This window comes from Variovorax sp. FG153, from assembly GCF_057809595.1.
Map to the genome: position 1 here is coordinate 1 of NZ_JBMDKG010000026.1, position 57,671 is coordinate 57,671.

At 71.2% G+C, this 57,671-nt stretch carries 43 protein-coding genes (1 of these 43 running past the window's edge); 32 read left to right on the plus strand and 11 right to left on the minus strand.

The features are described from left to right. Positions 1-71: 71 nt before the first annotated feature. Positions 72-980, minus strand: coding sequence for a LysR family transcriptional regulator (locus ACODT0_RS24935; protein WP_261216365.1), 909 nt, complete (start codon positions 978-980; stop codon positions 72-74). Between the two features lie 91 nt (positions 981-1,071). Here ACODT0_RS24935 and ACODT0_RS24940 point away from each other — a divergent pair, with 91 nt between their 5' ends. After that, positions 1,072-2,082, plus strand: a complete 1,011-nt coding sequence (locus tag ACODT0_RS24940) for a zinc-binding alcohol dehydrogenase family protein (RefSeq protein WP_261216366.1) — start codon at positions 1,072-1,074, stop codon at positions 2,080-2,082. A 7-nt stretch (positions 2,083-2,089) separates the two neighbouring features. Here ACODT0_RS24940 and ACODT0_RS24945 read toward each other — a convergent pair whose 3' ends face one another. After that, positions 2,090-3,832: a chloride channel protein gene (locus tag ACODT0_RS24945; RefSeq protein WP_489042559.1), complete on the minus strand. Its 1,743-nt coding sequence runs from the start codon at positions 3,830-3,832 to the stop codon at positions 2,090-2,092. A 100-nt stretch (positions 3,833-3,932) separates the two neighbouring features. Between ACODT0_RS24945 and ACODT0_RS24950 the strand changes: the two genes are divergently transcribed. Continuing rightward, the gene (locus ACODT0_RS24950; RefSeq protein ID WP_489042560.1) at positions 3,933-4,505 is read left to right on the plus strand and encodes a GNAT family N-acetyltransferase; all 573 of its coding nucleotides are present in this window, start codon (positions 3,933-3,935) and stop codon (positions 4,503-4,505) included. A 2-nt stretch (positions 4,506-4,507) separates the two neighbouring features. Here the strand turns inward: ACODT0_RS24950 and ACODT0_RS24955 are convergent, their stop codons facing one another. The 3 genes from ACODT0_RS24955 to ACODT0_RS24965 are packed head-to-tail and all read right to left on the minus strand — an operon-like array spanning position 4,508 to position 7,997. Beyond that, positions 4,508-5,221 (minus strand): sulfite exporter TauE/SafE family protein, encoded by a 714-nt coding sequence (locus tag ACODT0_RS24955; RefSeq protein WP_057599064.1) that lies wholly within the window; start codon positions 5,219-5,221, stop codon positions 4,508-4,510. After that, positions 5,218-6,618, minus strand: a complete 1,401-nt coding sequence (locus tag ACODT0_RS24960) for an amidohydrolase family protein (protein WP_489042561.1) — start codon at positions 6,616-6,618, stop codon at positions 5,218-5,220. Before ACODT0_RS24960 ends, ACODT0_RS24955 begins: the two co-directional genes overlap by 4 nt. A gap of 38 nt (positions 6,619-6,656) precedes the next feature. Beyond that, positions 6,657-7,997 (minus strand): uracil-xanthine permease family protein, encoded by a 1,341-nt coding sequence (locus tag ACODT0_RS24965; protein ID WP_057593194.1) that lies wholly within the window; start codon positions 7,995-7,997, stop codon positions 6,657-6,659. 147 nt (positions 7,998-8,144) lie between these two features. Between ACODT0_RS24965 and ACODT0_RS24970 the strand changes: the two genes are divergently transcribed. Further along, entirely contained in the window at positions 8,145-9,173 is a 1,029-nt protein-coding gene (locus tag ACODT0_RS24970) for a substrate-binding domain-containing protein (RefSeq protein ID WP_489042562.1), read from the plus strand. A gap of 6 nt (positions 9,174-9,179) precedes the next feature. On the opposite strand, the gene ACODT0_RS24975 is transcribed toward ACODT0_RS24970, so the two are convergent. Further along, entirely contained in the window at positions 9,180-10,550 is a 1,371-nt protein-coding gene (locus ACODT0_RS24975; RefSeq protein WP_489042563.1) for a PQQ-dependent sugar dehydrogenase, read from the minus strand. A gap of 143 nt (positions 10,551-10,693) precedes the next feature. Between ACODT0_RS24975 and ACODT0_RS24980 the strand changes: the two genes are divergently transcribed. From ACODT0_RS24980 to ACODT0_RS25005, 6 genes are all read left to right on the plus strand, one after another. Further along, entirely contained in the window at positions 10,694-11,446 is a 753-nt protein-coding gene (locus tag ACODT0_RS24980; RefSeq protein WP_489042564.1) for an alanyl-tRNA editing protein, read from the plus strand. 45 nt (positions 11,447-11,491) lie between these two features. Further along, a complete protein-coding gene (locus ACODT0_RS24985; RefSeq protein WP_489042565.1) occupies positions 11,492-13,732 on the plus strand; it encodes a protein-disulfide reductase DsbD family protein in 2,241 nt (746 codons plus the stop codon). Between the two features lie 95 nt (positions 13,733-13,827). Further along, the gene (locus ACODT0_RS24990) at positions 13,828-14,532 is read left to right on the plus strand and encodes a redoxin domain-containing protein (protein ID WP_261216376.1); all 705 of its coding nucleotides are present in this window, start codon (positions 13,828-13,830) and stop codon (positions 14,530-14,532) included. Positions 14,533-14,696: 164 nt separating this feature from the next. Further along, complete coding sequence (locus tag ACODT0_RS24995; RefSeq protein ID WP_489042566.1) at positions 14,697-16,007, plus strand: MFS transporter; 1,311 nt, start codon at positions 14,697-14,699, stop codon at positions 16,005-16,007. 35 nt (positions 16,008-16,042) lie between these two features. Continuing rightward, positions 16,043-17,158 (plus strand): uroporphyrinogen decarboxylase, encoded by a 1,116-nt coding sequence (gene hemE, locus ACODT0_RS25000; protein WP_413761552.1) that lies wholly within the window; start codon positions 16,043-16,045, stop codon positions 17,156-17,158. 485 nt (positions 17,159-17,643) lie between these two features. Continuing rightward, positions 17,644-19,749 (plus strand): primosomal protein N', encoded by a 2,106-nt coding sequence (locus ACODT0_RS25005; RefSeq protein ID WP_172705754.1) that lies wholly within the window; start codon positions 17,644-17,646, stop codon positions 19,747-19,749. Positions 19,750-19,772: 23 nt separating this feature from the next. Here the strand turns inward: ACODT0_RS25005 and ACODT0_RS25010 are convergent, their stop codons facing one another. Continuing rightward, positions 19,773-19,991: a hypothetical protein gene (locus ACODT0_RS25010; RefSeq protein WP_261216378.1), complete on the minus strand. Its 219-nt coding sequence runs from the start codon at positions 19,989-19,991 to the stop codon at positions 19,773-19,775. Positions 19,992-20,310: 319 nt separating this feature from the next. On the opposite strand from ACODT0_RS25010, the gene ACODT0_RS25015 reads away from it, so the two are divergent. Beyond that, positions 20,311-20,928 (plus strand): hypothetical protein, encoded by a 618-nt coding sequence (locus tag ACODT0_RS25015; protein ID WP_057593201.1) that lies wholly within the window; start codon positions 20,311-20,313, stop codon positions 20,926-20,928. Between the two features lie 6 nt (positions 20,929-20,934). Here ACODT0_RS25015 and ACODT0_RS25020 read toward each other — a convergent pair whose 3' ends face one another. Beyond that, positions 20,935-21,957 carry an AEC family transporter gene (locus ACODT0_RS25020; protein WP_489042567.1) on the minus strand — a complete coding sequence of 341 codons (1,023 nt, stop codon included), beginning with the start codon at positions 21,955-21,957 and terminating at the stop codon, positions 20,935-20,937. Positions 21,958-22,143: 186 nt separating this feature from the next. Here ACODT0_RS25020 and ACODT0_RS25025 point away from each other — a divergent pair, with 186 nt between their 5' ends. Genes ACODT0_RS25025 through nadE form a run of 4 tightly spaced genes read left to right on the plus strand, consistent with a single transcriptional unit; the run spans position 22,144 to position 26,714 of the window. Then, on the plus strand, positions 22,144-24,225 hold the full coding sequence (locus ACODT0_RS25025) for an ATP-dependent helicase (protein ID WP_057593203.1): 2,082 nt from the start codon (positions 22,144-22,146) through the stop codon (positions 24,223-24,225). After that, positions 24,222-24,674 carry a hypothetical protein gene (locus ACODT0_RS25030; protein WP_057593204.1) on the plus strand — a complete coding sequence of 151 codons (453 nt, stop codon included), beginning with the start codon at positions 24,222-24,224 and terminating at the stop codon, positions 24,672-24,674. The genes ACODT0_RS25025 and ACODT0_RS25030 overlap by 4 nt, the downstream gene beginning before the upstream one ends. Further along, a complete protein-coding gene (locus ACODT0_RS25035; protein ID WP_479671554.1) occupies positions 24,671-25,840 on the plus strand; it encodes a phospholipase A in 1,170 nt (389 codons plus the stop codon). Before ACODT0_RS25030 ends, ACODT0_RS25035 begins: the two co-directional genes overlap by 4 nt. 28 nt (positions 25,841-25,868) lie before the next feature. Continuing rightward, complete coding sequence (nadE, locus tag ACODT0_RS25040; RefSeq protein WP_261216382.1) at positions 25,869-26,714, plus strand: NAD(+) synthase; 846 nt, start codon at positions 25,869-25,871, stop codon at positions 26,712-26,714. A gap of 1 nt (position 26,715) precedes the next feature. Here the strand turns inward: nadE and ACODT0_RS25045 are convergent, their stop codons facing one another. Next, on the minus strand, positions 26,716-27,636 hold the full coding sequence (locus tag ACODT0_RS25045; protein WP_489042568.1) for a helix-turn-helix transcriptional regulator: 921 nt from the start codon (positions 27,634-27,636) through the stop codon (positions 26,716-26,718). 119 nt (positions 27,637-27,755) lie between these two features. Here ACODT0_RS25045 and ACODT0_RS25050 point away from each other — a divergent pair, with 119 nt between their 5' ends. Both ACODT0_RS25050 and ACODT0_RS25055 read left to right on the plus strand, forming a co-directional pair. Continuing rightward, complete coding sequence (locus ACODT0_RS25050; RefSeq protein WP_057593206.1) at positions 27,756-28,547, plus strand: fumarylacetoacetate hydrolase family protein; 792 nt, start codon at positions 27,756-27,758, stop codon at positions 28,545-28,547. A 4-nt stretch (positions 28,548-28,551) separates the two neighbouring features. Next, positions 28,552-29,097 carry a YbhB/YbcL family Raf kinase inhibitor-like protein gene (locus ACODT0_RS25055; protein ID WP_489042569.1) on the plus strand — a complete coding sequence of 182 codons (546 nt, stop codon included), beginning with the start codon at positions 28,552-28,554 and terminating at the stop codon, positions 29,095-29,097. A gap of 15 nt (positions 29,098-29,112) precedes the next feature. On the opposite strand, the gene gntR is transcribed toward ACODT0_RS25055, so the two are convergent. Beyond that, a complete protein-coding gene (gntR, locus tag ACODT0_RS25060; protein WP_489042570.1) occupies positions 29,113-30,150 on the minus strand; it encodes an HTH-type transcriptional regulator GntR in 1,038 nt (345 codons plus the stop codon). Between the two features lie 185 nt (positions 30,151-30,335). Between gntR and ACODT0_RS25065 the strand changes: the two genes are divergently transcribed. The 8 genes from ACODT0_RS25065 to ACODT0_RS25100 all read left to right on the plus strand — a co-directional run bounded on the left by ACODT0_RS25065 (position 30,336) and on the right by ACODT0_RS25100 (position 39,019). Beyond that, on the plus strand, positions 30,336-31,688 hold the full coding sequence (locus ACODT0_RS25065; RefSeq protein WP_057593209.1) for a GntP family permease: 1,353 nt from the start codon (positions 30,336-30,338) through the stop codon (positions 31,686-31,688). A gap of 13 nt (positions 31,689-31,701) precedes the next feature. After that, positions 31,702-33,261 (plus strand): gluconokinase, encoded by a 1,560-nt coding sequence (gene gntK, locus ACODT0_RS25070; RefSeq protein WP_489042571.1) that lies wholly within the window; start codon positions 31,702-31,704, stop codon positions 33,259-33,261. A gap of 35 nt (positions 33,262-33,296) precedes the next feature. Then, positions 33,297-34,310: an AraC family transcriptional regulator gene (locus ACODT0_RS25075; protein ID WP_412179479.1), complete on the plus strand. Its 1,014-nt coding sequence runs from the start codon at positions 33,297-33,299 to the stop codon at positions 34,308-34,310. 59 nt (positions 34,311-34,369) lie between these two features. Further along, positions 34,370-34,573, plus strand: coding sequence for a hypothetical protein (locus ACODT0_RS25080; RefSeq protein ID WP_057593211.1), 204 nt, complete (start codon positions 34,370-34,372; stop codon positions 34,571-34,573). A gap of 231 nt (positions 34,574-34,804) precedes the next feature. Continuing rightward, positions 34,805-35,305: a pyridoxamine 5'-phosphate oxidase family protein gene (locus tag ACODT0_RS25085; protein ID WP_057593212.1), complete on the plus strand. Its 501-nt coding sequence runs from the start codon at positions 34,805-34,807 to the stop codon at positions 35,303-35,305. Positions 35,306-35,319: 14 nt separating this feature from the next. Further along, positions 35,320-37,563 (plus strand): hypothetical protein, encoded by a 2,244-nt coding sequence (locus ACODT0_RS25090; protein WP_489042572.1) that lies wholly within the window; start codon positions 35,320-35,322, stop codon positions 37,561-37,563. Between the two features lie 32 nt (positions 37,564-37,595). Then, positions 37,596-38,204, plus strand: coding sequence for an AraC family transcriptional regulator (locus tag ACODT0_RS25095; protein WP_261216395.1), 609 nt, complete (start codon positions 37,596-37,598; stop codon positions 38,202-38,204). A 53-nt stretch (positions 38,205-38,257) separates the two neighbouring features. Then, positions 38,258-39,019: a sulfite exporter TauE/SafE family protein gene (locus ACODT0_RS25100; RefSeq protein ID WP_057593215.1), complete on the plus strand. Its 762-nt coding sequence runs from the start codon at positions 38,258-38,260 to the stop codon at positions 39,017-39,019. A gap of 10 nt (positions 39,020-39,029) precedes the next feature. Here the strand turns inward: ACODT0_RS25100 and ACODT0_RS25105 are convergent, their stop codons facing one another. Continuing rightward, positions 39,030-39,662: a response regulator gene (locus ACODT0_RS25105; RefSeq protein WP_057593235.1), complete on the minus strand. Its 633-nt coding sequence runs from the start codon at positions 39,660-39,662 to the stop codon at positions 39,030-39,032. A 431-nt stretch (positions 39,663-40,093) separates the two neighbouring features. Between ACODT0_RS25105 and ACODT0_RS25110 the strand changes: the two genes are divergently transcribed. The 8 genes from ACODT0_RS25110 to ACODT0_RS25145 form a co-directional block, all read left to right on the plus strand. After that, a complete protein-coding gene (locus ACODT0_RS25110) occupies positions 40,094-40,570 on the plus strand; it encodes a response regulator (protein ID WP_172705410.1) in 477 nt (158 codons plus the stop codon). A gap of 216 nt (positions 40,571-40,786) precedes the next feature. After that, positions 40,787-42,745 (plus strand): 1,4-alpha-glucan branching protein GlgB, encoded by a 1,959-nt coding sequence (gene glgB / locus ACODT0_RS25115; protein ID WP_409976593.1) that lies wholly within the window; start codon positions 40,787-40,789, stop codon positions 42,743-42,745. Beyond that, entirely contained in the window at positions 42,742-44,928 is a 2,187-nt protein-coding gene (locus tag ACODT0_RS25120; protein ID WP_261216404.1) for an alpha-1,4-glucan--maltose-1-phosphate maltosyltransferase, read from the plus strand. Before glgB ends, ACODT0_RS25120 begins: the two co-directional genes overlap by 4 nt. 11 nt (positions 44,929-44,939) lie before the next feature. Continuing rightward, positions 44,940-48,287, plus strand: a complete 3,348-nt coding sequence (treS, locus tag ACODT0_RS25125; protein ID WP_057593218.1) for a maltose alpha-D-glucosyltransferase — start codon at positions 44,940-44,942, stop codon at positions 48,285-48,287. Positions 48,288-48,317: 30 nt separating this feature from the next. After that, positions 48,318-49,175, plus strand: coding sequence for a mechanosensitive ion channel family protein (locus ACODT0_RS25130; RefSeq protein ID WP_365957788.1), 858 nt, complete (start codon positions 48,318-48,320; stop codon positions 49,173-49,175). Between the two features lie 70 nt (positions 49,176-49,245). Next, complete coding sequence (gene glgX / locus ACODT0_RS25135; protein WP_489042573.1) at positions 49,246-51,390, plus strand: glycogen debranching protein GlgX; 2,145 nt, start codon at positions 49,246-49,248, stop codon at positions 51,388-51,390. Further along, positions 51,387-53,261: a malto-oligosyltrehalose trehalohydrolase gene (gene treZ / locus ACODT0_RS25140; RefSeq protein WP_489042574.1), complete on the plus strand. Its 1,875-nt coding sequence runs from the start codon at positions 51,387-51,389 to the stop codon at positions 53,259-53,261. Before glgX ends, treZ begins: the two co-directional genes overlap by 4 nt. After that, positions 53,251-57,671, plus strand: partial view of a malto-oligosyltrehalose synthase gene (locus tag ACODT0_RS25145; protein ID WP_489042575.1) — the 5' portion only. 727 nt of this gene lie beyond the right edge of the window; the window shows 4,421 of its 5,148 coding nt (coding positions 1-4,421); the start codon lies at positions 53,251-53,253; its stop codon lies beyond the right edge, outside the window. The genes treZ and ACODT0_RS25145 overlap by 11 nt, the downstream gene beginning before the upstream one ends.

Genomic DNA, 57,671 nt, shown 5'->3' on the forward strand with positions numbered 1-57,671 from the left:
TGGCGAAGCAAAAGAAAGTGACTCGCCCGCCGGGGCGAGACCCGGCCAACAGCCTAAGCAAGGCAAACACATCAACCCCCAACCCCCAACCCCTCGAACTTCAAAGCCAGGAAATCAACCAAAGCCCGAACCCGAGCCGCAACAAACCGCCCACTGGGCAACAACGCATGCAACGGATAAGGCTCCGTCTCCCAATCCGTCATCAGATGCACCAGCCGCCCCGCCTCGATATCGCCACGCACATCGAGCGCCGACTTCAACGTCACCCCATACCCCGCCACCGCCCATTCGCGCGCCAGCGAAGCATCGTCCACGCTGCGGTTCCCATCGACCCGCACCTCCGTCCACTGCCCGTTCTGCGCAAATCGCCAGACCCGATGCAGCCGCCCTCCGCGGTTAAAGATCAGGCAGTTGTGATGCACCAGGTCCTGCGGCACCTTCGGCGCCGGATGCCGCCGCAGGTAGTCGGGCGAGGCGGTCAACAAGGGGTTGGTCATCGCGAACGGCCGCGCCACCAGCCGCGAATCGGCCAGCGCGCCGTAACGCAGCGCCACGTCGACCTCGTCGCGCATCACGTCCAGCGGCCGGTCGCCCACCGACAGCGACAGCTGCACCCCCGTGTGCAGCGCGAGGAACTCGTCGAACCAGGGCAAGAGGGTGCTGCGCGTGAGGTCCGAGGGCGCGGCCACGCGCAAGGTGCCGACCAGCTCGCCGCGGTCGGCCGTGACCAGCGATTCGCCCTCGGCCAGCAGCTCGAAGGCGCGCACCGCGTAGTCGAGCAGGGTCTGGCCCTGCGGCGTGAGGCGCATGGCGCGCGTGGAGCGCTCGAACAGGCGCGCGCCGAGCTGCGTCTCGAGCCGCTTGAGCGTCGCGCTGGCGGCCGCGGGCGTGATGCCCAGCGCGTGGGCCGCGGCCGTCAGCGTGCCGGCGCGCGCGGTCTGCACCAGCACCCGCAGGTCCGAGGTATTTTCAATCTTCATTTGAAAGTGTTGCTCGTCTAGCCAGACTTATCAAATCAGGATTGTCGCCCTACATTCGATCCATCTCCAGATTCGCCACAAAGGAACCGCCATGAAAGCCGTCGGCTACTACCAGCCCCTTCCCATCGACAACCCCGAGGCGCTGCAGGACATCGAGCTGCCCGCGCCCCAGCCCGGCGCGCGCGACCTGCTGGTGCGCGTGAAGGCGGTGTCGGTCAATCCGGTCGACACCAAGGTGCGCAGGAACGCCGCGCCCGAGGCCGGCCAGGCCAAGGTGCTGGGCTGGGACGCGGTCGGCACGGTCGAGGCCATCGGCGCGGGCGTGAAAGGCTTCAAGGTCGGCGACCGCGTCTACTACGCGGGATCGATCGTGCGCCCCGGCGCCAATTCGGAACTGCACGCGGTCGACGAGCGCATCGCCGCGATCGCGCCGGGCACGCTCGACGATGCCCAGGCCGCCGCGCTGCCGCTGACCACCATCACCGCCTACGAGCTGCTGTTCGACCGCCTGCGCGTGCCCAAGGGCGGCGGCGCGGGACAGACCCTGCTGATCACCGGCGGCGCCGGCGGCGTGGGCTCGATCCTGATCCAGCTCGCGCGCCAGCTCACGCAGCTGCGCGTGGTCGCCACCGCCTCGCGCGCCGAGACCCGCGCCTGGTGCCTGGAACTGGGCGCGCACCTCGTCATCGACCATTCGAAACCGCTCGCGGCCGAGCTCAAGGCCGCCGGCATCGCCGAGGTCGACATGGTCGCGAGCCTCACGCAGACCGAGCAGCACTACGCGCAGATCATCGAGAGCCTCAAGCCCCAGGGCCAGCTCGCGGTGATCGACGACATGAAGGTGCTCGACGCGATGCCGCTGAAGACCAAGAGCCTGTCGCTGCACTGGGAAATGATGTTCGCGCGCTCGCGCTTCGAGACGACCGACATCGCCGAACAGGGCGCGCTGCTGGCCGAGGTGGCCGCGCTGGTCGACGCCGGCCGCGTGCGCACCACCGCGAACGCGAGCTTCGGCACCATCAACGCCGCCAACCTGCGCCGCGCCCATGCGCTGATCGAAAGCGGCAAGGCGCAGGGCAAGGTGGTGCTCGCCGGGTTCTGAACGAAGCTCAGCGCCTCCAGCGCAGGCTGCGCACCCGCTCGCGCTGTTCTTCCTCGTGGAAGTGCGCGAGCGAGGGCTTGATGAGGTCGCTGCGCGCCACGATGCCGACCAGCAGGCGCGAATCGGCATCGCGCACCACCGGCAGCCGCTCGAGCCCGTGGCGCGCGAGCCGCGTGGCGACCGCGCGGCAGTTCTCACCGGGCAGCGCGACCACCGGCGGCGTGCCGGCCACGGCATCGCCGACGGTGCCGTTGCTCCAGGCGGCGAGCACGGCGCGGTCGGCCACGCCGATCAGCTCGCGCCCGCGCAGCACCGGGAACGCGCGGTGCGCCTGGTCTTCGCCGAAGTACATGGCCAGCGCCTCGGCCACCGGCAGGGCGGCGTCGATGGTGCGCACCTCGCGCGTCATCACCTCTTCCACGAACTGGCGCTCGAGCGGATCGATGCCGTACTCGCGGTAGATGTGATGGCCGCGGCGTGCGATCTTCTCGGTGAGGATCGAACGCCGCATGGTGAGCACGGTGAAGCCGTAGGCGGTGGCCGAGGTGGCGAGCAGCGGCAGCAGCGCATTGCTGTCGTGCGTGAGCCCGAAGGCGAACACGGTGGCCATCAGCGGCGCGCGCATGGTGCCGCCGAGCGTGGCGGCCATGCAGACCAGCGGCCACAGCATCGGGTCTCCACCCGGCAGCACGTGCGAGAGCACCGCGCCGAGCGCCGCGCCCATCATCAGGAGCGGCGCCAGCACGCCGCCCGAGGTGCCCGAGCCGAGCGCGATCACCCAGATGATCGCCTTGACCGCGATCAGCGCCAGCACCGCCTGCCAGGCCAGTTGGTTGTGCAGCAGGTCGCCGATCACGTCGTAGCCCACGCCGAACGCGCGCGGCTCGAAATAACCGCCGATGCCCACCGCGAGGCCGCCGAGCGCCGGCCACCACATCCAGTGCAGCGGCAGCTTGCCGAACAGGTCCTCGACCTTGTAGAGCGACAGCGAGAGGCTGGCCGAGAGCGCGCCGCACAGCAGTCCGGCCACCACGCACGACAGCAGCGCGAGCGGGCCAGGCACCGCGGTCTGCAGCGGGAACAGCGGCCCGGCCTCCATCAGCAGCGGCCGCGTGAAGCCCGCGACCGCGCAGGCGATCGCCACCGGCAGCAGGCTGCGCGGGCGCAGCTCGAACAGCAGCAACTCGACCGCCAGCAGCACCGCGGCCACCGGCGTGCCGAACACCGCCGTCATGCCCGCGGTGGCGCCGGCCACCAGCAGCGCCTTGCGCTCGGCCGCCGACAGGTGGAAGTGCTGCGCGATCAGGGAGCCGATGGCGCCGCCGGTCATGATGATCGGCCCCTCGGCGCCGAAGGGCCCGCCGCTTCCGATCGCGATGCCCGAGGACAGCGGCTTGAGCACCGCCACCTTCGGCGACATCTTGCTGCGGCCGAACAGGATCGCCTCGATGGCCTCGGGAATGCCGTGGCCGCGGATCTTCTCGGAGCCGTAGCGCGCGATCAGCCCGATCACCAGCCCGCCGAGCACCGGCACCGCGATCACCCAGGCACCCATCGTGTGGCCGGCCGGCGAGCGGTCGGCCAGCGAGAAGTCCTGGAAGAAGAACAGGTTGGTGAAGAATCGGATCAGGTCGAGCAGCACGCGCGCGGCCCCGGTGCTCGCGGCGCCGATGACGGCCGCCAGGGTGGCGATGCGCAGCAGGCGCGCATCGAGCGCGAAGTCGCCGCGGCGATGGGTGGAAGTGGACATGGAGGGGCCGGAAGCCGGTGGCGCGAAAGCGCGCAAATATATCACCTCATGACATAAATGGGCGATCGGCGCTGCCGTCTGTCTGCGCCAGAATCGCCCGATGGACCGCACGCTCATCGAACCCGAAACGCCCCGCCTTCGACTGCGCCAGTGGCGCGAGAGCGACCTCGCGCCCTTCGCCGCGCTGGTCGCCGATCCAAAGGTGATGGAGTTCTTTCCCGCCACGCTGTCGCGCGCGGAGAGCGACGCGCTGGTCGCGCGCTTCGTCGAACGCATCGCGCAGAACGGCTGGGGTTTCTGGGCCGCCGAGCACAAGGAGTCCGGCGAGCTGATCGGCTTCACCGGCCTCAATGCGCCGGCCTATGCCCTGCCCTTCTCGCCCTGCGTGGAGATCGGCTGGCGGCTCGCGCGCCAATGGTGGGGCCAGGGCCTCGCGAGCGAGGCGGCGCGCGCCTCGTTGGCCGTGGGCTTCGAGCGGCTCGGGCTGGACGAGATCGTGTCCTTCACCGCGCTGCCCAACCGGCGCTCGAGCGCGGTGATGCAGCGCCTGGGCATGCGCGAGGACCCGGCCGGCGAATTCGACCACCCGCTGCTGGCCGAGGGCCATCCGCTGCGCCGCCATTGCCTCTACCGGCTCGACCGCGCGGCCTGGCAGGCGCAACAAGGCGCCTGAAATCAGAAGGCCTTCACCAGCAGCACCAGCCCCGAGACGATCGCGAACACCTGCACGAAGATGCGCAGCAGCCGCCCGTTCACGCGGCGATGCACGAGGCGGCTGAGCACCGCGCCCACGACCAGCGCCGGCAGCAGCAGCGCCGCGGCCTGCAGCTGCGGCAGGCCGACGCGGCCGGTGGCCAGCAGCACGGCCAGCGAGACCAGCTCGCCGAGCAGGAAGCACAGCGCGATGGTCGAGCGCATGGTGGGCGCCGGCTGGTGCTGGTAGACCAGCGCCAGCGGCGGGCCGCCGATGCCGGTGGCGGTCTCGGTGATGCCCGTGACCAGCCCGGCGCCGACGAAGGCGCCGCGTCCCGGCGAGAAGGCCGGCATCAGCAGGGTGACCAGCGCGGCCGCGACGGTCGAGGCGCCGACGAACAGCGAGAGCTGGCCCGCGCTCAGCGCCGCCAGCACCCACAGGCCGCCCGCGGTGCCCGCGACGCGCCCGCCGGTGATCCAGCGCGCGCCGGTGCCGTCGATGGCGCCGCGCTCGCGCCAGGCCACGTAGAGGTTCAGCGGCAGCATCAGCACCAGCACGCACACCGGCAGCAGCTCGGGGCGCACGAGGCCGATCACCGGCGCGGCGATGAGCGCGAAGCCGACGCCGGTCGCGCCCTGCACGAAGGCGGCGACCAGCACGGCCAGCGACATCAGCACGAGGTGCTGCGCGCTCATCGGGCGACCTGCCGCCGGTGCTCGGCGGCCGTGGGATGCAGCCGCACGATCGGCGCGCGCGCGATCGCGGCCTGGGCGGTGCGCGCGAGCTGCCGTTGCAGCGCGCGCGCGTCCCAGTCGGTGGGCCAGCCCTTCCACAGCCGCAGCCGGCCGTCGACGAACACCGCCTCGATCTGGTCGCGGTTGCCCAGGCGCACCAGGTCCCAGGTCAGGTCGACCGAGGTGCACATCTCGGGCGTGTCGACGTCCACGAGCAGGAAGTCGGCGGCCTTGCCCACGGCGATCTCGCCGGTGCGCGCGCCCAGGCCCGCGGCGCGCGCGCCCTCGTGCGTCGCATGGTCGAACCAGGTCCAGCCGCCGCCACTGGAGGCATCGCCCACGGCCAGGCCGAAGGCGATCTTCTGCGCCGCCTCGGCCGCATCCATCAGGCGAAAGCCGTCGCTGCGCGTGGCATCGGTGCCCAGGCCGAAGCGGATGCCGAGCGCGGCCATGAGATGGGCCGGCGCCACCGCGTTGCCCTTCCACTGGCTCGCGACCGGGTTGTAGCTGACGGCGGTGTCGGTGTCGCGCAGCAGCACGAGCTCCGGCGGCGTCACCAGCGTGCCGTGCGCGATCAGCACCTGCGGGCCGAGCGCGCCCAGGTGCGCGAGCAGTTCCAGCGGGCGCCGGCCGCGCGCGACCACCGAGCGCTCGACCGAGGCCAGGTGCTCGTTGACGTGGGTCTGGAACACGGTGCCGGCCTCGGCGCACAGCGCGGAAACGCTCGTCAGCATCTCGTCGGAGGCCGCTTCGGGCACCGAGATCGCGAGCGAGGGATGCACCAGCGCATCGCCCTGCCAGCGCGCGAGGAAGCGCTCGGCCTGCGCCTTCAGCGCGCCGCGCTCGGCGGCGCTGCTCTCGTTGCCGCCGTCGTTGCAGATCAGCCCGAGCACGCAGCGCAGGCCGGTCTCGTGCAGCGCGAGCGCCATCGCGCCGATGTCGCCCGGCGCGCGGGTGCCGGCGTCGCACACGGTGGTGAAGCCGCCGCGCAGCGACTCGAGCGCCGCGAGCTTGGTCGCGAGGTAGACGAACTCGTCGTCGAGGCTGGATTCGAGCGGCACCCACACGCGCCGGAAGATCTCGGACGGCTCGCCGTAGGCCAGCGACTTGCCGAAGGACTGCGTGAGGTGATGGTGCGCGTCGATCATGCCGGGCATCAGCAGCCGGCCGGGCAGGCGTTGCGGCACCAGTCGAGGATGGCGCGCGGCCAGCAGCTCGGCGGGGCCGATGTCGGCGAAGCGGCCGTCGGCGATGTGCACGGCGTGGCCGGTGGCCGGGCCGTCGCGCAGCATCAGGTGGTCGGGCACGAGCAGCAGCTCGGGGGCCGCGAAGGGCGCGGCCTCGTGGTCAGGGGACATGTCTGGATCCGGGAGAGAAGAAGAAGGAAAGGAAAAGCTCACTGCGGCGGCACCGCCGACGGCAGGGGCGCCGCGCGTTCGGCCGGTGGCCGGTTGAACAGCAGGTTGAGCACCACCGCGGTGATCGAGCCCATCGCGAGGCCGTTGCCCAGCACCAGCTGCAGGGTGTCGGGAAAGCGGCTGTAGAGCCCCGGCACCAGGATCGGCAGCAGGCCCATGGTCAGCGCGCCCGCCAGCACGAACATGTTGCCGCGCTCGTGCAGGTCGGTGCGGCGCAGCATGTCGATGCCCATGGTGCCGATGATCGCGAACACCACCATCGCGGTGCCGCCCACCACGGCGGCCGGGATCGCGCTCGCGAGCCGGCCCAGCGGCGCCGACAGCGCGATCAGCACCAGGATCGCGCCGGCCATCGCTGTCACGTAGCGCGAGCGCACGTTGGTGGCGCGCACGATGCCGATGTTCTCGCCGCTGGTGATGATCATCGAGGTGCCGAACAGGCCGCCGAGCAGCGACACCAGGGCGTCGCCGCGCACGGTGCGCGGCACCGCGTCGCGCGGGTCGATGGGCCGGCCCACCACCTCGGCCACGGCCACCGTCTGGCCGGTGGCCTCGACCATCGAGATCACGCTGAAGATCAACAACGGCACCGCGGCCACGAGGTCGAAATGCGGCAGGCCGAAGGGCAACAGGGTCGGGCTGCTCCACACCGGGCCGGCGGCCACGGGCGAGAAGTCCATCAGCCCGAAGGCGGCCGCCAAGAGCGTGCCGGCCAAGAGGCCCAGCAGCACCGCGAGCTGGCCCAGCATGCCCTTGAACAGGCGCGCGAACAGCACCGTGAAGCCGATGGTGGCGAGCGCCAGGCCGATGTTCACCGGGTCGCCGAAGGTGGGCGTGCCGGCCTTGCCGGCGATGATGCCGCCGTAGACCTTGACCAGGTTGATCGACACCAGCAGCAGCAGCGTGCCGATGACGATCTTCGGGAAGAAGCGCAGGCAGCGCGCGAACACCGGCAGGATCAGGAAATAGAACAGCGCCGTGAGGATCACCGCGCCCGAGGCGGTCTGCAGGTCGCGCTGCTGGGCGATGGTCACGAACATCACGATCGGCGCGCCGCCCGGCACCATCACGAAGGGCAGCCGCGCGCCGAACTTCCAGGGCCCGAAGGACTGCAGCAGGGTGCCCAGCCCGCACAGCAGGAAGGTGGCGCTGATCAGGTTGACCGTTAGCGCGGCCGACAGGCCCAGCGCCTTGGCCACCAGGAACACCGAGGTGATCGGCACCGCGGCCATCACCAGCACATGCTGCAGGCCGAACAGCAGCAATTGGGAAAAGGGCAGCACGGCATCGACGGGCGCTGGCTCGTTCGCACGGGACATGATCGTTTTTCCTTGGATCGGTCCGCGCCCAAATCGATTTGGGCGCACTGGCAAAAAAATCCGCCGCAGCGGGTGAAGTACATTCCGGGCAGGCGCCCAAAACGATTTGGGAATTGAAGCACCGCTTTCGTGGAAGGTCAATACGGGATGAACACCGAGCGAGCGCCACGGGCGAACATCAAGGACGTGGCGCGCGAGGCCGGCGTGTCGCCGACCACCGTGTCGCACGCCCTCAACGCGCGCGGGCAGGTCGATGCCGAGACCCGCGCGCGCGTCGAGCGCGCGGCCGCCAGGCTCGGCTACCGGCCGAACCGCAATGCGCAGCGGCTGCGCACCGGGCAGGCGCACATGATCGCCCTGCTGTCCTCGATGCCGCTGGCGGTGGCGGGCGGGCCCTCGCGGCTGGGCTTCCTGATGGAGGTGGCGGCGGTGGCCGCGGCGGCGGCGCTCGACCGCGGGCTCGCGCTGGTGCTGGCGCCCGCGATGGAGAACGGCCTGGTGCCGATGGAGCTGCTCGACGTCGACGGCGCGCTGGTCATCGAGCCCTCGGCCGGCGACCCCAACCTCGCGAACCTGCTGCGCCGCGGCCTGCCGGTGGTGGCCATCGGCAAGCCGGCCGAGGGACCGGTGATGCCGCCCTACGTCGACATCCATTCGGGCCGCACCACGCGGCTGCTGCTCGAGCACCTGCACGGCCAGGGCGCGCGCCAGGTCGCGATGATCCTGGGCGCGGCGCAGCGCAACTCCTACCTCGAGGCGCGCACGGCCTATGAAGAAGCGATGGTCGCGCGCGGCCAGCCGCCGCTGCTGTCGCTGGTCGAGGAGGTGCGCGGCGAGGCCGGCGGCCACGAGGCGGCGCGGGCGCTGCTCGCGGCCCATCCCGGCATCGACGCCTTCTGCGTGCCGGTCGATGCCTTCGCCACCGGCGCGCTGGCCGCGATCGTGCAGAGCGGGCGCCGCGTGCCCGACGACGTGATGGTCGCGACCCGCTACGACGGCCTGCGCGCGCGCACCAGCGTGCCGCCGCTCACCGCGGTCGACCTGCACCTGGAGGAGGTGGCGCAGCAGGCGATCGCGCTGCTGTTCGACCACCTGCGCGGCGACGTCTCGCGGCATCGGGTCGAGGGCCCGGCCGCGCAACTGGTGGCGCGGCCCTCGTCGGTGCGCGGCGGCTGAGCGTCCTTAGTTCTGCTTCGCGCGCGATACCCTCCACACGACGTTGCCCACGTCGTCGGCCACCAGCAGCGCGCCGCTCTTGTCGAGCGCCACGCCCACCGGCCGGCCCTGGGCCTTCTCCTGGGCATCGAGGAAGCCCGTGAGCACGTCGACCGGCGGGCCGCTGGGCTTGCCGCCGATGAAGGGCACGAACACCACCTTGTAGCCCGACTTGGGCTTGCGGTTCCACGAGCCGTGCTCGCCGATGAAGACACCGCTGGCGAACTGCTCGGGCATGCCGCCCGGGCGCGAGAACGCCAGGCCCAGCGGCGCGACGTGCGAGCCCAGCGCATAGTCGGGCGCGATCGACTTGGCCACCATCTCGGGGTTCTGCGGCTGCACGCGCACGTCGACCACGCCGCCGTAGTAGCTCCAGGGCCAGCCGTAGAAGGCGCCGTCCTTCACCGAGGTCAGATAGTCGGGCACGAGGTCGCTGCCGATCTCGTCGCGCTCGTTGACCACGGTCCACAGCGCCTGCGTGTCGGGGTCCCAGCCCAGGCCGTTGGGGTTGCGCAGGCCGCTCGCGAACAGGCGCTTCTCGCCGCTCTTCGTGTCGACCTCCCAGATGGCGGCGCGGCCCTCCTCGGCGGCCAGGCCGTTCTCGCCGATGTTGCTGTTCGAGCCCACGGTCACGTAGAGCTTGCTGCCGTCGGCGTTGGCGATCACGTTCTTGGTCCAGTGGTGGTTGATGCCCGCGGGCAGCGCGGTCACCACGGTGGGCTTGGCATCGATCGAGGTCTGGCCCTCGGTGTAGGGCACCTTCACGAGCGCGTCGGCGTTGGCGATGAAGAGCTCGTTGCCCACCAGCGCCATGCCGTAGGGCGAGGTGAGGTTGGAGAGGAACACCTGCTTGACCTCGGCCGCGCCGTCGCCGTCGGCATCGCGCAGCAGGGTGATGCGGTTGGCGCTGGGCACGCCGGCGCCGGCGCGCGCCATCAGCTTGTTCATCACGAAGTTGCGCGCCTTGGCCATCAGGCCGCTGCCGCCGTCGGTCGTGCCCTCGGGCTTGGGCGGCTTGTTGCTCTCGGCCACCAGCACGTCGCCGTTGGGCAGGGTGTAGACCCAGCGCGGATGGTCGAGCCCGCGCGCCAGCGCCGCCACCTTGAGGCCGTCGGCCGGCGTCGGCGCGGCGGTGTCGTTCCAGCCGACCACGGGCGCGACGTTGACGGTGGGGATCAGGGTCTTGTTGGGCTCGACCAGCTGCGGCCGCGGGCCGGTGGTCAGTTCGGGCGTGAGCTTGGCCGCCTCGCCGCAGCCCGCCAGCACCAGAGGGACCAGGACCGCCGCCAGCAGGGCCGCGGCCGTCTTGGGGGTGGGTGCTTGCTGCCGTGTCTTCATGCGCCATCCTTCATGCGTTGCGGCGCGGCCGGACGCCGCGCGTCGGGCGATCTTCGAGCGGGCGGCAGCCCGGGGGCTGTCGGTCGTGGGCGCTTTCCGGCGTGGGCGCACCCCGTTCGCGCATCGCCGCTACCATCGCCGGGATGACCCACGACCTGTTCCGCGCCGACGCCTATCTGCGCTCCTGCGAAGCGCGCGTCGAGCGCATCGACGAGGCCGGCATCGTGCTGGACCGCACCGTGTTCTACCCGCTGGGCGGCGGACAGGCCGGAGACAGCGGCGTGCTGGCGCTGGCCGGCGGCGGCGGGATCGCGATCGCCGACACGCGCAAGGGCAAGGACGCCGAGGGCCGCGCCACCGACGAGATCGTGCACGTGCCCGCGCCGGGCCAGGAGGCCCTGCTGGCCGCGCTGAAGCCCGGCGACAGCGTCACCGCGACCATCGACTGGGAGCGCCGCCACCGGCTGATGCGCTTCCACACCGCCACCCACCTGCTCTGCTACCTGGTGCCGCAGCCGGTCAACGGCTGCTCGATCACGCCCGACTACGCGCGGCTCGACTTCCACATGACCGACCCGCTCGACAAGGAAGCGCTGACCCACGGCCTCGCGGCGCTGGTGGGCGCGGCCCATCCGCTGACCGTGGGCGCCATCACCGACGCCGAGCTCGACGCCAACCCGGCGCTGGTCAAGAGCATGAGCGTGCAGCCGCCGCGCGGCACGGGCACGGTGCGCACCATCCGCATCGGCGGCGAGGGCGAGGCCCAGATCGACTTCCAGCCCTGCGGCGGCACGCACGTGGCCAACACCGCCGAGATCGGCGCCGTGGTGGTCACCAAGATCGAGAAGAAGAGCGCCAACAGCCGGCGCGTGGTGCTGGGCTGGGCCGCGGCCTGAGGCCGGCCCGGAACTTCGCCTCCCCTGAACGCTCCGACTGACGGCATGACCTTCCCGCGCCTTCGATTCGCTACGCTCCTGATAGCAGCATCCGCAGCCTGGATGCCGGCTCTGGCCCAATTGACTCCAGCGAAGACGAGCGCGGTCGTGACCACGCCGCATGTGCGCGCCGAACTGGTGGCGCACGCGCCCGATGGCGTGACGCCCGGCGCGCCGGTCTGGGTCGGCCTGCAGATCGCGCACCAGCCCGAGTGGCACACCTACTGGAAGAACGCCGGCGACTCCGGCCTGCCCACCGAGCTGAGCTGGACGCTGCCGCCCGGCGTGGCCGCCGGCGACATCGCCTGGCCGGTGCCGAAGAAGATCCCGGTCGGCAACCTCGCCAACTACGGCTACGAGAACACGGTGCTGCTGCCGGTGCCGCTCGAGGTGGCGAGCACCTTCAAGCCGCCGCTGGCCCTCACGGGCGCGGGCGGGCCGGCCGAACTCCAGGTGCGGCTCAAGGCCTCGTGGCTGGTCTGCCGCAAGGAATGCATTCCCGAGGAAGGCGAGTTCTCGCTGGCGCTGCCTGTGCAAGGCTCGACCGCGCTGCACAAGGCCGAGTTCGACGCCGCCCAGGCCGCCCAGCCGGCACAGCTCGCCGCGCCGGGCGCGATCGAGGTGCAGGGCAACAACCTGCAGGTGCGCCTCGAGGGCCTGCCGGCGGCCGCCCAGGGAAAGACGCTGGCCTTCTTCCCCGAGACCCCCGAGGTGATCCGCACCGCGGCCGTCTCCGGCAAGGACTGGACCCAATCCTGGCAGGGCGGCACCTGGACCGCCACGCTGCCGCTGGCCGACCAGCGCAGCGCGAGCCCCACGGCGATGCCGGTGGTGGTGGCGCTGGCCGAGGCCGACCGCCAGCCCGGCCAGCCGATCGCCTGGCGCGCCGAACCGCCCGTGAGCGGCAGCTGGCCCGCGGCGGCCGCCGCGCCCGCGGCCCAGGTCTCGCCCGCGCTGCAGGCGGCGCTGGCGGCCAACGCGGCCGATGCCGTCAAGACCGCCGCGGCCTCGAACGAGATCGCGCCCCAGCCCATGGGCACGCTGCTGGCCGCGCTGCTCGGCGCCTTCCTCGGCGGCCTGCTTCTCAACCTCATGCCCTGCGTGTTTCCGATCCTCGCGATCAAGGTGCTGGGCTTCGCTCGCCAGGCCGGCAACCGCAGCGCGCACCGGCAGGCCGGGCTGGCCTACACGGCCGGCGTGATGCTGTCCTTCCTCGCGCTCGGCGGCGCCATGCTCGCGCTGCGCGCGGCCGGCGCCGGCCTGGGCTGGGGCTTCCAGCTCCAGTCGCCCGCGGTGGTGGCGGTGCTGGCCGCGCTGTTCACGCTGATCGGCCTGAACCTGGTGGGCGTGTTCGAGTTCATGCGCACCGTGCCCTCGTCGGTGTGCAGCGCGCAGGCCAAGCACCCGATCGCCAACGACTTCCTCTCGGGCGTGCTCGCGGTGGTCATCGCCTCGCCCTGCACCGCGCCGTTCATGGGCGCCTCGCTGGGCTTCGCGATCGGCCTGCCGGCCGGCCAGGCGCTGCTGCTGTTCGCCGCGCTGGGCTTCGGCCTCGCGCTGCCCTACCTGGTGGCGGGCTTCGTGCCGGCCATCGCCTGGCTGCTGCCCAAGCCCGGCCCCTGGATGAGCACGCTGCGCAAGCTGCTGGCCTTCCCGATGTTCGCCACCGTCGCCTGGCTGGTCTGGGTGCTGGGCCAGCAGACCGGCATCGACGGCGCCGGCACCCTGCTGGCGCTGCTGGTGTGCCTGTCGGCGATCGTCTGGGCGCTCACGCTGCGCGGCCGCTCGCGGCTGGTGATCGCCACCGTGCTGATCGGCTTCACCGCGGTGCTCACCAGCGCCATCGGCCGCAACGTGCTGACCACCGTCGAGCCCGCGAAGCTCGCGAGCGCCGCGGGCTCGAAGGAAGCGCGCTGGCAGCCCTGGTCGGCCGAGCGCGTGGCCGAGCTGGCCGGCGACGGCCGCCCGGTGTTCATCGATTTCACCGCCGCCTGGTGCGTGACCTGCCAATACAACAAGAAGACCACGCTGTCCGACACCGAGCTGCTGGCCGCCTTCGACGCCAAGAAGGTCGCGATGCTGCGCGCCGACTGGACCCGCCGCGACCCCGCGATCACCGCCGCGCTGACCGCGCTCGGCCGCAGCGGCGTGCCGGTCTACGTGCTGCAGGCCCCGGGCAAGCCGCCCGTGGTGCTGACCGAGATCCTGGGCAAGGACGAGGTCCGCGCGGCCCTCGCCGCGCTTTGACCACGGCTGTGACATGGGTTGTCACAGGCACATGAAAAAACCGCTCTAAGCTGTCGCCGTCATTCGGAAATATCTCCATGGAGTTCGATCAGCCCATGTCCCTCCCCCCGTCTACCGAGCTGCGCCCCGACTCGCGCTCGGTGCGCGCCGCGCGCCGAGCCCGCGCCGCCCTCAGCCGTGCCTCGCGCCGCGCCGTCATGGCCGCCGCCGTCGCGCTGGGCGCCACCTTCCTCGTGAGCAACAACGCCTTCGCCGCGCCCGCCGTGGGCCAGCAGGCGCCCGACTTCGTCGCCGTCGACACCAGCGGTGCCAAGCACAAGCTGTCCGACTTCGCGGGCAAGTTCGTGGTGCTCGAATGGACCAACCCCGGCTGCCCCTTCGTGCGCAAGCACTACGGCAGCGGCAACATGCCCGCCACCCAGAAGGCCGCCACCGACAAGGGCGTGGTCTGGCTGGCCATCAACTCCACCGAGCGCGCCGCCAGCGACTACCTGAAGCCGGCCGCGCTGGCCGACTGGATGAAGTCGCAGTCGGCCGCGCCCACGGCGGTGCTGATGGACGAGGACGGCATGATCGGCCAGGCCTACGGCGCGCGCACCACGCCGCACATCTTCATCATCGATCCCAAGGGCACGCTGGTGTATGCGGGCGGCATCGACTCCATCGCCTCGGCGCGCGTGGACGACATCAAGACCGCCGTCAACTACGTGAACCAGGCGCTCGGCGAGGCCTTCGGCAGCAAGCCGATCACGGCGGCGAGCACGCGGCCCTACGGCTGCTCGATCAAGTACAAGACCTGAGCCCGACCCCGGGCCCGTCGCTCAGCAAGAGGCGCCGCGGCGCCTCTTTTTCTTTGGCGCCGGCTTTGACAGGTACCTGACCGCGCGCGTCAGCTTGCGGTCGGGGAGCCCTTCCTACCCTTGAGGTGCATGCATCTCGCACGCGCATCCAGGGGACCCCACACATGACCACAGCGTCCAAAGGCGCGACTGCCTCCAGCTCCAAGTTCGCCACCGTTCTGCGCGTGACCGGCGGCAACTTCATGGAGATGTTCGACTTCTTCCTGTTCGGCTTCTACGCCACGCAGATCTCGAAGGCCTTCTTCCCGGCCGGCGACGAGTTCGCCTCGCTGATGCTGACCTTCATGACCTTCGGCGCCGGCTTCCTGATGCGGCCGCTGGGCGCGATCTTCCTCGGCGCCTACGTCGACCGCGTGGGCCGCCGCAAGGGCCTGATCGTCACGCTCGCGCTGATGGCGCTGGGCACGCTGCTGATCGCCTGCGTGCCGTCCTACGCCACCATCGGCTTCGCCGCGCCGCTGCTGGTGCTGATCGGGCGGCTGCTGCAGGGCTTCTCGGCCGGCGTGGAGCTCGGCGGCGTGTCGGTCTACCTGTCGGAGATGGCCACGCCGGGCCGCAAGGGCTTCTACGTGAGCTGGCAATCGGCCAGCCAGCAGGTCGCCATCGTGGTGGCGGCCGCGCTCGGCTACTGGCTCAACGTCACCTTCAGCGCGCAGGAGATCGGCGACTTCTACTGGCGCGTGCCCTTCTTCGTCGGCTGCCTGATCGTGCCGGTGCTGTTCGTGATCCGCCGCTCGCTGCAGGAGACCGAGGAGTTCATGGCGCGCAAGCACCGCCCCGACGCGCGCGAGATCTTCCGCTCGATGGTCGCCAACTGGGGCCTGGTGATCGCCGGGATGATGCTGGTGTCGATGACCACCGTGTCCTTCTACCTGATCACGGTCTACACGCCCACCTTCGGCAAGGCCGTGCTGCACCTGAGCACCACCGACGCGCTGGTCGTCACGCTGTGCGTGGCCATCTCCAACTTCATCTGGCTGCCGATCATGGGCGCGCTGTCGGACCGCGTGGGCCGCAAGCCCCTGTTGATCGCGTTCACCGTGCTGACCATCCTCACGGCCTATCCGTCGCTCAAGTGGCTGGTCGGCGCGCCGAGCTTCGCGCGCATGCTCGAGGTCGAGCTGTGGCTCTCGTTCCTCTACGCGAGCTACAACGGCGCGATGGTGGTGGCGCTGACCGAGGTGATGCCGGTCAGCGTGCGCACCGCCGGCTTCTCGCTGGCCTACAGCCTCGCGACCGCGCTGTTCGGCGGCTTCACGCCGGCCGTGGCCACCGGCCTGATCGAGATGACCGGCGACAAGGCCGCGCCGGGCCTGTGGATGACGGCGGCCGCGATCTGCGGGCTGGTCGCGACACTGGTGCTCTACCGGCGCAACGTGAATCCGGCCGACGCGCGGCGCGTGCCGGCGGTCTGACGGGCGCGCGGCGGGGGCCCTGCGACAATCGCCCGATGCCCTTCGCCCCCCTGCAAAACGACACCTTCCTGCGAGCCTGCTGGCGCCAGGCCACCGACCACACGCCCGTCTGGCTGATGCGCCAGGCCGGCCGCTACCTGCCCGAGTACGTCGCCACCCGCGCGCGGGCCGGCAGCTTCATGGGACTGGCCACCAACGTCGACCACGCGACCGAGGTCACGCTGCAGCCGCTGGCGCGCTATCCGCTCGACGCGGCGATCCTGTTCTCCGACATCCTCACCGTGCCCGACGCGATGGGCCTGGGCCTCTCGTTCGAGGCCGGCGAGGGCCCGCGCTTCGCGCGCCCGCTGCGCGACGAAGCCGCCGTGGCCGCGCTCGAAGTGCCCGACATGGACAAGCTGCGCTACGTCTTCGACGCCGTGGCCTCGATCCGCAAGGCGCTCGACGGCCGCGTGCCGCTGATCGGCTTCTCGGGCAGCCCGTGGACGCTGGCCTGCTACATGGTCGAGGGCGCGGGCTCGAGCGACTACCGGCTCGTGAAGAGCATGCTCTACGGCCGCCCCGACCTGATGCACCGCGTGCTCGCGATCAATGCCGATGCCGTGGCCGCCTACCTCAACGCCCAGATCGACGCCGGCGCGCAGGCCGTGATGGTGTTCGACAGCTGGGGCGGCGTGCTGGCCGACGGCGCGTTCCAGGAATTCAGCCTGGCCTACACCGCGCGCGTGCTCGCCGGCCTCAAGCGCCACGGCCCCGACGGCCAGCCGGTGCCGCGCATCGTCTTCACCAAGGGCGGCGGGCTCTGGCTCGAGGACATGCGCGCGCTCGACTGCCAGGTGCTCGGCGTGGACTGGACCGTGAACCTCGGCGCCGCGCGCCGCCGCGTGGCCGAGGGCAGCGACGGCCAGGCCAAGGCGCTGCAGGGCAACATCGACCCCAACGTGCTGTTCGCGCCGCCCGCGCGCATCGAGGCCGAGGTGGCGAAGGTGCTGCAAGCCTTCGGCGCGCCGCACACCGACCGCGCGACCGCCGGGCCGACCCACATCTTCAACCTGGGCCACGGCATCAGCCAGTTCACGCCGCCCGAACACGTGTCGGCGCTGGTGCAGGCGGTGCACGCGCAATCGCGCCGGCTGCGGCAGCCCGCCTGACACGGCCCGCCAGCCGCCGGCCGCAGCCACCCGCCAGCGCGGCGGATGTGGAAAAGAAGATGGCCAGAATGCGGCGCAGCGGCTTTGTCAAGGCCCAAAACGGGCTTCGGCGACCGACTTATGCACAAAACGCGTGTTGCAGTGCGCAAGATTGCGTTAGGCGGTCCTGGCGCCGCTACCAAAGCAATAGCGAAGCTAAGTTGTTGATTTATATGGAGTTTGAACTTTGCCCTTTTTGCGGGCAATCCAGCCAGAGCCTTGATTTTCAAGGCCTGGCGACGAGTCCAGCCCGGTTTTCAACAAAGTTATCCACAGAAACTCTGGACGGGCCGCAAAGCACTGAAAAATCAACGACTTAAGTGACTTTGCTCAACACTGCTTTAACAAACCCCGCCAACGAGGACACCATCCCAAGCCGCCCCATTCCCAGCGAAGACCTGCTCGGCGAACCGACGAACGGCGGCCCCGGCACGTCCGGCGCCGCGTTGCCCTGGCGCATCGACGTGGCGGTGCAGACGCCCGCGCACAGCGCGCTGGGCGACGTGCTGAGCTATGGCGGCGACGCGCCGCTGCCGGCCGGCACGCTGGTGCGGGTGCCGCTGGGCCGGCGCGAGGTGCTCGGGGTGGTCTGGCATGCCGAGGCGCGGACGGCCGAGGAACTGGCCGCGCCCGACCTGGCGCTCAAGCCGGTGGGCGCCGCGCTCGACGCGCTCGCGCCGCTGGGCCCGGCCTGGCGCGACCTGGTGGCCTTCGCCGGGCGCTACTACCAGCGCTCGATCGGCGAGATCGCGCTGGCCGCGCTGCCGCCGCAGCTGCGCGACCTGAGCACGGTGCAGCTCGCGCGCCGGCTCAAGCGCAAGGGGGCCGACGACGAGGCCGCGGCCGACACCGGCACGCCCTCCCCGGTCGAGCCCAGCCCCGAGCAGGCCGCCGCGCTCGCGCGCATAGAAGCCGAGGAAGGCCCGTTCCTGCTGGCCGGCAGCACCGGCAGCGGCAAGACCGAGGTCTACCTGCGCTGCGTGGCCGCGCTGCTGGCGCGCTCGCCCGAGGCGCAGGCGCTGGTGATGGTGCCCGAGATCAACCTCACGCCGCAGCTCGAGGCCCGCTTCAAGGCGCGCTTCGGCGCGCAGGCGGTGGTGTCGCTGCACAGCGGCATGACGAACCCGCAGCGCCTCGCGAGCTGGCTGGCCGCGCACGCGGGCGCCGCGCGCATCGTGCTGGGCACGCGCATGGCGGTGTTCGCCTCGATGCCGAAGCTGGCGCTGATCGTGGTCGACGAGGAACACGACCCGAGCTACAAGCAGCAGGAAGGCGCGCGCTATTCGGCGCGCGACCTCGCCGTGTGGCGCGGCCACCGCGAGAAGGTCAAGGTGATCCTGGGCTCGGCCACGCCCTCGCTCGAAAGCTGGCACCAGAGCCGCCCGGCCGCCGACGGCGACCCTGGTGGGCGCTACGTGCGGCTGGCCATGCCCTCGCGCATCGGCGCGGGCGAGCTGCCCACGGTGCGGCTGGTCGACATGACGCTGCAGCCCGCGAAGACCGTGCTCTCGGCCACGTTGCTCGATGCCATCGGCCAGCGCATCGCGCGCGGCGAGCAGAGCATGATCTTCCTCAACCGGCGCGGCTATGCGCCGGTGCTGGCCTGCGGCGACTGCGGCTGGAAGAGCGAGTGCCCGCACTGCAGCGCCTACCGCGTGTTCCACAAGATCGACCGCACGCTGCGCTGCCACCACTGCGGCTACACCGAGCGCGTGCCGCGCGCCTGCCCGGTCTGCGGCAACCTCGACATCGCGCCCGTGGGCCGCGGCACCGAGCGGCTCGAGGAGCACCTGGCCGAGCTGTTCTCGGCCGTGAAGCGGCCCGACGGCAGCGCGGTGAGCATCGCGCGCATCGACGCCGACAGCACCAAGAAGCAGGGCGCGCTCGAATCGCAGCTCGCGGCGGTGCACGCGGGCGAGGTCGACGTGCTGGTCGGCACGCAGATGATCGCCAAGGGCCACGACTTCCGCCGCATCACGCTGGTGGCCGCGGTCAACCCCGACGGCGCGCTGTTCTCGAGCGACTTCCGCGCGCCCGAGCGGCTGTTCAGCCTGCTGATGCAGTCGGCCGGCCGCGCGGGCCGCGATGCCGCCTACCTGGCCACGCAGGGCAGCACGGCCGAGATGTGGATCCAGACGCACCATGCGCAGCATCCGCTGTTCCAGGCGCTGCGCCGGCACGACTACCCGGCCTTCGCGGCGCAGCAGCTCGAGGAGCGGCAGGCCGCAGCGATGCCGCCCTTCGCCTACCAGGCGCTGGTGCGCGCCGATGCGCGCACGCAGGAGGCGGCGCAGGCCTTTCTCAATGCGGCGAGCGCCGCGGCCGATGGACTGGAGGGAGCGGCGCAGGTGATGCGCTATCCGGCCGTGCCGCTGGCGATCCAGCGCGTGGCCAACGTGGAGCGCGCGCAGATGCTGCTGGAGAGCGCATCGCGCGCCGCGCTGCAGCGCATGCTCGCGCTGTGGCAACCGCAGCTGCATGCGTTGCGGCGCACGCCCGAGGGCAAGGGCGTGATCCGCTGGCTGATCGACGTCGATCCGCAGGGGATCTGAACCTCGTCGCCATGGGCCCGCGCTCAGTGCAGGCTCATCGGCTCCTTGCCCATCTCGACATAGCGCAGTTCGCGGTCCGCATGGCGCCGTCGCGCGACGCTGCCGGGCCAGGCGAACACCACCAGGCTCAGCGCGCCGAGCGCGAGCGCCGAGGCCGTGCCGAGCTTGCCGGCCTGCCAGAGCCAGCCCGCGCCGGCGAGCCACGCCAGCCATAAAAGAATTCGGAACAGTGTTGCCATCATCGTGCGAGCTCCCATGCCATCTTCCGGTCTGCGGCCCACTTTAGCAGCGCGGATGCGAACTCAAGCATTCATCCGAAGTGGTATCGGGTAGCTATGTCTTACGGCCGGCATGGGGCGCGGGAAAAATTCTGAAAAAAGAGTTGACGCCGTGCGAGCGGCGCTGCAAAAGACTCCGTGGAGGAGTCCGCGACGCGGCGCTCCTCCGGGCCCCGGGCGCCCATCGAGCCCGCTCTCCGGAAGGCAAAGGTCGCTCGTGAAACCTCTCCATTTCGCAAGTGGGATTCTGTCTGTCGCGGCCTCCGCTTGGGCCTGCTTCCTCATGCTCGCACCCGTGGCCGCGCACGCCGCCGAGATCGAACGCCAGGGCCGGCTGCTGCTGGTCTCGGGCATGCTCGACGGCAGCGAGCTCGCGAGCTTCATCGACCACCTCAACAGCGGCACGGTGCGCACCGTGGTGCTGGAAGACTCCCTTGGCGGCACCGCCGAGGCGGCCGGCGCCTATGCCGACGCGATCCGCGCGAGCGGCGTCGAGACCGAGGTGCGCGGCCAGTGCATGGCGGCCTGCGCCTACGCCTTCCTCGCGGGCAAGACGCACCGCTTCAGCGACGGCTTCCAGGTCAACGGCCTGATGCTGCCGGTGGCGGCGCGGCCCACGGCCGCCGAACTCGCGGTGCGCTGGCGCGACGACGCGCACAGGACACCGGCCGACTTCACGACGGGCGCCAATGCGCCCAAGGTGATCGAGGCCTCGGCCGACGGCCGTGGCGCGCACGACAACTGGCAGCCCGAGCACGGCGTGCTGTTCACCGCCAGCCCCTCGCTGTTCGGCCGCATCTACAACGCCTTCTATTGCGACGGCACGCAGGGCCGCGATTTCTCGAAGTGCGAGCGCCTGCCCGATGCCGATCCGTTCAAGCTCGGCGTGCTGACGCCGTAGCAAGCTTCACTTCAGCAGCCCTACCGCCAGCGGGAAGCTGAAGAAGGCCGCCACCGTCGTCCACAGGATGATGCGCGCGATGCGCCCGTTGTCGGCGCCGAAGCGCTCGGCCAGCATCGACACGTTGCTCGCGCTCGGCAGCGCCGCCACCAGCACGATCGCCACCAGCGCCGGCCACGACAGCGGCAGGCCCAGCGCGATCGCCGCGAGCCCCAGTCCCCACACCAGCAGCGGGTGCGCGAGCAGCTTCCCCAGCACCACCGGCAGCACGTCGGCCAGCGGCGCCTTCGGCAGGGGCCGCGCGCCGCTGCCCATGGCCTGGGCCACGGCCGCGCTCGCGCCGTGCTCGCGCGCCACCAGCGCCGAGCGCGCGAGCACCGCGCCGATGGTGAACAGGGCCACCGGCGAGGCCGCATCGGCCAGCATCGCCACCGTGCGCTCCACCGGGCCCGGCAACTTCCAGCGCGCGGCCGACAGCAGCACGCCGAGCAGGATCGACCACGGCATCGGATTGACCAGGATGCCGCGCAGCGCCTGGCGCGCGGCCTGCCGCGGCCCGTGGTGCGTCCCGCTCGCGCTGGCGCCGTCGAGCCGCGACAGCGCGATGCACAGCGAGGAGGTGACCACGAGGTCGAAGGCGATGGTGATGATCATCGGCCCGGCCGCCTGCGCGCCGAGGATGGCCACCAGCAGCGGCACGCCCATGAAGCCGGTGTTCGGGAAGGCCGCCACCAGCGCGCCGAAGGCAGCGTCGTTCCAGCCGATGCGCGCGTTGCGCGTGAACGCCACCACGCAGCCCACCACCAGGAGCGCGCTCAGGCCCCAGACCAGCGCGACGCTGCCGTCGAGCAGCTGGCCGATCGGCGTGCCGGCGCCGAAGCGCAGCAGCATGCAGGGCAGCGCGAAGTAGAGGACGAAGGTGTTGAGGCCGGGGATCGCATCGAGCGGAAGGATGCGGGCACGGGCGGCGCCGTAGCCGGCGGCGATCAACGCGAAGAAGGGAAAGGTAACGAGAAATACGGGCAGCACGGCGCGATTGTCGCCGCCGGCCCCGGCCCTCGCCGAAGGCCGCCGATGCCCCTTTACGGTGCGTTTACCGCGCTTCCCACATCGCGGTATCGGCCGACGCCGCGGCCCCTGCGGCGCCCGTATCATTGCGCGCTTTCGCGCCCGCCGCGCCCCGCGGCCCCTGCCGGCTCCCCCTCCCCCCTTTCCATGTCCCACGGTCTCAATCTCGCGCAACAAGAAGCGGTCAACTACATGCACGGCCCCTGCCTCGTGCTCGCGGGCGCGGGCTCGGGCAAGACGCGGGTGATCACGCACAAGATCGCGCGCCTGATCCAGGCCGGGCTCGAGCCCCAGCGGATCGCGGCCATCACCTTCACCAACAAGGCCGCCGCCGAGATGCGCGAGCGCGCCAAGGGGCTGATCGGGCGCGATGCCAAGAAGGTGGTGATCTGCACCTTCCACGCGCTGGGCGTGCGCATGATGCGCGAGGACGGCGCGGTGCTGGGCCTGAAGTCGCAGTTCAGCATCCTCGATGCCGACGACGTGACCAAGATCCTCAAGGACGCGGGCGGCACCAGCGACCTCGCCACCGCGCGCATCTGGCAGTGGACCATCAGCAAGTGGAAGAACATGGGCCTGAACGCGGCCCAGGCCGAGGCCATCGCGGCCGACGACAACGAGCGCATCACGGCCACCATCATGGCGCGCTACGAGGAGCGCCTGGCCGCCTACCAGAGCGTGGACTTCGACGACCTGATCGGCATGCCGCTCAAGCTGCTGCGCGACTTCGAGGAAGTGCGCAACAAGTGGCAGGCCACGCTGGGCCACATCCTGGTGGACGAATACCAGGACACCAACGCCACCCAGTACGAGGTGCTCAAGGCGCTGTCGGGCACGCGGGGCCACTTCACGGCGGTGGGCGACGACGACCAGTCGATCTACGGCTGGCGCGGCGCCACGCTCGACAACCTGCGCAAGCTGCCGGTCGACTACCCCACGCTCAAGGTCATCAAGCTCGAGCAGAACTACCGCTCGACCAGCGCCATCCTGCGCGCGGCCAACAACGTGATCGGCCCCAACCCCAAGCTGTTCCCGAAGACGCTGTTCTCCGAGCTCGGCGAGGGCGAGCCGGTGCGCGTGGTCGACTGCGACAGCGAGATGCACGAGGCCGAGCGCACGGTGGCGCGCCTCGTGAGCCTGCGCGAGACCTCGACCCACAAGGAGTTCCGCGACTTCGCGATCCTCTACCGCGCCAACCACCAGGCACGCGTGTTCGAGCAGGCGCTGCGGCGCGCGCAGGTGCCCTACAAGGTCTCGGGCGGTCAGAGCTTCTTCGACCGCGCCGAGATCAAGGACCTCTGCGGCTGGTTCCGCCTGTGGGTCAACAACGACGACGATCCCGCGTTCCTGCGCGCCATCACCACGCCCAAGCGCGGCATCGGCCACACCACGCTGGCGGCGCTGGGCACCTTCGGCAGCCAGTACAAGCTGAGCCTGTTCGAGGCGCTGTTCTCGTCCTCGCTGCCCAGCGTGATGCCCAAGCGCGCGCTTGAAAGCCTGCACGAGTTCGGCCGCTACATCAACGACCTCGAATACCGCGCGCGCCAGACCCTGGGCGCCGAGAACGCGCGTGCCTTCCTCGACACCTGGCTCAAGGAGATCGAGTACGAGAAGCACCTCTACGACGGCGAGGACAGCGAGCAGGCCGCGGCCACGCGCTGGACCAACGTGATGGAGTTCTGCGACTGGATGGCGCAGCGCTGCGGCGGCGAGCTCGACGACGCGGCCGGCGTCAACAACACCAGCGAGCCCAAGAGCCTGCTCGAGGTGGCGCAGACGATCTCGCTGCTGTCGACCATCAGCGAGCGCGAGCAGGACCAGAACGTGGTCACGCTCTCGACGCTGCACGCCTCCAAGGGCCTCGAGTGGCCGCACGTGATGCTGATCGGCTGCAACGAGGGCCTGCTGCCCTTCAAGCTCGACGACGACGACGGCCGCCAGCAGCAGGTCAGCGAGAGCACGCTCGAGCGGCTGCAGGAAGAGCGCCGGCTGATGTACGTGGGCATCACGCGCGCGCAGCGCAGCCTCGCGGTGAGCTGGACCAAGCGCCGCAAGAAGGGCCGCGAGATGGTGCTCGCGCAGCCCAGCCGCTTCATCGCCGAGATGGCGCTCGACAAGAGCACCACGCGCGAGGACCCGCGCGAGAAGCTCAAGGCGCTGCGCGCGGAGTTCGCGCGCAAGGCACAGGAAGGCGCGGCCGCCGCCGCGGCCTCGTCGACCGCGCCATGAAGCGGCCCGTTCGAGGACTGGCCCTCGCGGCCCTCGCCCTTGCGGCTTCGGCCGGCGCGCTCGCCCAAGCCAGCGCCTGCCCCGAGAGCGTGCAGGACCTGCCGCCCGAGGCGCTCTACGGCCGCTGGGAGGCGCGCTTCGACGGCCTGCCGGCCGTGGCCGTCGTGCAGCTGGGCCGCCATCCCGAATACGCCGGCGTGCGCGGCACCGTCGCGCGCCCCGCCGCCACCGGCCGGCCGGCCGCGGTAGCGCAACTGGCGGGCGACATCGGCGACGACGGCACGCTGGCCATCGACGAATCGCTCGACGGGCGCAGCATCAGCGGCGTCTGGGTCGGCGCGATGGCGCCCGGCGGCTGCGGCCGCGAATTCCGCGGCACCTGGCGCGATGCCACCGATGAGAGCACGCATCCCTTCGTGCTGACGAAAAAGGAAGGGTCGGGGAAATGAACACCACCATGCAAGGCCGCCTGCGCGCGGTCCTGGCCACCGCGGCGCTGCTGCTGGCCGGCGCCGCGCAGGCGCAGGCCGTCGACCAGCCCAAGAGCCCGCTGGCCGACAACCAGCTCACCTGGCAGAGCTGCGCCGCGCTCGGCGCCGACAACGCCGCGCGGCTGGCCTGCTACGACCGCTGGGCCCAGCAGCAGACGCTGCCCTCGGTGTCGGTGCCGGTCGCGCCGCCGGTGCTCGCCAACACCCAGCCCGCGCCGCCGGTCGACGGCTCGATCCCGGCCACGCGCGTGGTCTCGGTCGCCACCACCGAGGGCTGCCGCGACCGGCAGTACTCGGCGCTGTCGCGCTTCTGGGAACTCGAGACCGCCACCGACTGCGGCACCTTCGGCTTCCGCGGCTACCGGCCGCTCAACGTCTCGGTCTCGGCCGCGACCCACAAGCCCGACACGCCCACTTCGCCCTCGGCCGGCCACACCGCCGACCCGGTGGCCTACCAGGCCAACGAGATGCGCATCGGCCTGTCGGTGCGCACCAAGCTCGCGCAGGGCCTGCTGACGCAGAACGACCCGATCAGGAAGGACTCGCTGTGGTTCGCCTACACGCAGCAGTCGACCTGGCAGCTGTTCAACGGCGCGATCTCGCGGCCCTTCCGCACCACCGACCACGAACCCGAGCTGATGTATGTCTACCCGACCGACTTCAAGCTGCCGGGCGGCTGGCGCTGGCGCTACACCGGACTGGGCATCGTGCACCAGTCCAACGGCCAGAGCCTGCCGCTGTCGCGCAGCTGGAACCGCGTCTACCTGATGGGCGGCGCCGAGCTCGACGACCGCTTCAGCATCACGGGCCGGATCTGGAAACGCCTGTCGGAGAACCCGGAGAAGGACGACAACCCCGACATCGCCGACTACGTCGGCCGCGCCGAGATCACCGGCCGCTGGAACCTCGACCGCAACAACACGCTGGGCATCACGGTGCGCAACAACCTGCGCGACAGCGGGCGCGGCTCGGTGCGGCTCGAGTGGATGAAGGCGATCGGCGATCCGACGAAGAGCAACCTGCGCTTCCACACGCAGCTGTTCCACGGCTACGGCGACACGCTGGTGGACTACAACCGCAAGCGCACGGTGTTGAGCATCGGCCTGAGTCTGGTCGACTTCTGATGTCCGCGAACCCACGGAGACCTTTTCCATGAGCACCGAACTGTCCCCCGTCGACGCCACGCAGCGCGAGATCATCGCGGCGCTGTCCGTCGCGCCCGTGTTCGACGCCGCCGCCGAGCTCGAGCGGCGCGTCGAGTTCCTCGCCGCCTACCTGCGCCGCACGGGCCTGTCGACCTATGTGCTGGGCATCAGCGGCGGCGTGGATTCGCTGACCGCCGGCTGCCTCGCGCAGCGCGCGGTCGAGCGGCTGCGCGCCGAGGGCCGCGAGGCCACCTTCATCGCGATGCGGCTGCCCTACGGCGTGCAGAAGGACGAGGCCGAGGCGCAGGCCTCGCTGGCCGTGATCCGCCCCGACCGCCTGCTGACGGTGGACGTGCGGCCCGCGGCCGACGCGATGCTCGCGGCGCTCAAGGCCGGCGACCTCGCCTTCCGCGACGCGGCGCACGAGGACTTCGTGCTCGGCAACATCAAGGCGCGCCAGCGCATGATCGCGCAGTTCGCGGTGGCCGGTGCCCACAACGGCATCGTGATCGGCACCGACCACGCGGCCGAGGCGCTGATGGGCTTCTTCACCAAGTTCGGCGACGGCGCGGCCGACATCACGCCGCTGACCGGCCTCAACAAGCGCCGCGTGCGCGCGGTGGCGCAGCTGCTCGGCGCGCCCGATGCGCTGGTCTACAAGGTGCCCACGGCCGACCTCGAGTCGCTGGTGCCGGGCAAGCCCGACGAGGACGCCTTCGGCGTGACCTACGAGCAGATCGACGACTTCCTCGAGGGCAAGCCGGTATCGGCCGCGGCGCGCGAGATCATCCTCGCGACGCACCGCAAGAGCGCGCACAAGCGCGCGCTGCCGGTCGAGCCGCCGGCGGCCTGAGCTACGGCGGCCCGCCGGGCCGTGCCACCGACTGCGCGCGGAACTCGCGCGGCGTCAGCCCCATGTGCTGCCGGAAGCGCCGGCTGAAATAGACCGCGTCGGCGAAGCCGCATTGCCGCGCGATGTCGGCGATGCGGCCGTCCGAGCCCAGCAGCAGCTCGCGCGCGCGTTCCAGCCGCCGCTCGGTCACGAGTTCGGTGAAGGTGCGCTGGGTCTGCTTCTTCAGCAGGTGCGCGAGGTAGTTCGGCGACAGCATCGCGGCCGCGGCCGCGTCGTTGAGCGACATCTCCTCGCCCAGGTGCTCGCGCACGTAGTGCAGCACGCGCTGCAGCGCATCGCGCCGCGAGCTGTGGCCGCGGTGGCGCGCCGCCTGCTCGTGCAGCGCCGCCTCGTGCCTTCGGCAGGCCAGCGCGACCAGCTGCAGCAGGATGCCGCGGATCGCACCGCCGGCCGCGAAGCGCCGCTCGCGGTTGAGCGCCGACAGCTCCTCGAGCCAGCCGAGGATGCGCGCGAAGTCCTCGGCCTCGAAATGGAAGTCCACGTACTCCTGGAACAGGAAGGGCGCGAGTTCGGGATGGCGCGCGATCGGCACCTCCTCGAGATCGAGCGGCTCGACCGCCAGCTCGGGCCAGAGGAAGGACTGGTCGAAGTTGACGATGGCATAGCGCGCGCCCGGCGGATGCGGCACCACGTGCAGCCGGTACGGCAGCACGAAGCTCAGGCAACCCGCGCCGAAGGGCCGCGCGGCCCCGCCGATCAATTGCTGCGACTCGCCCTCGATGCCGACCTGGATCTGGAAGTACTCGTGGCGGTGCGGGCGCGCGAGCACGTCGCGCGCGCCCTCGAAGCGGATGTCGAAATCGAGGTGGTCGGCGCGCTCCTGCATGCCGTAGAGGCGATGGCTCGAGGTCGAAGCGGGCATCGCGCGATGGTACGCCCGGGCCCCGGGTGTTGCCTGCGTCCTGCTTTTGCGTAGATGCGTGCGCAAGCGCGGGCACCCGGGCTCCCAGAATCGTCCGGCTACTACCGAAGGAGACCGACATGAGCAATTCCTCCCGCCGCGGCCTGCTGGCCGGCGCCGCCATGGCCACCGGCGCCATCGCCGGCTGCGCGCTGCCCGCGGGCGCCGCGCGCAACGCGAAGACGCCGTTCGACGTGCCCGCCGCGACCATCCCGATCGCCGGCAGCGACCAGGTGTTCCCGGTGCGCCGCATCTACTGCATCGGCCGCAACTACGCCGCGCATGCGCGCGAGATGGGCTCCGACCCGACGCGCGAACCGCCCTTCTTCTTCCAGAAGCCGGCCGACGCGGTGCAGGTGGTGCTGCCCGGCACCGTGGCCGACCACCCCTATCCCACGCTGACGAAGAACTACCACTACGAGGCCGAGCTCGTGGTGGCGCTCGGCAAGGGCGGGCGCGACGTGTCGATCGACGATGCGCTGGGCCTGGTCTACGGCTACTCGCTGGGCCTGGACATGACGCGGCGCGACCTGCAGCGCGGCATGGGCGATCAGAAGAAGCCCTGGGAGATCGGCAAGAGCTTCGACCATTCGGCACCCGTGGGCCCGATCCATCCGGTGGCGCAGGTCGGCCACTTCAGCGACGGCGCGATCTGGCTCAAGGTCAACGGCGAGACGAAGCAGAGCGCCACGCTCAAGCACATGATCTGGTCGGTGGCCGAGCAGATCAGCCGGCTGTCGCAGGCCTTCGAGCTGCAGCCCGGCGACATCATCTACGCGGGCACGCCCGAGAACGTGGGCCCGGTGGTGCGCGGCGACCTGATCGAGATCCACATCGACGGGCTGCCGAACCTGTCGGTCAAGGTGGTCTGAGGCCATGAGGAACACGACACGCATCCTCTGCACGGCCCTGCTGGCCGGCCTCGCGCTCGGCGCCCAGGCCGCGGGCATGAAGGTCACGTCGAGCGCCTTCGCCGACGGCGCGACCATGCCGAAGATCCATGCGGGCGACGCGCCGGGCTGCGGCGGCCAGGGCGTGTCGCCGCCCGTGGCCTGGAGCGACCTGCCCGCGGGCACGCGCTCGGTCGCGGTGCTGATGAGCGATCCCGATGGCGGCAAGGGCCTCGGCGTCTCGCACTGGGTGGCCTACAACATCCCGGCCGCCAAGGGGCAACTGCGACAGGGCGAGGGCCAGGCGGCGAACGCCGAGTTCAGCGTCGGCAAGAACGTGGCCGGCGCCACCGCCTACCGCGGCATGTGTCCGCCGGCCGGCGACCTGCCGCACCACTATGTGCTGACGGTGATCGCCACCGAGGCCGAGCCGGGCTCGCTGCCCGAGGGCCTCACGCGCGAGGAACTGCTGGCGGCGCTCAAGGGCCGCACGCTGATGGGACAGAGCGTGGTGGGCCTCTACGGGCAGTGAGCGACGGGGCGCGGCTCAGCTGCTCTGCCGCACCACCAGTTCGAAGCCCAGGTCCACGGTGCGCCGCGCGTCCGCCACGGGCTCGTCGCGCATCAGCGCGAGCAGCATGCCGGCCGCGCGTTCGCCGATCTCGCGGCGCGGCGTGCGCACGGTGGTCAGCGGCGGCAGCATCTGGTCGCTGCCGCCGAGGTCGTTGAAGCCCGCGATCGCCAAGCGCTCGGGCACCGGCACGCCGGTGCGCAGCGCGGCCAGCAGCCCGCCCTGGGCGAGGTCGTCGTTGCAATAGAAGATCGCGTCGAGGTCGGGATGGCGCGCGAGCAGTTCCTCGAACTGGCGCCCGCCGAGCGCGAGCGAGGTGGGCCCGGGCGTCAGCAACTCGAGCGCCGGATCGTGGCAGCCGGCCGCGCGCAGCGCCTCGCGGTAGCCGGCCAGGCGCTGCAGCACGCGCGGATCGAGCTGGCCCGCGGCATAGGCGATGCGGCGGCGGCCGCGCGCGAGCAGGTGCTCGACGATGGCGCGGCCCGCGTCCTGCTGCGAGAAGCCCACGCTGTGGATGCCGGGCGCTTCCGAGGTCTCCATCAGGTGCACGCAGGGCGCGTCGCTGGCCTCGAGCAATCGCGTGGCGCCCGCGCTGCGGTCGAAGCCGGTCAGCAAGAGGCCCGCTGGCCGCTGCGAGAGGTAGCTGCGCAGCAGCGCCTCCTCCTGCGCGGGGTCGTAGTGGGTCACGCCGATCAGCGACTGGAAGCCGTGCGGCGCCAGCGTGTCCTGCACCGCCTCGAGCAGCTCCACGAACAGCTGGTTGGTCAGCGAAGGAATCAGCACCGCCACGTGCGAGCTGCGCGCCGAGGCCAGCGCGCGCGCCGCCACGTTGGGCACGTAGCCGAGCTCGTCGACCGCGGCCTGCACCCGCGCCTTCAGCTCGGGCGCCACGTTGCGCGCGCCGCGCAGCGCGCGCGAGACGGTGATCGGGCTCACGCCCGAGACGCGCGCCACGTCGTCGAGGGTCACGCGGCTGGAAGAACGGGAGCGCGGGCGCTCGGGGACATCGGCCATGGCGAAATCTAGGGTTACTACCGATCCGGGATTGGACAGCGCTGTCCTAGGATAGCGCTGTCCCGGCCCTTGCCGCCTCGGAAAAACCCGAGGATGCTTCAGAGGCTGGTTTTTTTGGGTTGTGCAGGATAGCGCTATCCCGACCCGCCGGCCGCCTTTGCAGCGCCCGGCTTCAGGAGACAGACATGTTCGGAATGAGCAAAGAGGTGTTCCTGCTCGTCGACGCCCTGGTGGCGATCCTCGGGCTCATCCTTCTGATCACGCGCTGGCGCGTGCACCCCTTCATCGCGCTGACCCTGGCAGCGGGCTTCCTCGGCCTGACCTCGGGCATGCCGGTGGACCTGGTGATGAAGTCCTTCCAGGACGGCTTCGGCGGCGTGCTGGGCTTCGTGGGCATCGTGCTCGGCCTGGGCACCATGCTCGGCAAGATGATGGCCGAGTCGGGCGGCGCCGACCGCATCGCGCGCACGCTGATCGACGCCTTCGGCAAGGAGCGCGTGCACTGGGCGATGATGTTCGCGGCCTTCCTGGTCGGCATCCCGCTGTTCTTCGAGATCGGCTTCGTGCTGCTGATCCCGCTGGTGTTCATCGTGGCGCGGCGCACCGGCGTGTCGCTGATCCGCATCGGCATTCCGCTCCTGGCGGGCCTGTCGGTGGTGCACGGCCTGGTGCCGCCGCATCCGGGGCCGCTGCTGGCCATCGGCGTGTTCGGCGCCGACATCGGCAAGACCATCTTCTACGGCCTGATCGTCGGCCTGCCCACCGCGATGATCGCGGGCCCGATCTTCGGCAAGTTCATCTCGAAATACGTGCCCGGCGAGGCCTCGCCCGAGCTGCTCGAGCAACTGGCGCGCGAGCCCGAGGCGCGCGAGCTGCCGGGCTTCGGCGTCACGCTGCTGACGGTGCTGCTGCCCGTGGGGCTGATGCTTTTGAAGACCTTCGCCGACGTGGCGCTCGACGAGAAGAACATCGTGCGCCAGTGGATGGACTTCATCGGCCATCCGATCACCGCGCTGCTGGCGGCGCTGCTGCTGTCGCTCTACACCTTCGGCTATGCGCGCGGCTTCACGAGCAAGCAGATCATGAAGTTCGTCGACGACAGCCTGGCGCCCACGGCGGCCATCGTGCTGATCATCGGCGCGGGCGGCGGCTTCAAGCAGATGCTGGTGGCCAGCGGCGTGGGCAACGCGATCGGCCACATGGCGCTGAACGCGCAGGTCTCGCCGATCCTGCTGGCCTGGCTGGTCGCGGGCCTGATCCGCATCGCCACCGGCTCGGCCACGGTCGCCACCATCACGGGCGCGGGCATCGTCGCGCCGCTGGCCACCATGGTGCCGGGCGTGAACCGCGAGCTGCTGGTGCTGGCCACGGGCGCGGGTTCGCTGATCCTGTCGCACGTCAACGACGCGGGCTTCTGGCTGGTCAAGCAGTACTTCAACATGACGGTGGCCGAGACCTTCAAGACCTGGACCGTGATGGAAACGCTGATCTCGGTCGTCGGCATCGTCTTCATCATGCTGCTGAGCATGGTGGTCTGAGGAGGAAGCACCCATGGGCCGCACCGTCATCGGCGTCGACATCGGAACCACCAGCACCAAGGCCGTGGCCTTCACGCCCGCGGGGCGCGTGCTGGCCCACCACGCGGTCGGCTACCCGCTGCTGCAGCCCGAGGCCGGCGCCGCCGAGCAGGATCCCGAGCAGATCTTCCAGGCCGTGCTCGCAGCCATCGCGGGCTGCGTGCAGGAGAGCAAGGCCGCGCCCGCCGACGTGCTCGCCGTGTCCTTCAGCGCGGCCATGCACAGCCTGATCCTGGTCGACGGCGCGGGCGCGCCGCTCACGCCCAGCATCACCTGGGCCGACCAGCGCGCCGCGCCCTGGGCCGAGCGCATCCGCGACGAATGGGACGGGCTCGCGATCTACCGCCGCACCGGCACGCCGATCCACCCGATGTCGCCGCTGGCCAAGCTGGTGTGGCTGCGCCACGAGCGCGCCGAGCTGTTCGCGCGCGCCGAGCGCTTCGTCGGCATCAAGGAGTACGTGTTCTTCCGGCTGTTCGGCCAGTGGCAGGTCGACCATTCGATCGCCTCGGCCACGGGCCTGTTCAACATCGAGCGGCTGGCCTGGGACGAGGGCGCGCTCGCGCTGGCCGGCGTGCGCGCCGAGCAGCTCTCGCGCCCGGTGCCCACCACCTGGCACATCGAGGGCCTGGCGGCCGACGTGGCGGCGAAGCTCGGCCTGGCCGAGCACACGCCCTTCGTGATCGGCGCCAACGACGGCGTGCTGTCGAACCTCGGTGTCAACGCGGTCTCGCCCGGCGAGGTGGCCGTGACCATCGGCACCAGCGGCGCGATGCGCACCGTGGTCGACCATCCGATGACCGACCCCGAGGGCCGCACCTTCTGCTATGCGCTGGCCGAGCGGCGCTGGGTGGTGGGCGGTCCGGTGAACAACGGCGGCATCATCCTGCGCTGGGTGCGCGACGAGTTCGCCGCGGCCGAGGCCGAGACCGCCAAGCGCCTGGGCATCGACACCTACGAGGTGCTCACGCGCATCGCCGAGCGCGTGTCGGCCGGCAGCGAGGGACTGGTGTTCCATCCCTTCCTCACCGGCGAGCGCGCGCCCTACTGGAACGCCAACCTGCGCGGCTCCTTCTTCGGCCTGGGCATCCACCACCGCAAGGAGCACATGATCCGCGCCGTGCTCGAGGGCGTGATCTTCAACCTGCACAGCATCCTGCCGGCGGTCGAGGCGATCGCGGGCCGCAGCGCCCACATCAAGGCCACGGGCGGCTTCGCGCGCTCGGGCATGTGGCGCCAGATGATGGCCGACGTGTTCGACCGCGAGGTGGTCGTGCCCGAGAGCTTCGAGAGCTCCTGCCTCGGCGCCGCGGTGCTCGGGCTCTATGCACTGGGCCATGTCGATTCGCTCGACGTGGTGGCGGGCATGGTCGGCGCCACGCACCGCCATACGCCCAACGCGCGCAACGCCGCGCTCTACCGGCAGCTGCTGCCGGTGTACCTCTCGCTGCCGCGCAAGCTCGGCGAGGAGTACCGGCTGCTGGCCGCGTTCCAGCAGCAGACGGCCGCGCCGCCGCCGCCGCGCCGCAGCTGAGGCGCCATTCCCATTCGTCCGTTGGAGATTCGGTCTTGCTGAACACGATCCCCCCGGCCTCCGCCTCCCGGCCCCACACGCCCAGCGCGCCGCGCCCCAAGCTGCCGCTGCCCGCGGTGGCACCGCGCCCGCGCGGCGGCGCGCGCGCCCGCGCGCTCGATGCGCGGCGCAACGCGGCCGCCGCCACGCCCGAGCCGGCCGACACGCGCGTCACCCTCCACTGCGAAAGCTCGCCCACCTCGTCGGCGCGCGGCCAGGAAACGAACTGCCTGCACGAGCACGAGCTGCACCTGATCGGCGCCGCGCCCGCGCGCCTGCGCGTGGGCCAGGGCATCGACGAGGAAACCCATCGCTTCGCGCCCGGCAGCCTGGTGCTGCTGGGGCCGCGGCTGCCGCACAGCCTCGCCTTCGAGCACCATCCGCTGCACGGCGGCGGCAATGCCGGCGGCCTGGTGCTGCGCTTCGGCGACGAGCCGCTGCGCCGCGGCATGGAGCTCTTTCCCGAACTGCGCGACGCCGCGCCGCTGCTGGCGCGCGCGCGGCAGGGCGTGCATTTCGTGGGCCTGGGCGAAGGCATCGTCTCGCGGCTGCGGCGCATCGAGATGCTGCAGGGCCTGGCGCGCTTCGCCGAGTTCACGGTGCTGCTCAACGAGCTCTCGCAATGGTCGGAGTACCGGCTGCTGGCCGACGCCGCCTTCACCGACGATTCGCTCGGCGAGCATGGCGCCGCGCTGCGCATCCACAAGGCGCTCGACCACATCCGCGACAACTATGCCGAGGGGCTGTCGCTGGCCGAGGTGGGCGCCATCGTCGGCATGCGCGAGAACGCCTTCTCGCGCAGTTTCCGCCGCGCCACCGGCCAGACCTTCACCGACTTCGTGATCGGCCTGCGCGTGGCGCGCGCCTGCCGCCTGCTGGCCTCCACGCGCCAGCACGTGAGCAGCATCTGCTACGAGGTGGGCTTCAACAACATCTCGAACTTCAACCGGCACTTCCGGCGCATCAAGGGCATGACGCCGGGCGAGTTCCGCGCCGCGGCGCGCGGCTGAGGAAGATTCGTCGCTCACGGCCTACAGACAGGGCCCGCCGATCGGATCAAGGTCGGGCCATGACACATCCGATCGAACTCATCGTGGACGAGCCGGCACCCGGATCCTTTGTCTGGCGCCTGCTGGAGACCGACGACGGCGGGGGCCATCCCCGCGTGCTGCGCAGCGCCTTCGACCCTGCCGACAGCTACGAAGTGGCGCTCGCCAGCGGCGAACGCGCGCTGCACAGCGAGATACGCCAGCGCACGGCCACCGCGGCCTGAGCGCGCTGCGTCTTCTCTCTTCCTGGATCGGCGGACGCGCGCGGCCCGCGGCGCATGGCTGCGCCGCGCCGGCTCGCGATCGCACCCCCGCCCGCTGTCGGCATCGGATGACATGGCCGTGCGCCGTGTGACCGCGCGACAGCCCCGGCTCGCACCGTACGGTGGTCCCCAGATATCGGCACTTCGCCGGTCGATCCCCCCGCTTTTTTTATTTCCCCTGAAGGAGACCCCATGACCGCCACCACCACCGACCAAAGCAAGCTCTGGGACCTGATCAAGGACACGCGCTTCGGCATGCTCACGCACCGCCATGGCGACGGCCAGTTGCACAGCCATCCGCTGACTACGCAGAACAAGGACGGCGACGAGGCCGGCACGCTGTATTTCTTCGTGCCGAAGAACGGCGACATCGCGCGCCACGTCGCGAGCGATCCGGTCGTGAACATCGCCTATGCCAACACCGACAGCGACAGCTACGTGTCGGTGTCGGGCCGCGCCGAACTGCGCGAGGACGCGGCCAAGAAGCGCGCCCTCTTCAGCAAGATGGTCGAGGCCTGGTTCCCGAAGGGCGTGGACGATCCCAACCTCGGCCTGCTGGCCGTGAACGTGGTCGAGGCCGAGTACTGGGACGTGGACGACAGCAAGATGGTCCAGCTCTACAAGATGGCCAAGGCCGCCCTCACCGGCGAACCGCCGAAGAACCTCGGCGAGCACAAGAAGGTCGCGGTCTGAGGGCAGCCGGAACGATGACGGAGGCAACGACCGCACAAGCCGCCGGCACGCCCGGCGCCACGGCCCCCGCGCCAGCGCCGCATCGCTGGCAGTTCATGCGCGCCGGCGGCGTCGACCAGGTGGTGTTCCGCAACGGCGAGGACATCGCGCGCATCGCCGAGCTCGACCAGAAGCTCTGGGTCGCGCTGGCCTGCCCCACGCGCGGCATCGACTTCGATCCGCGCACGCTGGACCTGATCGACACCGACCATGACGGCCGCGTGCGCCCGCCCGAGGTGATCGCGGCCTGCCAGTGGGCCTGCGAGCGGCTGCGCAGCGCCGACGTGCTGCTCTCGGGCGGCGGCACGCTGTCGCTCGACGACCTCGATGACGCGAAGGCGCCCGGCGCCGAGCTCGCGAAGGAGGGCCGGCGCATCCTCGACCTGCTCGGCAAGGAAGGCACCAACACCCTCACGCTGGCCGACATCTCCGACCGCGGCGAATGGCTGGCCTCGATGCGCTTCAACGGCGACGGCGTGGTGACGCCCGAGACCGCCGAGGACGAGGCGCTGCGCGCGACCATCGCCGAGGCGATGCGCAGCCACGGCAGCACGCCCGATCGCCACAAGCAGACCGCCGGCATCGACCGCGCGCGTGCCGAGGCCTTCATGGCCGACGCGGCCGCGATGCGCGACTGGTACGCCAAGGGCAGCGATGCCGCGCTGCTGGCGCTGGGCGACCGCACCCTGGCAGCGGCCGAGGCCATGCGCAAGGTGGCGGCCAAGGTCGACGACTTCTTCGCGCGCTGCCGCGTGGCGGCCTACGACGTGCAGGCCGTGACGGCGCTCAATCCCTCGCCCGAGGCCTACGACGCGCTCGCGGGCCACACGCTCGATGCCAACGCACACCCGATCGCCGAGCTGCCGCTGGCGCCGATCACGCCGCACCGCTCGCTGCCGCTGCGCGGCACCAGCCTCAATCCGGCCTGGGCCGAGGCCATCGCGGCCTTCGCGCGCGATGCGGTCGCGCCGCTGCTGGGCGAGCGCGACAGCCTCGAGGACGAGCAATGGCAGGCGCTGCGCCAGCAGCTCGGCGCCTGCGAGGGCTGGATCGCGTCGCGGCCGGCCAATGCGCTCGCGGCCCTGCCGCGCGAGCGCATCGAGGCGCTGCTCGCCACGCGCGAGGCGCTGCTCGCGCTGATCGCCGAGGACGAGGCGGCCGAGACCCACAACGAGCTGCTGGTCGACCTCGAGAAGCTGCTGCGGCTGCAGCGCGACCTCAAGCTGCTGCTCGACAACTTCGTCTCGTTCAAGGCCTTCTACCGGCGCGAGGGCGCGATCTTCCAGGCCGGCACGCTCTACCTCGACGGGCGCAGCTGCGAGCTCACGGTGCAGGTGCAGGACACGGCCAAGCACGCGGTGCTCGCGGGCCTCGCGAAGACCTGCCTGGCCTACTGCGACTGCACGCGCCAGGGGCAGAAGATGAGCATCGTCGCGGCCTTCACCGCGGGCGACGTGGACTTCCTGTTCGTCGGCCGCAACGGCGTGTTCTACGACCGCCAGGGCCGCGACTGGGACGCCACCATCATCAAGCTGATCGAGAACCCGACCAGCGTGGCGCAGGCCTTCTTCGCGCCCTACAAGAAGTTCGTCCGCATGATCGAGGAACAGGTGGCCAAGCGCGCGGCCGCGAGCGAGGCCGGTTCGCAGACCGCGCTGCAGTCGCTGGCCGGCAAGGTCGCGACCGCCGACCAGGCCGCGGGCGCCGATCCCGCGAAGGCGCCGGCCAAGCCGCCGCTGCCCGCCACCAGCCGCGTCGACGTCGGCACGGTGGCCGCGATCGGCGTGGCGCTCGGCAGCATCAGCGCGGTGCTGGTCGGCATCTTCGGCAAGTTCATCGACCTGGGGCAGTGGATCCCGGTGGCGCTGGTCGGCATCGTGATCGCGATCTCGGGCCCGAGCATGCTGATCGCCTGGCTCAAGCTGCGCCAGCGCAGCCTGGGCCCGATCCTCGACGCCAGCGGCTGGGCCATCAATGGCCGCATGAAGGTCAACGTGCGGCTGGGCGGCATGCTGTCGCAGACCGCGCACGTGCCGCCGGGCGCACGGCGGATCGCGCCCGATCCCTACCGCGAGCGGCACGGGCTCACGGGCGCGGTGGCCGCCGCCTGCATCGTCGGCGCGGTGGCGGTGCTGGCCTGGCGCATGGACTGGCTCGACGAGCGTCTGCCGCCCCAGCTGCAGCACGATCCGGCCGCGGCGAGCGCGCCGGGCGCCTGAGCCGCGCCGAGAGTCGAGCCAATAATCGGGCCATGACCAGGCCCGATGCCGCCCCGCCCTGCTGGCACTACGCGCCGGCGCCGCACGGCGGCGTCGAGCTTGCCCGCTGGCGGGGCACGCAGGTGCCGCTGCTGCAGGCGCACTTCCATCGCGAGACGCAGCTGAGCTTCGTGCTGCGCGGCAGCCGCGTCGTCGAGGCCGGCGGCCAGCGCTTCGAGCTGCGCGCGGGCGACTGCCTCGCGATCCCGGCGGGCGTGGCGCACCGCGGCCTCGCGCATGCGCACGAGGGCACGGTCTGCCTCAACGTCTACATGCCGGCCGAAAACGCGAGCGCGGGCACGGCCGGCGTGCTCGAGTGGCACGGGCCGGTGTCGGGGATCGCGCGCCGGCTCGGGCTGAGCCGCGAGGCCTTCACGCGCCGCTTCGCCGCGCAGACCGGGCTGCCGCCGCATGCCTGGCGGCTGGTCGACCGGCTCAACGTCGCGCGCGAGCGGCTGCGCGGCGATGCCGATCTGGCGGATCTCGCGCTCGAGCTGGGCTTCACCGACCAGAGCCACCTGGGCCGCCACTTCCGCCGCGTGTTCGGAGTGTCGCCGGGCCGCTACCGGCGCGGCATGCGGCCCCGCGCACAAACGTCCTAGATCGGCGCCGCGCGCGTTCCTAGCATCCCGTCTTTTCGCACGGGAGGTGGGCAATGGAACCGAGGGTCATGGCGCTGCTGTTCGCGGCCGGCGCGGTGGGCGGCGCGGTCAACGCGATCGCGGGCGGCGCCACGCTGATCACCTTTCCGGCCATGCTCGCGGCCGGCCTGCCGCCGGTGGTGGCCAATGCATCGAACGCGGTCGCGATCTCGCCGGGCCATCTGCTCGCCGCGGTGGCCGACCGCGAGAGGCTGCCAGCGGCCGACCGCCGGCTCGCGCTCTCGCTGGCGGCCGCCACGCTGGGCGGCATCGCGGGCGCGCTGCTGCTGCTCGCGCTGCCCGCGGCCGCGTTCCTGCAGCCGGTGCCGCTGCTGATCGGCCTCGCGACCGCGCTGTTCGCGTTCGCGCCGCGGATCCAGGCCCGGGCCGCGCGGCGGCGCGAAGGTGCGGCGCCGAACGCGCTCGCGGGCACGGCCGCGCTGGCCGCCGTCTCGGTCTATGGCGGCTTCTTCGGCGCGGGACTCGGCGTGATGCTCAGCGCGCTGCTGGCGATCGAGGATCCCGACGACATCCGGCGCGTGAAGGTGATGAAGAACCTGCTGGCCACCGCCGTGAGCCTGGCGGCCATCGTCATCTTCGTGGTGCAGGGCGCGGTGCACTGGGGCGCCACGCTCGCGATGCTGGCCGGCGCGCTGCCGGGCGGCTGGGCCGGCGGTCACTTGGTGCGGGTGCTGCCAGCGCGGGCGGTGCGGCGCGCGGTGATCGCGGCCGGCCTCTTCATGAGCGCCTACTACGCGGCGCGCATCTGGTTCTGAAGCCCGCGCTTCAGTCGATCAGCTGCGCCTTCATCGCGTAATAGGTGAGATCGCTGTTGGTGTTGAGATGCAGCTTCTCGAGCAGCCGCGTGCGGTAGGTGCTCACGGTCTTGACCGACAGCGACAGCGCGTCGCCGATGCTGCCCACCGACTCGCCCTTGGCCAGCTTGAGGAACACCTGGAACTCGCGCTCCGACAGGTGCTTGTGCGGCGGTGCGTCGTCCTTGCGGTCGAGCTGGTTGGCGAGGATCTCGGCCACCGAGGGCGTGATGTAGCGCCGGCCCAGCGCCACGGTGCGGATCGCGTTGGCGATCTCCTCGGGCTCGCAGTCCTTGTTGAGGTAGCCCGAGGCGCCCTGGCGGATCAGGTTCACCGCGTAGTGCTCCTCGGGGTAGGCGCTGAGCACGAGGATGCCGAGGTCGGGGGCCTTCGCGCGGATCATGCCCAGCGCGTCGATGCCGCTCTGGCCGGGCATCGACAGGTCCATCAGCAGCACGTCGAGTTCGGTGGTGCGCACGAGGTCGATCGCCTCGCGGCCCGACGAGGCCTCGCCGGCGACGCGGAATTCGACGAAGCCCGAGAACAGCGCCTTGAGGCCCTCGCGAACCACGGCATGGTCATCCACTATTCCGATCTTGATCATGATGCGTTTCTCCTGGTCCATTCACATAAGGCGCCCGGAATTCGGGCAGGGCGCAACGATGCCATAGCGAAGGCCGGTCCGGCAGGCCCCGCACCCAACACGGGCCCTTGTCCTGCACGGGAATGGAACGGCGTCTTGCGCGATCGACGGACTGCGCCGACACGGCACCGCCCGCGGCTGCGAAAAGGGTGGGAAAGGCGGGATTCCTTGGCTTTCGACACGGCCTCTCGCCTGTGCCCGGCCTTCGGACGCGCGGCGCATTCCCCGCGCGGGCACGCGGTGCCGTCCGACAGACGCATCTACTTACGCTGGTTAGCTTGGGATGCAATCCCTTCATCCACCACACACATTCATTCGGCACAGCCCTGCCGCCTGTCGCATCGACGTCCCGCGCCGAAGCCCCGGGCTCACGGTACTTCCGTCATCCCGACATGAACCCCAACGCCAGCACGCCCTCCGCACCTTCGGCACCCTCCGCGAACGCACCGAGCTTCGTCGACCGCCCTTCCTCCTTGTCCTCCGATACACCCCCGTCCGCCGACCCGAACCGATTGCGCATCCTCGTGGTCGAGGACGACGCGGACGCGATGGCCACCTCGCTCGAGGCCCTGCGCGCACTCGGCCACTGGGCCACCGGCGTGCGCAGCGCGGAGTCGGCGATCACGCGCTACATGCGCGGCGCCTTCGACCTGCTGATGCTCGACGTGGGCCTGCCGGGCCTCTCGGGCAAGGACCTCGCGGCCAAGCTGATGGCGATCGAGCGCATCCCGGTGATCTTCGCCTCGGGCGAACCCGAGCCCGCGCAGCCGCCGGCCGGCAGCGTGTGGCTGCGCAAGCCCTATGCGCTCGAGGACCTCGACCGCGCGCTGGCGCGTGCCTGCTCGGGCCCGGTGCGCGACGCGGCCTGATCGGTCGAGCGGGCCCGCGCGGCGCGCTTCCTCTTTCCTCCTTCCCGCTCGCCGTCGCGCGAGCGCGGCCTCTGCTTCGCGGCGCCCGCGCGCCGCACCGGCGTTCCATTTTTTCGAACGGCTTCTTCTCCGACAAATCGAAGCGGTGAACGCTTCGACGCAAGCCCGCGCGCATCGGGGGAAATGCATTTCTCCCCGCCTTAACGGTCTTCGGCCATGGCCTCGCAAAGAAGGTCCGCGCCCTGGACACCGCTCCAAGGAAATACCGTGCTTGCTGTCCACCCCCTCGCCGTCTTCGACGACACCGACGCCTATCTTTTTCGCGAAGGAACCCACGCCCGCCTGTTCGACAAGCTCGGCTGCCATCCGCATGAGGACGGCGGCGCCGATTTCGCGGTCTGGGCGCCCAACGCCGAGTCGGTCTCGGTGGTGGGCGACTGGAACGGCTGGAACGGCGACGCCGATGCCCTGAGCCCCGTGCCCGGCGACAGCGGCGTATGGCACGGCCACGTCGACGACGTGCGGCCGGGCCAGACCTACAAGTACCGCATCCGCTCGCGCCTGCGCGGCCATGTCGAGGACAAGGCCGATCCCTTCGCCTTCTCGTCGGAGCTCGCGCCAGCCACCGCCTCGCGCGTGCACCGCCTCGGCGAGGGCCACGACTGGGCGGACGGCGAGTGGATGACCACGCGCCATGCGCGCAACGCGCTCGACGCGCCGATGGCGATGTACGAGGTGCACCTGGGCTCGTGGCGGCGCGAGGACGGCCAGTTCATGGGCTACCGCGCGCTGGCCCATGCGCTGGCCGACTACGTGAGCGACATGGGCTTCACGCACGTGGAGCTGATGCCCGTGACCGAGCATCCGTTCTACGGCTCCTGGGGCTACCAGACCACGGGCTACTTCGCGCCCACGGCGCGCTACGGCACGCCCGAGGACTTCATGTACTTCGTCGACCACCTGCACCAGCGCGGCATCGGCGTGGTGCTCGACTGGGTGCCCTCGCACTTCCCGACCGACGCGCACGGCCTCGCCTTCTTCGACGGCACGCACCTGTTCGAGCATGCCGATCCGCGCCAGGGCTTCCATCCCGAATGGAACTCGGCGATCTTCAACTACGGCCGGCCCGAGGTGCGCAGCTTCCTGGTCTCGTCGGCGCTGTTCTGGCTCGACAAGTACCACATCGACGGCCTGCGCGTGGACGCGGTGGCCTCGATGCTCTACCTCGACTACGCGCGCGGCCCCGGCGGCTGGGTGCCGAACCGCCACGGCGGGCGCGAGAACCTCGAGGCCATCGAATTCCTGCAGACGCTCAACCGCGCGGTCTACCGCGACCATCCCGACACCTTCACCGTGGCCGAGGAATCGACCGCCTGGCCGCGCGTATCGCGCCCGACCGAGATGGACGGCCTGGGCTTCGGCCTCAAGTGGAACATGGGCTGGATGCACGACACGCTGGACTACATGCGCCACGACCCGGTGCATCGCAGCCACCACCACCATGCGCTGACTTTCTCGCTGGTCTATGCCTTCCACGAGAACTTCGTGCTGCCGCTCTCGCACGACGAGGTGGTGCACGGCAAGGGCTCGCTGATCAACAAGATGCCGGGCGACGACTGGCAGCAGTTCGCCAACCTGCGCGCGCTGCTGGCCTTCATGTGGGCGCATCCGGGCAAGAAGCTGCTGTTCATGGGCGCCGAGTTCGGCCAGCGCCGCGAATGGACCCACGACGGCGAGCTCGAATGGTGGGTCTGCGGCCTGCCGGCCCATGCCGGGCTGCAACGCATGGTGCGCCAGCTCAACCGCGTCTACCGCGAGCAGCCGGCGCTGCACAGCCAGGACTTCACGCCCGCGGGCTTCGAATGGATCGATGCCGACGATGCCGAGCGCAGCGTGTTCCTGTTCCTGCGCAAGCCCGCGCACGACGGCCCGCCCGTGCTGGTGGCCGTGAACATGACACCGGTGCCGCGCACCAACCTGCTGGTGGGCGTGCCGTGCGGCGGCACCTGGCGCGAGGTGCTCAACACCGACGCCACCGAATTCGGCGGCGCGGGCTGGGGCAACTTCGGCGGGGTCGAGGCATCGCCCGTGCGCGCGCACGGCCGGCGCCACTCGCTGAGCCTCACGCTGCCGCCGCTGTCCACCGTGATCCTGCAATCCGAGGGCCAACGATGAAGCGTGAAACCACCCCGATCGGCGCCAAGGCGCCCAAGGGCAAGACCCAGACCGCGAGCGAAAGCACCCCCATCCCCCGCAGCGAGACCAAGGCCCCCGCGCGCAAGCGCTCGCTGCCGCCGCCGGAGCCGCCATTGAGCTTCGCGCCGGCACCCGATGCACCCGCGCCCGCCGACGGCTCCGACGGCCGCATCCGCGCGGTGATCGGCGCGGTGCTGCCCTCGGTCGACGAGGGCCGCTTCCCGGTCAAGGCCATCGTGGGCCAGCGCACGACGATCACGGCGCACTGCTTCACCGACGGCCACGACGTGCTGCGCGTGATGCTGCGCTGGCGCCCCGAGGCGGGCGATGAAGTGCGCGAGCTGCCGATGCGCGCGCTCGGCAACGACGTCTGGGAGGCCGCGTTCGCGCCGCCCGCGATCGGGCGCTACCTCTACAGCGTCAGCACCTGGGTCGATTCCTTCGAGTCGTGGCGCCACGAGATGGCGCGCCGCGTGGGCGAAGACATCCGCATCGCCGCGCTGGCCGCGGCCAAGGACATCGTGGCGGCCGCGGGTCGCGCCGACGGCACCGACCGCGAGGCGCTCGCGCGCTGGGGCGAGGAGCTGGCACGCGCCGCGGCCGATGGCGCAACCGAGCTGCGCGCGGTGCAGGCGCTGGCGCTCGACGCGACGCTGGCCGAGGTGGCGCGCCGCCATCCCGACCGCAGTCTCGCCGTGACCTCGGCCGAGCTGCCGCTGTGGGCGCAGCGCACGCGCGCGGGCTTCAGCACCTGGTACGAACTGTTCCCGCGTTCGGCTTCGCCCGAGCCGGGCCGCCACGGCACCTTCCGCGACGTCGAGACGCGGCTGCCCGCGATCGCCGCGATGGGCTTCGACGTGCTCTACATGCCGCCGATCCATCCGATCGGCCGCGAGCAGCGCAAGGGCCCGAACAACACGCTGGTGGCCGGGCCCGACGACGTCGGCAGTCCCTGGGCCATCGGCGCGAAGGAAGGCGGCCACAAGGCCATCCTTCCCGCGCTCGGCACGCCCGAGGACTTCCGCCACCTGGTGCAGGCCGCGAACGCGCAGGGCATCGAGATCGCGCTCGACATCGCCTTCCAGTGCGCGCCCGACCATCCCTACGTGAAGGAACACCCCGAGTGGTTCCGCCGCCGGCCCGACGGCAGCGTGCAGTACGCGGAGAACCCGCCGAAGAAGTACCAGGACATCTATCCCTTCCACTTCGAGAGCGACGACTGGCGCGCGCTGTGGGCCGAGCTCAAGAGCGTGCTCGACCACTGGATCGGCGAGGGCGTGCGCATCTTCCGCGTCGACAACCCGCACACCAAGTCCTTCGCGTTCTGGCAGTGGGCGATCGGCGAGGTCAACCGCGAGCATCCCGAGGTGATCTTCCTGGCCGAGGCCTTCACGCGGCCGAAGGTGATGCACCGGCTCGCGAAGCTGGGCTTCACCCAGTCCTACACCTACTTCACATGGCGCACCGGCAAGGCCGAGCTGATCGAGTACTTCACCGAGCTGTCGAGCGGCCCGGGCGCCGACTACTTCCGCCCCAACGCCTGGCCCAACACGCCCGACATCCTGCACGAGCAGCTGCAGGCCGGCGACGCGCCGACCTACATGGCGCGGCTGGTGCTCGCGGCCACGCTCGCGGGCAGCTACGGCATCTACGGTCCGGCCTACGAGCTGCGCGAGCACCGGCCGCGCGAGCACGGCAGCGAGGAGTACCTCGACTCCGAGAAGTACCAGCTGCGGCACTGGAACCACGACGATCCCGAGAGCCTCGCGCCCTTCATCGCGCGCGTGAACCGCATCCGCCACGACAACCCCGCGCTGCAGACGCACCGCGGCGTGCGCTTCCTGCCGGTGGAGAACGACATGCTGCTGGCCTATGCGCGCGAGTCGGCGCCCGAGAACGACGCGCTCGAGGCCAACGTGGTGATCGTCGCGGTCAACCTCGATCCGCACCAGGCGCAGGCCGGCTGGATCCACCTCGACCCGGCCAGCATCGGCGTCGGCCCCGACGAGGAGTTCCAGGTGCACGATCTGCTGACCAACCAGCGCTTCACCTGGCGCGGCCACCACCACTACGTGAAGCTCGATCCGCACAGCGTGCCCGCCCACATCCTCGTGGTGCGCCGGCGCGTGCGCAGCGAGCGCGATTTCGATTACTTCCTCTGAGGGAGAGAGCGATGAATGCACCCGTCTCGCGCATCGCGCTGGAAACCGTCGAGATCGACAACAGCGACGATCCGCTGTGGTACCGCGATGCGGTGATCTACCAGCTCAACGTCAAGGCCTTCTTCGACACCAACAACGACGGCGTCGGCGACTTCAAGGGCGTGACCGCGAAGCTCGACTACGTGAAGGAGCTGGGGGTCAACACGATCTGGCTGATGCCCTTCTATCCCTCGCCGCTGCGCGACGACGGCTACGACATCTCGGCCTACGAGGACGTGAACCCGCAGTACGGCACGCTCGAGGACTTCCGCGAGATGCTCGACGAGGCCCACAAGCGCGGGCTGCGCGTGATCACCGAGCTGGTCATCAACCACACCTCGAGCGAGCACCCGTGGTTCCAGGCCGCGCGCAAGGCGCCGCCGGGCTCGCCCGAGCGCGACTTCTACGTCTGGAGCGACACCGACCAGCTCTACCAGGGCACGCGCATCATCTTCACCGACACCGAGACCTCGAACTGGTCGTGGGACCCGGTGGCCAAGGCCTACTACTGGCACCGCTTCTTCAGCCACCAGCCCGACCTGAACTTCGACAATCCGGCGGTGCTCGAGGCGGTGCTCAAGGTCATGCGCTTCTGGCTCGACATGGGCGTGGACGGCTTCCGGCTCGACGCGATTCCCTACCTGGTGGAGCGCGACGGCACCAGCAACGAGAACCTGCCCGAGACGCACGCGGTGATCAAGAAGCTGCGCGCGGCGATCGACGCCGAGTACAGGAACCGCTTCCTGCTGGCCGAGGCCAACATGTGGCCCGAGGACGTGCGCGAGTACTTCGGCGACGGCGACGAGTGCCACATGGCCTACCACTTCCCGCTGATGCCGCGCATGTACATGGCGATCGCGCAGGAGGACCGGCATCCGGTGGTCGAGATCCTGCAGCAGACGCCCGACATCCCCGAGGGCTGCCAGTGGGCGATCTTCCTGCGCAACCACGACGAGCTCACGCTCGAGATGGTGACCAGCAAGGAGCGCGACTACATGTACAACATGTACGCGGCCGACCAGCGCGCGCGCATCAACCTCGGCATCCGCCGGCGCCTGGCGCCGCTGATGGAGAACGACCTCGACCGCGTGAAGCTCATGAACGGCATGCTGCTGTCGATGCCGGGCTCGCCGATCATCTACTACGGCGACGAGATCGGCATGGGCGACAACGTGTTCGTGGGCGACCGCAACGGCGTGCGCACGCCGATGCAGTGGAGCCCCGACCGCAACGCCGGCTTCTCGCGCGCCGACCCGCAGCGCCTGTACCTGCAGCCGATCATGGACGCCATGTTCGGCTACGAGGCGCTCAACGTGGAGGCGCAGGCGCGCGACGCCAGCTCGCTGCTGAACTGGACCCGCCGCATGCTCGCGGTGCGCAAGACCAGCCATGCCTTCGGGCGCGGCCGGCGCCGCTTCCTCAAGCCCGGCAACCGCAAGATCCTGGCCTACGTCAGCGAGTACGACGACGACATCATCCTGACGGTGTTCAACCTCTCGCGCGCGGCGCAGCCGGTCGAGCTCGACCTCTCGGCCTTCAAGGGCCGGGTGCCGGTGGAGATGCTCGGGCGCGCGCCCTTCCCGCCGATCGGCGAGCTGCCCTACCTGCTCACCCTGGCCTCGTACGGCTTCTACTGGTTCAAGCTCACGCTCGACGCCGAGATGCCGGTGTGGCACCAGGAGGGCGTGTCGCTGCAGGAGCAGCCCACGCTGGTGCTGTTCGACGGCTGGGACAGCTTCTTCCGCGAACGCGTGATGCCGTGGCGCATCGGCATGGCCGAGCGCATGCGCACGCAGTTCGAGACCGACACGCTGCCGCGCCACATCGAGATCCAGCGCTGGTACGCCTCCAAGGGCGAGACCATCGCGCGCGCGCGGCTGGCCGACCATGCGGTGTGGGAGGACGGCGCCGACCGCTACCTGCTGCCGCTGTTCGATCTCGAGGGCCCGCGCGAGAGCGCCACCTACTTCATGCCGCTGACGCTGGCCTGGGAGGAGCGCGAGGAGGAACGCATGAATCGGCTCGCGCAGGCCGGCCTCGCGAAGGTGCGCCAGCAGGCCCAGGTGGGACTGATGGGCGATGCCTTCTACGACGAACCCTTCTGCCGCGCGCTGGTGCGCGCCATCCAGCAGGGCATGGAGCTGCCGACGGCCGCGGGCCGGCTGCAGTTCCGGCCCACGGCCGCGTTCGCGAAGCTGGGCCTGGACATCGAAGCCATGCCCGTGGGCCGTCCGAGCGCGCAGAGCAGCAACACGGTGGTGACGCTCAACGACACGCTGTTCCTCAAGGGCTACCGCCGCGCGCGCAAGGGCATCAATCCCGAGCTCGAGATGGGCCGCTTCCTGACCGACGTGGTGCAGTACGCGAACTGCGTGCCGGTGCTCGGCGCGCTCGAGTACGTGGGCAACGACGGCCAGGTGATGGCGCTCGCGATGGTGCAGTCGTACGTGACGAACCAGGGCGACGGCTGGACCTTCACGCGCGACTACGTCGAGCGCTACCTGGAGGAGCTGCGCACCGCGCCGGCCGACCTGCCCGACGCCCCGGCGCCGGCCGATGCGCACGGCGGCTTCATGGCGCTGGCCGCGACCCTGGGCCAGCGCACCGCCGAGCTGCATCTCGCGCTGGCGCGCCCCACCGGCGACCCGGCCTTCGATCCCGAGCCCACCAGCGCGGCCGACGCCACGGCGCTGCAGACGCATGCGCAGGCCGAGGTCGACACCACGCTGGCGCTGCTGCAGCAGCGGCTGGGCCAGCTGAGCGACCCGGTGCGCGAGCAGGCGCAGCAGCTGCTGGGCCTGCGCGAGGCGCTGCACGCGGCGGTGGCCGCCAGCGTGCCCGCGCAGGGCGGCGGCCGCAAGACCCGCTACCACGGCGACTACCACCTGGGCCAGGTGCTGGTGAGCGGCAACGACTTCGTGATCATCGACTTCGAGGGCGAGCCCGCGCGCGACTTCGAGGAGCGCCGCGCCAAGGCCTCGCCGCTGCGCGACGTGGCGGGCATGCTGCGCTCGTTCAACTACGCGCGCTGGACCGCGCTGCGTCGCGTGGCGCAGAACGCCGAGGAGGCGGTGCGCCTCGACGCCGCAGTGCGCGACTGGGAGCGCGTGACGCGCGATGCCTTCCTCTCGGCCTACACCGGCACGCTGGCCGGCGCGGCCGAGGCGGTGCCGGCCGATGCCGGGCTGCTGCGCCTGTTCGAGATCGAGAAGGCGCTCTACGAACTGCGCTACGAGCTCAACAACCGCAACGACTGGGTCGAGGTGCCGCTGCACGGCCTGCTCGCCCTCGTTGCGCCGAACCATCCCACCGCGCGCTGACGCGACGGTCCACAGAAGGAGGAACTCATCATGGACAACTTCGGCTTCCACCTGGAACCCCTGCGCGCGATCCTCTACCAGATCGGCGCCTTCCTGCCGCGGCTGCTGGTGGCGCTGGTGGTCGTGTTCGCGGGCTGGCTGATCGCCAAGGTGGTGCGCTTCGCGGTCATCAAGGCGCTGCGCGCGTTCAACTTCAACGTGCTGACCGAGCGCTCGGGGCTGGACAACTTCTGGCGCCAGGGCGGGCTCATGAGCGACACCTCGGCGATCGTGGGCGCGCTGTTCTACTGGGTGGTGATCCTGGCCGCGCTGCTGATCGCCTTCAACGGGCTGGGACTGAGCTACATCGCCGACCTGCTGGGGCGCGCGGTCTGGTTCGTGCCCAACATCTTCATCGCGCTGCTGGTGCTGGCCTTCGGCGCCTACTTCGCGCGCTTCGTCGGCGGCGCGGTGCAGACCTACTGCCGCAACGCCGGCATGCAGGACGGCCAGCTGCTGGGCAAGGCCGCGCAGTACGCGGTGATGGTGTTCGTGGTGCTGATCGCGCTCGACCAGGTGAAGGTGGGCGGCGACATCGTGCGCGAGACCTTCCTCGTGATGCTGGCCGGCATCGTCCTCGCCCTTGCACTGGCCTTCGGCCTCGCGGGCAAGGACTGGGCCGCCGAGCGCATCGAGCACTGGTGGCCGCGCGAGCGCCCGCGCGGGCCCGCGGTGGCGCCGGCGCGCACGCCGGTGACGCCGGCACCGGTCACGCCAGCCACGCCGACGACGCCCGCCGCCGGCACCGAGAGCGCCCCCGCGCCCGCCGTGCGCCAGCCCGTGGCGCCGCGCAGCGACCACGCGCCGGGCCCGTACGACAGCGGCGAGCGCTGGCCGCCGCCGCGCTGAACGCCGCCATCGGCACTTCGACCTTTTTCGTGTTTCCCGACCCCGACCGATTCCTCGCATTGACCCATTCATGAAGAAGGCCACCTACAGCCCCATCTCGGCCGTCTGGCCCGGCCAGCCCTATCCGCGTGGCGCGACCTGGGACGGCCAGGGCGTGAACTTCGCGCTGTTCACGCAGCATGCGCACAAGGTCGAGCTGTGCCTGTTCGACGAGAGCGGCCGACGCGAGCTGCAGCGCATCGAGCTGCGCGACCGCACCGACGACGTGTGGCACTGCTACCTGCCCGAGGCGCGCCCCGGCCTGGCCTACGGCTACCGCGTGCACGGCCCCTACAAGCCCGAGGAGGGCCACCGCTTCAATCCGCACAAGCTGCTGGTCGACCCCTATGCCAAGGACCTCGTGGGCTCGCTGCGCTGGGGCGACGCGCTCTACGGCTACACGGTGGGCGGCCGGCGCGAGGACCTGTCCTTCGACCGCCGCGACAGTGCGCCGCTGATGCCCAAGAGCCGCGTGCTCGAAACCGCCTTCACCTGGGGCGAGGACCGCCGGCCGTCGATCCCCTGGCAGGACATGGTGATCTACGAGCTGAACGTGCGCGGCTTCACGATGCAGCATCCCGAGGTGCCGCCGCAGCTGCGCGGCACCTATGCCGGCCTGGGCTGCGCGCCGGTGATCGACCACCTGCGGCGCCTGGGCGTGACCACGGTCGAGCTGCTGCCGGTGCACGGCTTCCTCAACGACCGCCACCTGGCCGAGCGCGGCCTGCAGAACTACTGGGGCTACAACACGCTGACCTACTTCGCGCCCGAGATGCGCTACAGCGCCTCGGGCAAGGTGAAGGAGTTCAAGACGCTGGTGAAGACGCTGCACTCGGCCGGCATCGAGGTGATCCTCGACGTGGTCTACAACCACAGCTGCGAGGGCAACCAGCTCGGGCCCACGCTGTCGATGCGCGGCGTGGACAACGCCTCCTACTACATCCTCAACGCCGAGCAGCGCCGCTACTACGACGACTTCACGGGCTGCGGCAACACCGTCAACCTCGAGCATCCGCGCGCGCTGCAGCTGGTGATGGACTCGCTGCGCTACTGGGTCGAGGAGATGCACGTCGACGGCTTCCGCTTCGACCTGGCCTCGGCGCTGGCGCGCGAGTCGGGCCGGGTCGAGAACCTCGGCGGCTTCTTCGACGCGATCCGCCAGGACCCGACCCTCGCCCGCGTGAAGCTGATCGCCGAGCCCTGGGACCTGGGCCACGGCGGCTACCAGGTCGGCAACTTCCCGCTCGGCTGGGCCGAGTGGAATGACCGCTACCGCGACGGCATGCGCGGCTTCTGGAAGGGCGACGCGGGCGTCACCGGCGAGATGGCGCAGCGGCTCACGGGCTCGCAGGACCTCTACGGCTGGTCGGGCAAGCGGCCGTTCGCGAGCATCAACTTCGTGACCGCGCACGACGGCTTCTGCCTCGAGGACCTGGTCTCCTACAACGACAAGCACAACGAGGCCAACGGCGAGGACAACCGCGACGGCAGCAACCACAACGTGTCGTGGAACTGCGGCGCCGAGGGCCCGACCGACGATGCCGAGGTGAACGCGCTGCGCGCGCGGCAGAAGCGCAACCTGCTGGCCACCCTGCTGCTGTCGCAGGGCGTGCCGATGCTGCTGGCGGGCGACGAGCGCGGCCACAGCCAGAACGGCAACAACAACGCCTACTGCCAGGACAACGCGCTGAGCTGGATCGACTGGAGCGACACGCCCGAGCGCACCGCGCTCACGCGCTTCGTGCAGCGCGCCATCGCGCTGCGGCGCCGGCACCCGGCGTTCCGCCGCCGCAGCTTCTTCGAGGGCCGCGTGCCCGAGGGGCAGTCGGCCAAGGACATCTGCTGGCTGCGCCCCGACGGCGACGAGATGAGCTCCGAGGACTGGAACACCGACCACGTGCGCTGCCTCGCGGCGCTGGTCTCGGGCAGCGCCCTGCCCGACCGCGGGCCGCGCGGCGAGACGCTGCGCGACGACGACTTCCTGCTGCTGCTCAACGCGCACCACGACGCGATCCCGTTCCGGTTGCCGCCGAGCGCCGCGCCCTGGCGCGTGCTGCTCGACACCACCCAGGACGATGGCGCCGGCGAGGCGGGCAAGCTGGAGGGCCCGGCCTATGCGCTGCCGAGCCGCTCGCTGGTGCTGCTGGGCCGCGACAACACGGGAGCCACTGCATGAACGACGCGATCCTCACGCTGCCACGCACGCACGCGATGCCCTTCGGCGCCTTGCCGAATCCCGCCGGCGGCGTGGACTTCCGCTTCTGGGCGCCCGATGCGCCGCAGGTGCTGCTCGAGCTCGGCACGCAGGCGCATCCGATGGTGCGCGATGCCGAGGGCTGGCACCGGCTGCGGCTCGCGCAGGCGCGCGCCGGCGACCGTTACCGCTTCCGCATGCCCGACGGGCTGCAGGTGCCCGACCCGGCCTCGCGCTTCAACCCCGCGGACGTGCACGGCCCGAGCGAGGTGATCGACCCGGCCGCCTACGCCTGGCACGACGGCGGCTGGCGCGGCCGACCGTGGTCCGAGGCGGTGATCTACGAGCTGCACGTGGGCAGCTTCACGCCCGAGGGCACGTTCGACGCCACGCGCGCGCGGCTGCCCGAGCTCGCGGCGCTGGGCATCACGGCCATCGAGCTGATGCCGCTGGCGGACTTCCCGGGCCGGCGCGGCTGGGGCTACGACGGCGTGCTGCCCTTCGCGCCCGATGCCGCCTACGGCCGGCCCGAGGCGCTCAAGGCGCTGATCGACGAGGCCCACGGCCTGGGCATGATGGTGCTGGTCGACGTGGTCTACAACCACTTCGGGCCCGAAGGCAACTACCTGCATGCCTGCTGCCCGCAGTTCTTCAACGACGCGCACCGCACGCCCTGGGGCGCCGCGATCAACTACGACGGCCCCGGCAGCGCGACGGTACGCGACTTCTTCATCCACAACGCGCTCTACTGGGTCGAGGAGTTCCATGCCGACGGCCTGCGCATGGACGCGGTGCACGCGATCCGCGACGACTCGCCCGTGGGCATCGTGCAGGCCATCTGCGATGCGCTGCGCGAAGGCCCGGGCCGCACGCGCGAGGTGCACGTGGTGCTGGAAGAGGACCGCAACCTCGCGCACCTGCTCGAGCGCGACAAGGAAGGCCGGCCACGCATCGCCACCGCGCAGTGGAACGACGACCTGCACCATGCGGCGCACGTGCTCTTGACCGGCGAGCGCGACGGCTACTACGCCGACTATGCGCAGCGGCCGCTCGAGCTGTTCGCGCGCGCGCTGGCCGAGGGCTTCGTCTACCAGGGCCAGGCCTCGGTGTTCCGCGAGGGCGAGACGCGCGGCGAGCCGAGCGCGGCGCTGCCCTCGGGCGCCTTCGTGTCCTACCTGCAGACGCACGACCAGGTCGGCAACCGCGCCTTCGGCGAGCGCATCGACGCGCTGGCCGACCCGGTGCTGGTGCGCGCCGCGCGCGCCTGCCTGCTGCTGTCGCCGCACACGCCGATGCTGTTCATGGGCGAGGAGTACGCGGCCGCCACGCCCTTCCCCTACTTCTGCGACTTCGGGCCCGAGCTCGCGGCCGCGGTGTCGCAAGGCCGGCGCGACGAGTTCGGCCGCTTCGCCGCCTTCGCCGACGAGGCCGCGCGCGCGGCGATCCCCGACTGCAACGCGCCCGAGAGCTTCGCGCTCGCCAAGCTCGACTGGAGCGAGCGCGAGCGCTCGCCGCACCGCGAGACCCTCGAGGGCGTGCGGCAGCTGCTGCAGTTGCGCCGCGAGCGGCTGGTGCCGCATTTCGGCGGCCGCCAGCACGGCGGCGAATACGAGGTCGAGGACGACCTGCTGCGCGTGCGCTGGACGCTGTCGGACGGCGCGGTGCTGCATCTGCTGGCCTGCTTCGGCGAGCATCGACATGCGGTCGATGCACCACCGGGAGAGACGCTGCATTCGGTCGGCGCGCTCGGCGAGGCGGTGGATGCCGCGAGCGCACCCGACGAACATCCGCAACGGCTGCGCCTCGCGCGCGGCGCGGTGCATCTGAGCCTGCAGGTGTCCGATGTCGAGTGAATCCCGCGAGCACCCCACGATCGATGCGCTGTGCGCGCGCTTCGGCATCGACACCCGCTACCACGACGTCTTCGGCCACGAGCACCAGGTGCCGCGCGCCACCTTGCGCGCGCTGCTGGCCGCCTTCGGCGTGGCCTGGCACGGCGAGGACGACGACACCCCGGCCACGGTGCCGCCCGAGACCGGCGCCGTGCTGCCCGCGGTGCACGTGGTGCGCGCCGAGCAGGCCCCGTGGTCGCTGGCGCTCGGTCCGACGATCCTGCCGCCCGCGGCCGACGGCCACCACCGCTGGCACCTGCGCGACGAATACGGCGAGCCGAGCACGGGCGATGCGCGGGTCGATACCGATGGCTCGCTGGCCTTCGACGTCGAGCTGCAACCGGGCTACCACCGGCTCTCGATCGAGGGCGCCGAAGGCGAGACGCTGCTGATCGCGACACCGGGGCGCTGCTACCGGCCGCCCTCGCTCGCGTCCGAAGGCGGCGGCCGCGCCTGGGGCCTCGCGGTGCAGCTGCCCGCGCTGCGCTCGCGGCGCAACTGGGGCATCGGCGACTTCGGCGATCTCTCGGAGCTGGCCGCGCGCATGGCGCCGCTGGGCGTGGATGCGATCGGCCTCAATCCGCTGCATGCGCTGTTCGCCCACAACCCGCTGCATGCGAGCCCCTACAGCCCGTCGACGCGGCAGCAGATCGACGCGCTCTACATCGCGGTGGAAGCGGTGCCCGACTTCGCCGAATGCGAGGAGGCGCGGCGCATGGTCGCCGAACCCGCGTTCCAGACCCGGCTGAAGGCGCTGCGCGCCGCGCCGCTGGTCGACCGCGCGGGCGTGGCCCGGGCCAAGCACGAGGTGCTGCGCTGCCTGTTCGCGCACTTCGAGCGCGCGCACCTGGGCCCCGACACCGAGCCCGGCAGCGACCGCGCGCGCATCTTCCGTTCCTTCGTGGCCGACCGCGGCGAGGCGCTGCACCGCCATGCGCTGTTCGAGGCGCTGCAGGCGCATTTCCATGCCGCCGACGCCTCGGTGCATGGCTGGACCGGCTGGCCCGAGGCCTGGCGCGATCCGGCCTCGGAGGCGGTAGCGCAGTTCGAGCGCACGCATGCGAGCGAACTGCATTTCCACCAGTACCTGCAGTGGCTGGCCTCGATGCAGCTGGCGGAGGCCGGCGCGCGCTGCCGAGCGCTCGGCATGCGCGTGGGCCTGTACCTCGACCTCGCGATCTCGGTCGACCGCGCGGGCTCGGACGCCTGGGGCGGCCAGTCGGTGTTCGCGCTCGGCGCGAGCGTGGGCGCGCCGCCCGACGAGTTCAATCCCCAGGGCCAGGGCTGGGGCCTGCCGCCGCTGCGCGCCGACCGGCTGCGCACGAGCGGCTACCGGCTGTTCGCCGACACGCTGCGCGCCAACATGCGCCACGGCGGCGCGCTGCGCATCGACCACGTGATGGGGCTGATGCGGCTGTTCTGGATTCCCGAGGGCAGCTCGCCGCGCGACGGCGCCTACGTGCAGTACCCGCTCGAGGAGATGCTCGCGATCCTCACGCTCGAGAGCCACCGCCACCGCTGCATGGTGATCGGCGAGGACCTGGGCACGGTGGCGCCGCGCGTGCGCGAGGCGCTGGCGCAGGCCGACGTGCTGTCGTACCGCGTGCTGGTCTTCGAGACGCGCGGCAGCGAGTTCCTGCCGCCCGGCGACTACCCGGGCGCTGCGCTCGCGACCTTCGGCACGCATGATCTCGCGACCCTGGCCGGCTGGTGGTCGGGCCACGACCTGCGGCTGCGCGCGCAGCTCGGGCTGTTCCCCTCGCAGGAGCTGTTCGAGAAGCAGCAGGCCGACCGCGCGGCGCAGCGCGTGGGCCTGTTGCGCGCGCTGCACCGGCAGGGCCTGCTGTCGACCGAGCAGATGGCCGCGGCCGCCACGGCCACGCAGCCCGATGCCGTGCTGACGGCCGCCGTGCATGCCTACATCGGCGCCACGCCCTGCGCGCTGGCGATGGTGCAGCCCGAGGACCTCCTGGGCACGCTCGACCAGGCGAACCTGCCGGGCACCACCGACGAGCTGCAGCCCAACTGGCGGCGCAAGCTCGAGGCCGAGCTCGAGACCCTGGCCACGCGCGAGACGGTGCGCGCGGTGGCGGCGCGGCTGGCCGCCGAACGGCCGCGCGCGAACCCCGCGCAGGACGTCGGGCAGCGCGTGCCCGAGGCGCGCATTCCGCGCGCCACCTACCGGCTGCAGCTGCACCGCGACTTCGGCTTCGATGCCGCGGCGGCGATCGTGCCCTACCTCGCGCGGCTGGGCATCAGCCACGTCTACTGCTCGCCGATCCAGCGCGCGCGCGCCGGCAGCATGCACGGCTACGACGTGGTCGCGCACGACCAGATCAATCCCGAGCTCGGCGGGGCCGAGGGCTTCGAGCGCTTCACGCGTACCCTGCGCGCGCAGGGCCTGGGGCTGCTGCTCGACATGGTGCCCAACCACATGGGCGTGTTCGGCGCCGACAACGGCTGGTGGATGGACGTGCTCGAGCATGGGCCGGCCTCGGTGTACGCGCAGCACTTCGACATCGACTGGGAGCCGCTGAACCCGGAGCTGCGCGGCAAGGTGCTGCTGCCGGTGCTCGGCGTGCCCTACGGCGAGGCGCTCTCGAAGGGCGAACTGGTGCTGCACTTCGAGCGCGGCGAAGGCACGGCGCGCGGCGAGGCTGGCTTCGCGCTGCGCTACTACGAGCACCGTTTCCCGATCGCGCCGCGCAGCCATGCCAGCGTGCTGGCGCGCGCCGTCGAGGCGGTGTCGGACGCCGGGCCGCGCGCGCGGCTGCAGGCGCTGGCCGAGGCCTGGGCACCGTGGCCGGCCGACGATGCCGGCACCGACGAGGCGACCGATTCCGCCGAGCGCGAGGCGCGCGCGCGCGAACATTCGCTGCTGAAGGCACGCCTGGGCGAACTCGCCGACACGTATGCCGAGGTGGCGCGGGCGCTGGCGCAGGCCACGGCCGCCTTCAACGACGGCGCCGCGCGCGATGCGCTGCATGCGCTGATCGAGGCCCAGCACTGGCGCCTGACCTACTGGCGCGTGGCGGCCGACGAGATCAACTACCGGCGCTTCTTCGACATCAACGACCTCGCGGCGCTGCGCATGGAGCGCGACGAGGTGTTCGAGGCCACGCAGTCGATGGCGCTGGACCTCGCGGCGCGGGGCATCGTCGACGGGCTGCGCATCGACCATCCCGACGGCCTGCACGATCCGGCGCGCTACTTCCTGCAGTTGCAGGAGGGCTATGCGCGCCGCGCCGGCCTGCCGCTGGCCGGCGACGATGCGCGAGGCCGCCCGGCGCGGCCGCTGTACGTGGTGGCCGAGAAGATCGTGGCGCGTGGCGAGGAGGTGCCCGAGGACTGGCATGTGCACGGCACCACCGGCTACCGCTTCGCGAACGTGGCCAACGGCGTGCTGATCGACACCGCCGCGGCCGGGCGCTTCGCGGTGCTGTGGCATCGCTTCACCGGATCGCCCGCGCACTTCGAGGCCCATGTGCGCGACGGCAAGGCGGCCGTGATGCGCCATGCGCTGGCCTCGGAGCTCTCGGTGCTGTCGAACGCGCTGCTGCGCATCGCGCGCGCCGACCGCGACACGCGCGACCACACGCTCAACACGCTGCGCCGCGCGCTCGCGGCGGTGGTGGCCTGCCTGCCGGTCTACCGCAGCTACATCGTCGACGTGCCCTCGGCGCAGGACCGCCGCTTCATCGACCAGGCGGTGGCCGAGGCCGAGCGGCACTACGGCGACGGCGACACCTCGGTCTACGAGTTCCTGCGCCAGACGCTGAGCGGCGAGGCCGTGCCCACGGCCGGCCCCGCGCTGCGCGACCGGGTGCGGCGCTTCGCGGTGCGCTTCCAGCAGTTCAGCGCGCCGGTGGCGGCCAAGGGCGTGGAGGACACGGCCTTCTACCGCTACTTCCCGCTCGCCGCGCTCAACGAGGTGGGCGGCGATCCCGACGTGTTCGGCGTCGACGTGGAGGACTTCCACGCGGCGAGCGCCGACCGCGCCGCGCGCTGGCCGCACACCATGCTCGCGACCTCGACGCACGACAACAAGCGCTCGGAGGACGTGCGCACGCGCATCGACGTGCTGTCGGAGATTCCGCGCGAATGGCGCGCCGCGCTGATGCGCTGGCGCCGGCTGCAGCAGCCGCTGCGCGAGCGCATGGCCGCCGAGGGCGCGCCGGCCGACGCGCCCTCGGGCGCCGATCTCTACCTGCTGTGCCAGACGCTGGTCGGCACGCTGCCCGCCGAAGGGCTCGAAGGCGAAGCGCTGGCCGACTACGGCGAGCGCATCGTGCAGTACATGCACAAGGCCGCGCGCGAGGCCAAGATGCGCACCGCGTGGACCCGGCCCGACGCGGGCTACGAGGACGCGTT

Bases quoted from the DNA above. Each gene is read 5' to 3' on its own strand.
- glgX (WP_489042573.1), top strand. From the start codon at position 49,246: ATGAAGAAGGCCACCTACAGCCCCATCTCGGCCGTCTGGCCCGGCCAG.
- ACODT0_RS25095 (WP_261216395.1), top strand. From the start codon at position 37,596: ATGACCAGGCCCGATGCCGCCCCGCCCTGCTGGCACTACGCGCCGGCG.
- ACODT0_RS25030 (WP_057593204.1), top strand. From the start codon at position 24,222: ATGAAGCGGCCCGTTCGAGGACTGGCCCTCGCGGCCCTCGCCCTTGCG.
- ACODT0_RS25045 (WP_489042568.1), bottom strand. From the start codon at position 27,636: ATGCCCGCTTCGACCTCGAGCCATCGCCTCTACGGCATGCAGGAGCGC.
- ACODT0_RS25025 (WP_057593203.1), top strand. From the start codon at position 22,144: ATGTCCCACGGTCTCAATCTCGCGCAACAAGAAGCGGTCAACTACATG.
- ACODT0_RS24990 (WP_261216376.1), top strand. From the start codon at position 13,828: ATGTCCCTCCCCCCGTCTACCGAGCTGCGCCCCGACTCGCGCTCGGTG.
- ACODT0_RS24935 (WP_261216365.1), bottom strand. From the start codon at position 980: ATGAAGATTGAAAATACCTCGGACCTGCGGGTGCTGGTGCAGACCGCG.
- ACODT0_RS25065 (WP_057593209.1), top strand. From the start codon at position 30,336: ATGTTCGGAATGAGCAAAGAGGTGTTCCTGCTCGTCGACGCCCTGGTG.
- ACODT0_RS25100 (WP_057593215.1), top strand. From the start codon at position 38,258: ATGGAACCGAGGGTCATGGCGCTGCTGTTCGCGGCCGGCGCGGTGGGC.
- ACODT0_RS24950 (WP_489042560.1), top strand. From the start codon at position 3,933: ATGGACCGCACGCTCATCGAACCCGAAACGCCCCGCCTTCGACTGCGC.
- ACODT0_RS25090 (WP_489042572.1), top strand. From the start codon at position 35,320: ATGACGGAGGCAACGACCGCACAAGCCGCCGGCACGCCCGGCGCCACG.
- ACODT0_RS25110 (WP_172705410.1), top strand. From the start codon at position 40,094: ATGAACCCCAACGCCAGCACGCCCTCCGCACCTTCGGCACCCTCCGCG.
- ACODT0_RS25120 (WP_261216404.1), top strand. From the start codon at position 42,742: ATGAAGCGTGAAACCACCCCGATCGGCGCCAAGGCGCCCAAGGGCAAG.
- ACODT0_RS24945 (WP_489042559.1), bottom strand. From the start codon at position 3,832: ATGTCCACTTCCACCCATCGCCGCGGCGACTTCGCGCTCGATGCGCGC.
- ACODT0_RS24980 (WP_489042564.1), top strand. From the start codon at position 10,694: ATGACCCACGACCTGTTCCGCGCCGACGCCTATCTGCGCTCCTGCGAA.
- ACODT0_RS25035 (WP_479671554.1), top strand. From the start codon at position 24,671: ATGAACACCACCATGCAAGGCCGCCTGCGCGCGGTCCTGGCCACCGCG.
- ACODT0_RS25085 (WP_057593212.1), top strand. From the start codon at position 34,805: ATGACCGCCACCACCACCGACCAAAGCAAGCTCTGGGACCTGATCAAG.
- ACODT0_RS25105 (WP_057593235.1), bottom strand. From the start codon at position 39,662: ATGATCAAGATCGGAATAGTGGATGACCATGCCGTGGTTCGCGAGGGC.
- ACODT0_RS24995 (WP_489042566.1), top strand. From the start codon at position 14,697: ATGACCACAGCGTCCAAAGGCGCGACTGCCTCCAGCTCCAAGTTCGCC.
- ACODT0_RS24985 (WP_489042565.1), top strand. From the start codon at position 11,492: ATGACCTTCCCGCGCCTTCGATTCGCTACGCTCCTGATAGCAGCATCC.
- gntK (WP_489042571.1), top strand. From the start codon at position 31,702: ATGGGCCGCACCGTCATCGGCGTCGACATCGGAACCACCAGCACCAAG.
- ACODT0_RS24960 (WP_489042561.1), bottom strand. From the start codon at position 6,618: ATGTCCCCTGACCACGAGGCCGCGCCCTTCGCGGCCCCCGAGCTGCTG.
- ACODT0_RS24970 (WP_489042562.1), top strand. From the start codon at position 8,145: ATGAACACCGAGCGAGCGCCACGGGCGAACATCAAGGACGTGGCGCGC.
- glgB (WP_409976593.1), top strand. From the start codon at position 40,787: ATGGCCTCGCAAAGAAGGTCCGCGCCCTGGACACCGCTCCAAGGAAAT.
- nadE (WP_261216382.1), top strand. From the start codon at position 25,869: ATGAGCACCGAACTGTCCCCCGTCGACGCCACGCAGCGCGAGATCATC.
- ACODT0_RS25130 (WP_365957788.1), top strand. From the start codon at position 48,318: ATGGACAACTTCGGCTTCCACCTGGAACCCCTGCGCGCGATCCTCTAC.
- ACODT0_RS25010 (WP_261216378.1), bottom strand. From the start codon at position 19,991: ATGATGGCAACACTGTTCCGAATTCTTTTATGGCTGGCGTGGCTCGCC.
- hemE (WP_413761552.1), top strand. From the start codon at position 16,043: ATGCCCTTCGCCCCCCTGCAAAACGACACCTTCCTGCGAGCCTGCTGG.
- treZ (WP_489042574.1), top strand. From the start codon at position 51,387: ATGAACGACGCGATCCTCACGCTGCCACGCACGCACGCGATGCCCTTC.
- ACODT0_RS25050 (WP_057593206.1), top strand. From the start codon at position 27,756: ATGAGCAATTCCTCCCGCCGCGGCCTGCTGGCCGGCGCCGCCATGGCC.
- ACODT0_RS24955 (WP_057599064.1), bottom strand. From the start codon at position 5,221: ATGAGCGCGCAGCACCTCGTGCTGATGTCGCTGGCCGTGCTGGTCGCC.
- gntR (WP_489042570.1), bottom strand. From the start codon at position 30,150: ATGGCCGATGTCCCCGAGCGCCCGCGCTCCCGTTCTTCCAGCCGCGTG.
- treS (WP_057593218.1), top strand. From the start codon at position 44,940: ATGAATGCACCCGTCTCGCGCATCGCGCTGGAAACCGTCGAGATCGAC.
- ACODT0_RS25015 (WP_057593201.1), top strand. From the start codon at position 20,311: ATGCTCGCACCCGTGGCCGCGCACGCCGCCGAGATCGAACGCCAGGGC.
- ACODT0_RS25055 (WP_489042569.1), top strand. From the start codon at position 28,552: ATGAGGAACACGACACGCATCCTCTGCACGGCCCTGCTGGCCGGCCTC.
- ACODT0_RS24965 (WP_057593194.1), bottom strand. From the start codon at position 7,997: ATGTCCCGTGCGAACGAGCCAGCGCCCGTCGATGCCGTGCTGCCCTTT.
- ACODT0_RS24940 (WP_261216366.1), top strand. From the start codon at position 1,072: ATGAAAGCCGTCGGCTACTACCAGCCCCTTCCCATCGACAACCCCGAG.
- ACODT0_RS25080 (WP_057593211.1), top strand. From the start codon at position 34,370: ATGACACATCCGATCGAACTCATCGTGGACGAGCCGGCACCCGGATCC.
- ACODT0_RS24975 (WP_489042563.1), bottom strand. From the start codon at position 10,550: ATGAAGACACGGCAGCAAGCACCCACCCCCAAGACGGCCGCGGCCCTG.